At 50.7% G+C, this 56330-nt stretch carries 64 protein-coding genes, 1 tRNA gene and 1 pseudogene (1 of these 66 running past the window's edge); 55 read left to right on the top strand and 11 right to left on the bottom strand.

The window, feature by feature from the left end:
- The 5 genes from C8D82_RS14520 to C8D82_RS14500 form a co-directional block, all read right to left on the bottom strand.
- Positions 1-405, bottom strand: partial view of a helix-turn-helix domain-containing protein gene (locus C8D82_RS14520; protein WP_116885005.1) — the beginning only. 417 nt of this gene lie to the left of the window's left edge; only the first 405 of its 822 coding nucleotides appear in the window; it begins with the start codon at positions 403-405; its stop codon lies off the left edge, out of view.
- A gap of 4 nt (positions 406-409) precedes the next feature.
- A complete protein-coding gene (locus tag C8D82_RS14515; protein WP_116885004.1) occupies positions 410-3463 on the bottom strand; it encodes a hypothetical protein in 3054 nt (1017 codons plus the stop codon).
- A gap of 372 nt (positions 3464-3835) precedes the next feature.
- Entirely contained in the window at positions 3836-5503 is a 1668-nt protein-coding gene (locus C8D82_RS14510) for an ABC transporter permease (protein WP_206212610.1), read from the bottom strand.
- 4 nt (positions 5504-5507) lie between these two features.
- Positions 5508-7103, bottom strand: a complete 1596-nt coding sequence (locus C8D82_RS14505; RefSeq protein ID WP_116885003.1) for an extracellular solute-binding protein — start codon at positions 7101-7103, stop codon at positions 5508-5510.
- 7 nt (positions 7104-7110) lie between these two features.
- The gene (locus C8D82_RS14500) at positions 7111-8157 is read right to left on the bottom strand and encodes an ABC transporter ATP-binding protein (RefSeq protein ID WP_116885002.1); all 1047 of its coding nucleotides are present in this window, start codon (positions 8155-8157) and stop codon (positions 7111-7113) included.
- 371 nt (positions 8158-8528) lie between these two features.
- On the opposite strand from C8D82_RS14500, the gene C8D82_RS14495 reads away from it, so the two are divergent.
- A complete protein-coding gene (locus tag C8D82_RS14495) occupies positions 8529-9011 on the top strand; it encodes an AraC family transcriptional regulator (protein WP_133245225.1) in 483 nt (160 codons plus the stop codon).
- Between the two features lie 114 nt (positions 9012-9125).
- Here C8D82_RS14495 and C8D82_RS14490 read toward each other — a convergent pair whose 3' ends face one another.
- The gene (locus C8D82_RS14490; protein ID WP_116885000.1) at positions 9126-10547 is read right to left on the bottom strand and encodes a sigma-70 family RNA polymerase sigma factor; all 1422 of its coding nucleotides are present in this window, start codon (positions 10545-10547) and stop codon (positions 9126-9128) included.
- Between the two features lie 259 nt (positions 10548-10806).
- Here C8D82_RS14490 and C8D82_RS14485 point away from each other — a divergent pair.
- From C8D82_RS14485 to lnu(C), 3 genes and pseudogenes are all read left to right on the top strand, one after another.
- Positions 10807-10883: transfer RNA gene (locus C8D82_RS14485), tRNA-Ala, on the top strand.
- 465 nt (positions 10884-11348) lie between these two features.
- Positions 11349-11507, top strand: a pseudogene (locus tag C8D82_RS14480) (IS1595 family transposase); the annotation flags it as partial.
- Positions 11508-11530: 23 nt separating this feature from the next.
- The gene (gene lnu(C), locus C8D82_RS14475; protein WP_002837187.1) at positions 11531-12025 is read left to right on the top strand and encodes a lincosamide nucleotidyltransferase Lnu(C); all 495 of its coding nucleotides are present in this window, start codon (positions 11531-11533) and stop codon (positions 12023-12025) included.
- 383 nt (positions 12026-12408) lie between these two features.
- On the opposite strand, the gene C8D82_RS20790 is transcribed toward lnu(C), so the two are convergent.
- From C8D82_RS20790 to C8D82_RS14450, 4 genes are all read right to left on the bottom strand, one after another.
- A complete protein-coding gene (locus C8D82_RS20790) occupies positions 12409-13380 on the bottom strand; it encodes a helix-turn-helix domain-containing protein (protein WP_133245224.1) in 972 nt (323 codons plus the stop codon).
- Entirely contained in the window at positions 13343-14569 is a 1227-nt protein-coding gene (locus tag C8D82_RS14460; RefSeq protein ID WP_116884998.1) for a hypothetical protein, read from the bottom strand. The genes C8D82_RS20790 and C8D82_RS14460 overlap by 38 nt, the downstream gene beginning before the upstream one ends.
- A gap of 73 nt (positions 14570-14642) precedes the next feature.
- The gene (locus C8D82_RS14455) at positions 14643-15353 is read right to left on the bottom strand and encodes an ImmA/IrrE family metallo-endopeptidase (protein ID WP_116884997.1); all 711 of its coding nucleotides are present in this window, start codon (positions 15351-15353) and stop codon (positions 14643-14645) included.
- A gap of 3 nt (positions 15354-15356) precedes the next feature.
- The gene (locus C8D82_RS14450) at positions 15357-15755 is read right to left on the bottom strand and encodes a helix-turn-helix domain-containing protein (protein ID WP_116884996.1); all 399 of its coding nucleotides are present in this window, start codon (positions 15753-15755) and stop codon (positions 15357-15359) included.
- A gap of 311 nt (positions 15756-16066) precedes the next feature.
- Here C8D82_RS14450 and C8D82_RS14445 point away from each other — a divergent pair, with 311 nt between their 5' ends.
- The 15 genes from C8D82_RS14445 to C8D82_RS14375 all read left to right on the top strand — a co-directional run bounded on the left by C8D82_RS14445 (position 16067) and on the right by C8D82_RS14375 (position 29472).
- Positions 16067-16492, top strand: coding sequence for a DUF2924 domain-containing protein (locus C8D82_RS14445; RefSeq protein WP_165833099.1), 426 nt, complete (start codon positions 16067-16069; stop codon positions 16490-16492).
- Between the two features lie 3 nt (positions 16493-16495).
- Complete coding sequence (locus tag C8D82_RS14440) at positions 16496-17794, top strand: recombinase family protein (RefSeq protein WP_116884994.1); 1299 nt, start codon at positions 16496-16498, stop codon at positions 17792-17794.
- The gene (locus C8D82_RS14435; protein ID WP_116884993.1) at positions 17763-18149 is read left to right on the top strand and encodes a hypothetical protein; all 387 of its coding nucleotides are present in this window, start codon (positions 17763-17765) and stop codon (positions 18147-18149) included. The genes C8D82_RS14440 and C8D82_RS14435 overlap by 32 nt, the downstream gene beginning before the upstream one ends.
- 253 nt (positions 18150-18402) lie before the next feature.
- The gene (locus C8D82_RS14430) at positions 18403-18990 is read left to right on the top strand and encodes a sigma-70 family RNA polymerase sigma factor (RefSeq protein WP_116884992.1); all 588 of its coding nucleotides are present in this window, start codon (positions 18403-18405) and stop codon (positions 18988-18990) included.
- Positions 18991-19045: 55 nt separating this feature from the next.
- Entirely contained in the window at positions 19046-19855 is an 810-nt protein-coding gene (locus C8D82_RS14425) for a PD-(D/E)XK nuclease-like domain-containing protein (protein ID WP_165833098.1), read from the top strand.
- Between the two features lie 24 nt (positions 19856-19879).
- Positions 19880-20647, top strand: coding sequence for an ATP-binding protein (locus C8D82_RS14420; protein ID WP_116884990.1), 768 nt, complete (start codon positions 19880-19882; stop codon positions 20645-20647).
- Between the two features lie 226 nt (positions 20648-20873).
- Positions 20874-21344: a DUF669 domain-containing protein gene (locus C8D82_RS14415; protein WP_116884989.1), complete on the top strand. Its 471-nt coding sequence runs from the start codon at positions 20874-20876 to the stop codon at positions 21342-21344.
- A complete protein-coding gene (locus tag C8D82_RS14410; RefSeq protein ID WP_116884988.1) occupies positions 21344-21742 on the top strand; it encodes a RusA family crossover junction endodeoxyribonuclease in 399 nt (132 codons plus the stop codon). Before C8D82_RS14415 ends, C8D82_RS14410 begins: the two co-directional genes overlap by 1 nt.
- Positions 21743-21916: 174 nt before the next feature.
- A complete protein-coding gene (locus tag C8D82_RS14405; RefSeq protein WP_116884987.1) occupies positions 21917-23569 on the top strand; it encodes a DEAD/DEAH box helicase in 1653 nt (550 codons plus the stop codon).
- A gap of 24 nt (positions 23570-23593) precedes the next feature.
- Positions 23594-23926, top strand: a complete 333-nt coding sequence (locus C8D82_RS14400; protein ID WP_116884986.1) for a BRO family protein — start codon at positions 23594-23596, stop codon at positions 23924-23926.
- A complete protein-coding gene (locus C8D82_RS14395; protein ID WP_165833097.1) occupies positions 23923-25905 on the top strand; it encodes an AAA family ATPase in 1983 nt (660 codons plus the stop codon). The genes C8D82_RS14400 and C8D82_RS14395 overlap by 4 nt, the downstream gene beginning before the upstream one ends.
- A gap of 194 nt (positions 25906-26099) precedes the next feature.
- Positions 26100-26453, top strand: coding sequence for an NUMOD4 domain-containing protein (locus tag C8D82_RS14390; protein ID WP_116884984.1), 354 nt, complete (start codon positions 26100-26102; stop codon positions 26451-26453).
- Between the two features lie 556 nt (positions 26454-27009).
- Positions 27010-28239 carry a DNA modification methylase gene (locus C8D82_RS14385; RefSeq protein WP_116884983.1) on the top strand — a complete coding sequence of 410 codons (1230 nt, stop codon included), beginning with the start codon at positions 27010-27012 and terminating at the stop codon, positions 28237-28239.
- A complete protein-coding gene (locus tag C8D82_RS14380) occupies positions 28232-29248 on the top strand; it encodes a methionine adenosyltransferase domain-containing protein (RefSeq protein WP_116884982.1) in 1017 nt (338 codons plus the stop codon). The genes C8D82_RS14385 and C8D82_RS14380 overlap by 8 nt, the downstream gene beginning before the upstream one ends.
- Entirely contained in the window at positions 29245-29472 is a 228-nt protein-coding gene (locus tag C8D82_RS14375) for a hypothetical protein (RefSeq protein ID WP_116884981.1), read from the top strand. The genes C8D82_RS14380 and C8D82_RS14375 overlap by 4 nt, the downstream gene beginning before the upstream one ends.
- Positions 29473-29548: 76 nt before the next feature.
- Here the strand turns inward: C8D82_RS14375 and C8D82_RS14370 are convergent, their stop codons facing one another.
- Positions 29549-30031: a winged helix-turn-helix domain-containing protein gene (locus C8D82_RS14370; protein ID WP_116884980.1), complete on the bottom strand. Its 483-nt coding sequence runs from the start codon at positions 30029-30031 to the stop codon at positions 29549-29551.
- A gap of 128 nt (positions 30032-30159) precedes the next feature.
- On the opposite strand from C8D82_RS14370, the gene C8D82_RS14365 reads away from it, so the two are divergent.
- From C8D82_RS14365 to C8D82_RS20765, 36 genes are all read left to right on the top strand, one after another.
- A complete protein-coding gene (locus tag C8D82_RS14365; RefSeq protein ID WP_116884979.1) occupies positions 30160-30387 on the top strand; it encodes a hypothetical protein in 228 nt (75 codons plus the stop codon).
- The gene (locus C8D82_RS14360) at positions 30350-32704 is read left to right on the top strand and encodes a terminase gpA endonuclease subunit (RefSeq protein WP_116884978.1); all 2355 of its coding nucleotides are present in this window, start codon (positions 30350-30352) and stop codon (positions 32702-32704) included. The genes C8D82_RS14365 and C8D82_RS14360 overlap by 38 nt, the downstream gene beginning before the upstream one ends.
- The gene (locus tag C8D82_RS21630; RefSeq protein WP_207776143.1) at positions 32701-34764 is read left to right on the top strand and encodes a DNA cytosine methyltransferase; all 2064 of its coding nucleotides are present in this window, start codon (positions 32701-32703) and stop codon (positions 34762-34764) included. Before C8D82_RS14360 ends, C8D82_RS21630 begins: the two co-directional genes overlap by 4 nt.
- A 184-nt stretch (positions 34765-34948) precedes the next feature.
- Positions 34949-35152: a hypothetical protein gene (locus tag C8D82_RS20785; RefSeq protein ID WP_133245222.1), complete on the top strand. Its 204-nt coding sequence runs from the start codon at positions 34949-34951 to the stop codon at positions 35150-35152.
- A complete protein-coding gene (locus C8D82_RS14340; RefSeq protein WP_116884976.1) occupies positions 35152-36588 on the top strand; it encodes a phage portal protein in 1437 nt (478 codons plus the stop codon). The genes C8D82_RS20785 and C8D82_RS14340 overlap by 1 nt, the downstream gene beginning before the upstream one ends.
- On the top strand, positions 36581-38548 hold the full coding sequence (locus C8D82_RS14335; protein ID WP_207776142.1) for a phage major capsid protein: 1968 nt from the start codon (positions 36581-36583) through the stop codon (positions 38546-38548). Before C8D82_RS14340 ends, C8D82_RS14335 begins: the two co-directional genes overlap by 8 nt.
- A 35-nt stretch (positions 38549-38583) precedes the next feature.
- Positions 38584-38931 (top strand): DUF2190 family protein, encoded by a 348-nt coding sequence (locus C8D82_RS14330; RefSeq protein WP_116884974.1) that lies wholly within the window; start codon positions 38584-38586, stop codon positions 38929-38931.
- Positions 38931-39281, top strand: coding sequence for a head-tail joining protein (locus C8D82_RS14325; protein ID WP_116884973.1), 351 nt, complete (start codon positions 38931-38933; stop codon positions 39279-39281). Before C8D82_RS14330 ends, C8D82_RS14325 begins: the two co-directional genes overlap by 1 nt.
- Positions 39281-39526, top strand: coding sequence for a hypothetical protein (locus C8D82_RS14320; protein ID WP_116884972.1), 246 nt, complete (start codon positions 39281-39283; stop codon positions 39524-39526). The genes C8D82_RS14325 and C8D82_RS14320 overlap by 1 nt, the downstream gene beginning before the upstream one ends.
- Positions 39523-39915: a hypothetical protein gene (locus C8D82_RS14315; protein WP_116884971.1), complete on the top strand. Its 393-nt coding sequence runs from the start codon at positions 39523-39525 to the stop codon at positions 39913-39915. Before C8D82_RS14320 ends, C8D82_RS14315 begins: the two co-directional genes overlap by 4 nt.
- On the top strand, positions 39915-40313 hold the full coding sequence (locus C8D82_RS20780; protein ID WP_133245221.1) for a hypothetical protein: 399 nt from the start codon (positions 39915-39917) through the stop codon (positions 40311-40313). The genes C8D82_RS14315 and C8D82_RS20780 overlap by 1 nt, the downstream gene beginning before the upstream one ends.
- A gap of 17 nt (positions 40314-40330) precedes the next feature.
- Entirely contained in the window at positions 40331-40741 is a 411-nt protein-coding gene (locus C8D82_RS14310; protein WP_116884970.1) for a phage tail tube protein, read from the top strand.
- A 28-nt stretch (positions 40742-40769) separates the two neighbouring features.
- The gene (locus C8D82_RS14305; RefSeq protein ID WP_116884969.1) at positions 40770-41261 is read left to right on the top strand and encodes a hypothetical protein; all 492 of its coding nucleotides are present in this window, start codon (positions 40770-40772) and stop codon (positions 41259-41261) included.
- 83 nt (positions 41262-41344) lie between these two features.
- Positions 41345-41530: a hypothetical protein gene (locus C8D82_RS20775; RefSeq protein ID WP_133245220.1), complete on the top strand. Its 186-nt coding sequence runs from the start codon at positions 41345-41347 to the stop codon at positions 41528-41530.
- A complete protein-coding gene (locus tag C8D82_RS14300) occupies positions 41511-44207 on the top strand; it encodes a phage tail tape measure protein (protein ID WP_116884968.1) in 2697 nt (898 codons plus the stop codon). The genes C8D82_RS20775 and C8D82_RS14300 overlap by 20 nt, the downstream gene beginning before the upstream one ends.
- A 9-nt stretch (positions 44208-44216) precedes the next feature.
- Positions 44217-45080 carry a hypothetical protein gene (locus C8D82_RS20770; protein WP_133245219.1) on the top strand — a complete coding sequence of 288 codons (864 nt, stop codon included), beginning with the start codon at positions 44217-44219 and terminating at the stop codon, positions 45078-45080.
- A gap of 2 nt (positions 45081-45082) precedes the next feature.
- A complete protein-coding gene (locus C8D82_RS21625; RefSeq protein ID WP_207776141.1) occupies positions 45083-46534 on the top strand; it encodes a hypothetical protein in 1452 nt (483 codons plus the stop codon).
- Positions 46524-46925: a hypothetical protein gene (locus C8D82_RS14285; protein ID WP_133245218.1), complete on the top strand. Its 402-nt coding sequence runs from the start codon at positions 46524-46526 to the stop codon at positions 46923-46925. Before C8D82_RS21625 ends, C8D82_RS14285 begins: the two co-directional genes overlap by 11 nt.
- Positions 46926-46934: 9 nt before the next feature.
- Positions 46935-47693, top strand: coding sequence for a hypothetical protein (locus C8D82_RS14280; protein WP_116884965.1), 759 nt, complete (start codon positions 46935-46937; stop codon positions 47691-47693).
- Positions 47693-48061 carry a hypothetical protein gene (locus C8D82_RS14275; RefSeq protein WP_116884964.1) on the top strand — a complete coding sequence of 123 codons (369 nt, stop codon included), beginning with the start codon at positions 47693-47695 and terminating at the stop codon, positions 48059-48061. The genes C8D82_RS14280 and C8D82_RS14275 overlap by 1 nt, the downstream gene beginning before the upstream one ends.
- Positions 48054-48764, top strand: coding sequence for a hypothetical protein (locus tag C8D82_RS14270; RefSeq protein WP_116884963.1), 711 nt, complete (start codon positions 48054-48056; stop codon positions 48762-48764). The genes C8D82_RS14275 and C8D82_RS14270 overlap by 8 nt, the downstream gene beginning before the upstream one ends.
- A 2-nt stretch (positions 48765-48766) precedes the next feature.
- Positions 48767-49813 (top strand): hypothetical protein, encoded by a 1047-nt coding sequence (locus tag C8D82_RS14265; RefSeq protein ID WP_133245217.1) that lies wholly within the window; start codon positions 48767-48769, stop codon positions 49811-49813.
- Between the two features lies 1 nt (position 49814).
- Positions 49815-51341: a leucine-rich repeat protein gene (locus tag C8D82_RS14260; RefSeq protein WP_165833096.1), complete on the top strand. Its 1527-nt coding sequence runs from the start codon at positions 49815-49817 to the stop codon at positions 51339-51341.
- A 1-nt stretch (position 51342) separates the two neighbouring features.
- Entirely contained in the window at positions 51343-51543 is a 201-nt protein-coding gene (locus tag C8D82_RS14255) for a hypothetical protein (RefSeq protein WP_116884960.1), read from the top strand.
- The gene (locus C8D82_RS21285; protein ID WP_165833095.1) at positions 51533-51799 is read left to right on the top strand and encodes a hypothetical protein; all 267 of its coding nucleotides are present in this window, start codon (positions 51533-51535) and stop codon (positions 51797-51799) included. The genes C8D82_RS14255 and C8D82_RS21285 overlap by 11 nt, the downstream gene beginning before the upstream one ends.
- Positions 51783-52403 (top strand): LamG-like jellyroll fold domain-containing protein, encoded by a 621-nt coding sequence (locus tag C8D82_RS14250; protein ID WP_165833094.1) that lies wholly within the window; start codon positions 51783-51785, stop codon positions 52401-52403. The genes C8D82_RS21285 and C8D82_RS14250 overlap by 17 nt, the downstream gene beginning before the upstream one ends.
- Before the next feature lies 1 nt (position 52404).
- Positions 52405-52950: a hypothetical protein gene (locus tag C8D82_RS14245; protein ID WP_116884958.1), complete on the top strand. Its 546-nt coding sequence runs from the start codon at positions 52405-52407 to the stop codon at positions 52948-52950.
- On the top strand, positions 52947-53399 hold the full coding sequence (locus C8D82_RS14240; RefSeq protein WP_116884957.1) for a hypothetical protein: 453 nt from the start codon (positions 52947-52949) through the stop codon (positions 53397-53399). The genes C8D82_RS14245 and C8D82_RS14240 overlap by 4 nt, the downstream gene beginning before the upstream one ends.
- Positions 53392-53760, top strand: coding sequence for a hypothetical protein (locus C8D82_RS14235; RefSeq protein ID WP_116884956.1), 369 nt, complete (start codon positions 53392-53394; stop codon positions 53758-53760). Before C8D82_RS14240 ends, C8D82_RS14235 begins: the two co-directional genes overlap by 8 nt.
- 169 nt (positions 53761-53929) lie before the next feature.
- On the top strand, positions 53930-54154 hold the full coding sequence (locus C8D82_RS14230; RefSeq protein WP_116884955.1) for a hypothetical protein: 225 nt from the start codon (positions 53930-53932) through the stop codon (positions 54152-54154).
- A gap of 3 nt (positions 54155-54157) precedes the next feature.
- Positions 54158-54430 (top strand): DUF7678 domain-containing protein, encoded by a 273-nt coding sequence (locus C8D82_RS14225; RefSeq protein WP_207776140.1) that lies wholly within the window; start codon positions 54158-54160, stop codon positions 54428-54430.
- Positions 54431-54442: 12 nt separating this feature from the next.
- Positions 54443-54832 carry a hypothetical protein gene (locus C8D82_RS14220; RefSeq protein WP_133245215.1) on the top strand — a complete coding sequence of 130 codons (390 nt, stop codon included), beginning with the start codon at positions 54443-54445 and terminating at the stop codon, positions 54830-54832.
- 3 nt (positions 54833-54835) lie between these two features.
- Complete coding sequence (locus tag C8D82_RS14215; RefSeq protein WP_116884953.1) at positions 54836-55066, top strand: gamma-glutamylcyclotransferase; 231 nt, start codon at positions 54836-54838, stop codon at positions 55064-55066.
- Entirely contained in the window at positions 55066-55266 is a 201-nt protein-coding gene (locus tag C8D82_RS14210; RefSeq protein WP_116884952.1) for a hypothetical protein, read from the top strand. The genes C8D82_RS14215 and C8D82_RS14210 overlap by 1 nt, the downstream gene beginning before the upstream one ends.
- Positions 55267-55277: 11 nt before the next feature.
- Complete coding sequence (locus tag C8D82_RS14205) at positions 55278-55640, top strand: DUF3846 domain-containing protein (protein ID WP_116884951.1); 363 nt, start codon at positions 55278-55280, stop codon at positions 55638-55640.
- 463 nt (positions 55641-56103) lie between these two features.
- The coding region (locus C8D82_RS20765; protein WP_207776139.1) for a hypothetical protein at positions 56104-56330 on the top strand (227 nt) is incomplete at its 3' end.

Genomic DNA, 56330 nt, shown 5'->3' with positions numbered 1-56330 from the left:
ATCGAATGCGGGGAGATTGCGCCTCGCCTCCAGAAATTCAGGCGGCAGCCCGGCGGGCGGTTCCGCGCTGCGCCACAAACCTGCGTAAAGCATCCCGTAGGGGACGCCGCAGAAGTGCAGCGGCACCACCAGCTGGGTCAGCCCCTTCCAGCAGCCGCAGCAGAACGGCTCCGTTTCGGTCAGTGCCCGCCGGTTCATCGCATAACGGCAATGGCGGATGCAACCGTCGCCGAAACCGGCTTCGCAGGCCGGATTCTTGCGGTGCGACCGCCGCTCCGCCGAAAACACCGCCGCGCCGCGCGGCGTCGCGAACACATGCGCGTTGTCGATCACCGTGATGCGAAGCCCGAGCAGCGTCTCCGCCGCCCGGAAGCTCCGTTCCAGCTGGTCGAACCGCGCCGTCATCGCGTTACGCCAGCACCAGCTCCGTGAGGCCGAGCTTCACGAAGCAGTACCCCGGATTGTAGGCGGGGGCGGGCCAGCCGACCGCATTCGCCTCGCGGTTGAAGCTCAGCGTGTGGACGCTGTAGCTTTCGCCTTCTTCGAGGTGGTGCGGACCGAGCAGGTTGCGCAGCGAAGTGGTCAGCTCGATTTCGAGCTTGTTGACTCCGGCGCGCAGGAACTCGTCCGCCCGCAGCGCATACGGCCCCCAGAAGCAGGTTCCGGCGTTTTCGCCGTTGATCTTCACGGCGAAAGAGTTCGCGCCGTGCGGCGCAAAGCGCAGGTAACGGATCGCCTCGGCTTCGTCGGCGGTCAGCTCGAACTCCTTGTACAAGGTGACCTTGCCGGCGAAGAACGGCATTCCGGCGCACACCAGATCGGAGGCGTCGACCCGGCTGCCCGCCAGCGGCGCGCCCAGCTCGAAGCCGCCGTGGAAGCGTTCCGCGTCGCGGATCAGCTCCTCCGTGCGCCCCGAATGGCGGACCGAGAAGTCGCCGTACAGATAGACGCTCTCGACTTCGGAGTCGAAGGTCAGCATATTGTACTCGGTCTCGAACTGTTTCGCCCGTTCCAACTTCGCATAGACCTCTTCGGGCTGGTGGTAGCGGGTTTTCATGGTCAGCACGTTGCGGCCGGGGCGCAGCGCGGCGGGCAGCGCGATCCTGCGGAACGCCCGGTCGAACAGCGGCCCGCCGTCCTCCGCGTCGAAGTCGTGGCCGTTGAAGTTGAAGCGGTACCGTTCCGGCGTCTCCGCCACCAGCGTCAGCGGCGCGTTGAAATCGAAATCCGGCGCCAGCTCGAAGCTGAATTCCAGTTCGAGGTCGCAGTCGTGCTTCAGGTTCAGCAACCGCCCGTGGATCACGCTGACGTCGTCGGCGATCCACTCGCCGCCGTCCACGCGGTAGCGGCAGCGGTCCAGCGTCAGCAGGTTGCCGGAATCCTCCCGGATGGTGAAGCCGTTGTCCAGCCGTTTCACCGGCGGCAGCGCGAACGCGTCTTCAACGTGCAGTTTCGGCGCGTGTTTCGCCGGGTGCCCGGCCACGAAGAACATCGCGGCGTCCCCCGCCGCAAAGGGATAGTCGAACACCAGATGGTTCCCGCTGCGCCGCACCCCCGACAGCAGCGAAAATTCGCCGGTCACGGGGTCGATCACCTCCACCTGCCGCCCGGTGCGCGGCAGCGCGATCGTGACGTTGCAGGGCTGGTTGTACTGCAGATTCGCGATGAAGTGGAACCGGCCGGAGCGTCCGTCCAGCTCCCGGAAGTCGCGATAAGTGCCGACCAGCCGCCGCGCCGGAACGCCGTGTTCGGTGATCATCACCCGGCCGGGCAGCTGTTCGGCGGCGATTTCGGCGGCGGCGGCTTCCGAATCGCAGGCCGGAAGCTGGGCGAACCAGTCGCGGAACTCCTGCGGAGCGGCTTCGCCGTCGATGGTCAGCGTGTCCGGTTCCAGCCGGTTGCGGACGGTCAGCACCGTGCCGCCCGCCGCCGCGAACTGCCGCAGCAGCTCCGCGGTTTTCTTTGAGAAATTGGTCAGCTGCGGCACGATCACCAGCTCATAGGCGACTTCGCCGATCCGGATTTCGCCGTTTTCGACACAGCCGTAATCCTCGGCCAGCTGCTCGTCCGCATAGTGGTGCGGAATCTGCAGCGCGTCGAGCGCACGGGTGGTGTTGAGCAAAGTCTGCGTGTAGAAGTCGAGCTTCGGCTCATGGTCGTCGCCGGTATAGTGCTTCCACGCCGATGACAGCGGATGGATCACCAGCACCGGAGTCGACGCTTCGCCCTCGGCCAGCAGCATGCCGGCCCGCCCGAAATAACCGTTCAGCTTCGCATAGTCGCCCCACCACGGCTGGTGCACGAAAAGCGACGCCGGATAGTCGCGCTTGCGCAGCCCGCGCAGCGAATACCCCTGCAGGTGCGGGCAGAGCAGGTTCACACCGTGCGCCAGCTGCTGCTGGTACATCCATTTCATCCCGGAGAAGTTGAAGTTCCAGCCCGACAGCGCGAAGCTCTCGGTCAGCACCTGTTTGCGCCCCGCCTGCATTGCCGCCGACATCAGCTGGGTCATCGCAACCGGAGAGGGTTCGGTGCGGCACAGGTGGTCCATGCCCGGAATATGGTAGTACTGGTACTGCGGCATGATCGCGCCGTTGCTCGAAAGCTGGCTCTGGCAGCTCTCCTCAAGCACATGGTGTCCGGTCAGCATCCAGCCGTGTTCTTCGCACCAGTCGTGGATCTGCTTCATGAAATTCACGCTGAACAGCCGCGCCGCCAGCTTCCAGAAGCGGATGCGCATCCCGTCGCTCCCCTCCATCCCGAGGAACAGCATCGGCAGCTCCGGCAGCAGTTCGCGGTGGTACGCCTGCCAGTACGCCTCCTCCAGCGTGAACGACCAGAGAAGTCCCTTGCGCGACAGCTGCGGCTCGTCGGAGAAAATGCCTTTCAGGTGCTTGAGCAGCTCCTCCGGGATCGTCCGGTAGTAGAATTCATGGGTGACCCGGATGAACTCCGCGACCACCTCCGCGTCGAGGTTGTCCACGTAGAACGGGTTGATTTCGTAGTAGCAGCGCAGCACCGGCCCCGTGCTGCCCTCCGGCAGCGTCCGCCCGATCAGCGCGCCGTCGGTGGTGTAAAAGGCGATGGTCGTATCGTCCTTGCACGCCTCCGCCGCGTCGATGATCTCATGCCGCAGGTATTTCTGCTGGTACTTCACGCCAAGCCCGTTGACCAGCCCGCCGCCGAAGCCGGAGGGCCAGCCGTTTTCGTCGTACAGCCACGCATCCATGCCGAGCTTGCCCGCCTCATCGAGGCAGGCGTTCACGCACTCCATCCACTCCTCCGAGAGGTAGGCGGTCTGCAATCCTCCGCGGGCATGCATGAAAAAGCCGCCCAGCCCGGCCTCGTGCATCTGCCGGACCTGCTCGCGCAGCACCTCCGGATCAAGTTTTTCATTCCAGCTCCAGAAAGGGACCGGGCGGTATTTCGCCGGCGGATTTGCAAGATTCAAAGTCTGTGCCATATTCGTTTTTCCTGTTTTATATCAATCAATATGTTAAATTTCATATCGTCTTCGCAGGCCGCAACACACTTTGGAGTGCACCTGTCCGGGCCGCTCCCGTCATGCTTCGGCATTGTCGCCGCCCCTCGCGGCGGCTGCGCGCTCTGAACCGTTCCTCAAAAAATTGCTTCGCGCTTTTTGAGGAACGCGCGCTCCGCCGTGAGGTACTGTTCCGGTTGCGGTCCGCATTCGCAGACCTTACATTTCGCTCCGCTCCGGCCCGCGCCTGCGCGGTCCTGCGCGAAGCGACCAGCGCAGTTCGCGCGCTGGACTGCGACCGGCAACGTGCCGGTGCGGGCCGGCGGCTTTGCCGCCTTTATCTTTATTGTTTTATTAAAGTTTAAAGATCGAGCCTATTTTGCGCCCCAGAATCGCTCCCGCCGCCGCCAGCGTCGCCGCCAGGAACAGCATCGCCCATACCCCGAACGCACACGCGATAAACGGCCCGGAACCCAGAATCTGCGACAGTTCGTAGATCGCCCGCGTGATCGGGTAGAATTCCGCCTTCTGCGCCAGAATCAGCGAATCCGAAACCTCCAGCATCGAGAAGCTGAAAGCAAACAGCCCTCCGACGATCACATTCGCCAGAATCAGGGGCAGCGTGATCTTCCGCAGCACCCGCCACGGCCCCGCCCCGTAGTTGCGCGCCGCGTTTTCCAGCTCCTCCGGCGTCTGTTCCAGCCCGGCGCTGACCGAACGCACCACATAGGGCAGCCGCCGCACCGCATAGGCCACCGCCAGCAGCCACAGCGGATTCTCCACCGGGTTGAACCACTCCGCCGCCCAGTCGTATTTCACCGACATCCCGAGGAAGCCGAACGCGACCACGATCCCCGGCACCGCCAGCGGCAGCATCGCGAGCAGGTCCGCGAAACTGCTCCCCCTGAGCTTCCAGCGCACCGCCGCCAGCGAAATCAGCACTCCCGCCGCCACCGCGACCAGCATCGCCAGCACCGAATAACGCAGGCTGTTCACGATGCTCGGAATCACAATCTTGTTGGAGAGCGCGTTTTCAAAGTTCAGCAGCGTGAAGTGTTCCGGCCACACCGTGCCGTACCAGCGCAGGCTGAAGGCGGTGAAGATCAGCGCGATATGCGGCAGCGCCGCCAGCAGCGTGACCAGCGCGAACACTCCCGTCGGCAGGAACCGGCGCCAGCCGGCCGGCGGCCGGGCGGCGCTTCCGGCATTTCCCTTGACCGTCGAATTGGCCGCGTTGCGCCCCAGCACGAATTTCCCGGCCAGATACATCACCGCCGCGAAAAACAGCATCACCACCACCAGCGCATACGGCACCGGGTTGGTTTCCAGCTCCATGATCCCGTTGAAAATCTGCACCGCCGTGACCCGGTTGAAGCCGAACATCAGCGGCGTGCCCAGTTCGGTGAAACTCCATACCAGCACGATGCTGCCGCCCGCGAAGATGCCCGGCTTCATCAGCGGCAGCGTGATCCGCCGGAAACGCGTCCACCACGACGCGCCGAGGTTGCGCGCCGCCTCATTGAGCTGCGGATCGAGGTTGCCGAGCGCCGTGACCAGATTCAAATACAGGATCGGGTACAGATGCAGCGCCTCGATGAAGCAGACCGACCAGAACCGCCCCCGCCCGCCGAGGAAATCCACCGGCTCGAAACCGCAGGAAGCCAGCAGCGTGTTGACCACCCCGTAGTGGCCGAGAATCTGCTGGAAGCCGAGCGCGCCGACGAAAGGCGGCAGGATCATCGGCAGCATCATCAGCAGGTTGCACCAGTTCTTGCCGGGAAATTCATAGCGGTCGTACAGCAGCGCCAGCGGCAGCGAAATCGCAAACACCATCAGCGTCGTGACCGCCGCGATGCAGAAGCTGTTCAGCAGTCCCTCGACGTAGATGTAGTTGCTGAACACCTCGCCGAGCAGCCGCCAGTCCAGCCCCACTTCGACCACCGTGTACACCGGGCCGATCAGGAACACCGCCAGGAACGCGATCACCAGAAAAAGCAGCATATAACGGTAAAACTGACGCATGTTCCTATCTCCCCTGTTTCGCGAGCCGTTCGGCTTCGAGGTAATTGGCCCGCGCCCCTTCGCTCCACGCGCGGCAGGTCGCCGCCACATCGACCGCGGTGCGGTCCTTGCCCTTGCGGATCAGCCGGTTGGCTTCGTCGATGTCGCGATAGGAGAACGGCAGGCGGTTGAACGCCGCCATCGCCTCCGGCACCTTTTCGGGGCCGCCCGCATCGAGGATCGCCCGCCACGCCCGCTGCAGCTCCGCCTGCGGCTCCAGCGCGATGCACTTGATCAGGATGCGCAGCAGACTGTAATAGGGACCGGTCCACTGCGCGCGGTATACGAAGTTCGCGCCGGACTCATACGGATTGTAGCCGGGATCGGTCCGGTGTTCGCGGTACTCCGCCCCGTAGAGGTCGCGGCGGATGGTCGGGCGGCGCAGCGCGTGCTTCAGGGGGCCGTCCGGCGCGCCCGGTTTCAGCGAGTGGAGCAGCTGCCCCTCCTTGCTCAATACGAAGTCGAGGAACGCCTCCGCCACTTTGCGGTTCGGCGCGCCGCGCAGCAGCTGGATCGGGTCCGCCGAAATCGCGGTGCCCCCCTCCGGAGGCACATAGAAGAAGTGCGGCTTGCCGTCGAACTGCAATTCATTCCACTCCTGCTCGGTGAAGCCGTAGGTGTCGATCGCGACTCCGGCGGCGGCGTTGCCGGTTGCGACGTCGTGCGGAATCTTTCCCGCTGCGTCGGTCAGGTTGCGGGCGTTCGCGAAGATACGCTTGGTCAGGTTGAGGCCGTTTTCCCAGCCTGCAACCGGATCGTTCGCATCGGCCATGCACTGTTGGATCAGGATTTCAAAGCACTTGTTCACCGAGCCGGATTTTGACGGGTCGGCCAGCGAAAGCGTGTTGTAGAAGCGCGGTTCGCCGAGATCCGTCCATCGCTTCGGCGGCGCGCCGTCCCCCAGCTCCCGAACCCGGTCGGAGTTGTAGCAGATGCCGAAAGTCGAAAGCACCACCCCGTAATACCGCCCCTGCTTGTCGTACAGCTCGTCGCCGCCGAAGCTCTGCGGGATCACCGCCGGGTCGAAGTACTCCGGGTGGCGCTGCCGGAGTCCGCCGTCCACCGCGAAGCCGCGCGCCGCGTTGCGCGCCATATCGAAGGTGCCGCCGCCCGCCATCAGGTCGATGCCGATGCCGGTATCCGACTTGAGGAAAAGCTTCCTCGCCCGTTTCGCGGCGGGCGAGGCGGCGGGATCGCGGTCCACCGCCGGGTTGGCGAATGCTTCGGCGGTTTCGGCGGTCCATTCGCCGTTGGCCGGGGTCGCTTCAAATTCGCGCCGGAACTCCGCTTCGAACCGGTCCGCGATATAGCGCACGATGTCGCTGGTGCCGCCCGGCGAACGGAAGTCGATCGTGACGTCCCGCCCGAACCGCTTGCGGTAGTATTTGCGGAACGCCTGTTCGTACTCGTAGCGGATCGATTCGTTGTGGGCGGTGATCATCACGAGCTTATCCGCCTCGCCGGAAGCGGGGTCCGCCTCCGTCCCCCGGGGACGCAGCAGGAAAGGGATCGCCAGCAGGATCAGGATCGGCAACGCCGCAATCAGCACTTTTCTGGTCATGGCCGGTTCACCCCTGCAATGCGATCAGGTGGCCGGGATCGAATTCGAGTTCGCAGACATCCCCGATCCGGCGCATCGGCGGGGCGCTCTCGGTCACCTCCAGCGCCAGTCCGTCCGCATCGAACTTCCATTCGCAGCATTCGCCGAGGAAGGTGCGGTCGGTCAGTTTCGCGGAAAAGGTATGCGCGCCTTTCTGGGCCGCGAACCGGATCCGCTCCGGCCGGATTGCGGCGGTGATCTTCCGCCCTGTTTCCGGCCTGAACGCGGTTGGGGCCAGTTGGAATTCGCCGAAGTGCGACCGGAAAAGGCCGTTCTCCGTCACGGTTCCGTCGATGAAGTTCGCATCGCCGAGGAAGCCCGCGACGAAGCGGTTCACCGGCAGATTGTAGACCTCCTCCGGCGCGCCGACCTGCTGCAGGATTCCCTGGTGCATCACCGCCAGCCGGTCGGCCATGCTCAACGCTTCCTGCCGGTCATGGGTAACGTATATCGCAGTTAATTCGCGCTCCTTGGCGATGCGGCGGATTTCGCGGCGCATGGTGTCGCGCAGCCGGGCGTCGAGGTTGGACAAGGGCTCGTCCAGCAGCAGCAGGTCGGGGCGCATCGCCAGCGCGCGCGCCAGCGCCACGCGCTGCTGCTGCCCGCCGGAGAGCGACGGAATTTTACGTTCCGCGCAATCGGCCAGCTGCACCAGTTCGAGGGCGTCGGCGACCTCCTTGCGGATTTTCGCATTGTCCGCCCCCTCGGCGCGCAGTCCGAAGGCGACGTTTTCAAATACGGTCAGGTGGGGCCACAGCGCATAGTTTTGGAACACCATCGCGGCGCGGCGCTTTTCCGCCGGAAGCCGGGTGATCTCACGCCCGTTGAACCGGATCGAACCGCCGTCCGGCTCCACCAGCCCGGCCAGAATGCGCAGCAGCGTCGATTTGCCGCAGCCGGAGGGGCCGAGCAGGAAAAAGAGTTCCCCGGCCTGAATGGTCAGGTCGATCGGTTTCAGCACCGGAACCCCGGCCTGGTAAGACTTCGAAATTCCTGTTATCGTGACACTGGTCATTTCTCATTTCCAATCTGTATGATTTTCTATCAATATAGCCAGTGAACGGTGGAATTTCCAGTAATTTCGTCAGGATTCCGGCGCTTTTGCCGCCGTTTCCCGGATCGGGAGCCCGACGAAGGGGAGGCGGTGCGGAATTTTCCCTTCGCGCGGTTCGCTGCTTGCAAAACCGTGGCACGACTGTATACTATAAGAATGGACGGGCGGCTTCCAATACGGCCGGATACCGGGAGAGGAGCGGCGGTAATCATGAAATCGGACGAAATACGGCGGACGCCGGAAATTTTTTATCCGAGGCGCCGCTATTTTACGGAGGGAGGGCCTTTTTCATCGGCCGGTGTTTCCACAATTCGGAGGCGGTCAGCGAATCGGTGTTCCACCGCCGCGATTTCGGGAAGATCACCTGCTATTTCTCCGGGAACGGCGAATATCTGCTCAACGACCGCCGTTATCCGATCCGGGACGGTTCGATGGTCGTGAGCCATCCCCGCTTCCGGACTACCTGCCGCACCCTTTCCGGGGAACTCGGGCTTTACAACATCCTCTTCCTGCCGGAGCTGATCGATGACGAACTGAAAAAAATGGAAAACAGCTTCGGCTTCTTCTCGATCTTTCACCCGGAGGAGCCGGCCTTCTCCGACCTCTATGTGACCGATACCGATCGCGGCCTCCGTGGAATCGTCTGCGCCCTTCGCCGGAAATTCCGCCGCCGGCTGCATGAAGCGTGCCGGCTGTTGGCCGCGGCTCCGGCGCTCCCCGTCGTCGAAGTCGCCCTGAAATCCGGTTTCAACGATCTCAGCCACTTTTGTTATCTTTTTCCCCGGGAGTTCGGCACGTTGCGCCGAGTCCGGTGATTCCGGTCGTCATTGATCCGCTTTCGTATTACCCGTTCCGCAGCGGCGACGCGGAGTGTGACACTCTGAACTACCGGTTCAGGGGAGGCTTGGAGCTTATTTAGGGATAAGCTCTTATTCTTCCGTGCCCTGTGCGCAGCCGTCGAGATATTTGAGCTTGGCCGGGGAGCGGAGGTTTTCAATGATCTTCGCCTCCAGCTGCCGGATGCGTTCGCGGGTCAGGTTGAACCGGCGGCTGATGTCCACCAGCGGCAGGCAGGGCTGTCCGAACAGGCCGAAGCGCAGAATGATGATCTGCTGATCGCGCTCCGGCAAGGTCCGCAGCATTTCGTAGAGCTTGTCGTACAGAATTTTGCGGGCGAAGTCGCGCACCGGATTGGCGGTGCTGTCGTCGGCGATCAGGTCTTCAAGCATCGCTCCGTCCTCGCTGCTCGATACCGGAGCCTGCAGCGAAATCGTCTGACAGGACATTTTGCGGATCGCGCTGATCCGGGCGACCGGCATTTCCAGCACGGCGGCCAATTCATCGATTTCCGGCTCGCGGCCGTGGGATTGGATGAAGCGCTGTTCCGCCCAGGTCATCGAATTGATCGCATGAACCATATGGGCCGGAATCCGGATCACGCGCGACTGTTCCGCGATGGAGCGTGAGATATTGTGCTTGATCCACCAGCTTGCGTAGGTGGAGAATTTGTTGCCGAGCCGGAAATCGAATTTCTCCAACGCGCGTAGCAGGCCGAGGTTTCCCTCCTGAATCAGGTCGTTGAAGGGCAGCCCGCGGTTGCGGTACTTCTGGGCGATGCTGATCACAAGCCGCAGGTTCGCTTCGATCATCTTCTGACGCAGGTTCTGCAGTTCCTCGTGGATTTCGAGCAGCTTCCGGATTTCACCGGTCAGCTCTTCATAGGTCATCAGGAAGCGGTCCTCAAGCAGCTTGCGCCGTTGCCGGTCGACCGGGCCGGGATCGAAGGTGAATTTCTGGGAATAGCCGATGCTGGGCTGGATCAGCCGGGCGTAATCGAGCACGATCTGGAAAAATTCGCCGAGCATATCGCCGGATATGTCGAATTTGGAAAGCGATTCGACCAGTTCGGCTCGCCGTTCGGCATACCCGTGACGGGCGCGGAATGCGGCGGCCAGGGCGGTATGCTTCGCATGCAGCTCCCCTTTCCATTCCATCAGGAGCTTCAGCAGTTCACCGGCGGAAATATCTTCTTTTTTCAGAGAAGAGGGCTGGAAATAATCGGCCGGGTCGGAATTGGTGCTGATACATTCATTCAACAGCCGGAGATGTTCCTGCGTCACAAAGCCGAATGCGTGGATCTGATGCCGCAGTTTGCGGGTGACGGCGTCGATATCATCGCCGAGCTGCTGTTGCTGTTCGGGAGGAAGCGGCGGCATTTTGCCGATCTGCTGGAGGTAGCTTGCCAGGGAATCGGCGAAATCGTTGCCTCCGACACTGTCAGCCGTAGCTCGCAGATTGATCTCGGGGTTTTCTGCATTCGATTGCGCTTCTGTAGAAGTATTGTTTCCCATAACCGTTTCATGCTTTTACCGCGGAACCGGTATTGTTCCGGCGGCCATCCAACCTAAATTTTCAGACCTCTACTATTATTATAATGGTGAATCGGAAAAAAGCAAAGTTTTCCCCCCTTCAAAGCCAAGAAAAATCGATACTTCCTGAAACAAGTTGTATTTTCTTTACTTTTTTTCGTCTTTGAGCTTGTATTTTTCAAAAGAATCGCTATTTTAAGAAACGTTGACCAAAGCAAAGCGAAGGTCGGCAATAAAAAATGGGGCTGTAGCTCAGTTGGCTAGAGCGATACGTTCGCATCGTATAGGTCATGGGTTCGACTCCCACCAGCTCCACCAGAACTTATTGATTGCCAAGGACTTACAAATAAAGTCCCTGGCAATTTTCTTTTTATACCCCTTACAGTTGCAGGCACTTGCGGCTTTTGCGGGGCAATCAAGAGACTGTCATTCTCAATGCTGAACCATACCAGCAATGGCATTTTGCACCACTTTTACGGCAAAAGTCTCTGAAACGCAAGGACGCAAGTCCTTGGAGCATTATTGTTTATTATCAACGATTTATAAAAAATGGCAATGCAAGGACTTGATGTAAGAAATAGACGGTGCAAAAGTTGGTTTTCTGCCACTTCTGCTCTGTCTTTCATTTTGCCAAAGGTAAGTCCTTGTTCTGGCATTTGGTAAAAAATCATCGTTCCCATTTGTAAATGCCTGCGAAAAATGGTATATTACCAAAATGATATTGCGTTGGAGACAAATATGAATCTTGAACTGAAAAAAATAAAGCTGCAGGAAATCGAATTTTTCCAGAACAACTATCTTGTGTGGAATAACCTTGTAAATTACGCCAAAGAAAGCGATATGGAGAAAAGGAACATCTTCTTAACTTTCGTTTTGGCAACATTGAAAACTGCTAAATGCAGAGATTTATCAAACAGACCAGCAGTTCCTCTGGTCGCCTAATTAAAATTTGTGGAGATGATAAGATGGTCAATATAACAGATGTAAAACAGATTCTTCAATTTGCAATAGATGCGGAGATTAAAGTCTTTCTTGATGGTGGCTGGGGTGTAGATGCTCTTCTTGGATATCAGTCAAGAGCCCATAATGATATTGACATTTTTGTAGAAAAGAACGATTATCAGAACTTTATAGAAATAATGAAAGCTAATGGCTTTTATGAGATTAAGATGGAATATACAACATTGAACCATACTGTATGGGAAGATTTGAAAAACAGAATTATTGATTTGCATTGTTTTGAATATACGGACGAAGGTGAAATTCTTTATGATGGGGATTGTTTTCCGGTAGAAACTTTTTCGGGTAAAGGAAGAATTGAGGAAATAGAGGTTTCCTGTATTGAACCATATAGTCAAGTAATGTTCCATCTGGGATACGAGTTTGATGAAAATGATGCACATGATGTGAAGTTATTGTGTGAGACATTTCATATCGAAATTCCAAATGAGTATAGATAACTGCAAATAACAGTTTGCAGGGGAGTTCTGATACTCCCCTATAAAAATGGCTATTTATCAACTGTTTGTTGTGACATAGCCTTATATTTAAAGAGTTCATCAATAAGCGGATCGGATTCAAAGCATGGCAGCTCATTGAGTCAACTTATCCGGATGCAAGGATTTGGGAAACTCATACTCCCTATTTTGAGCGGCGCAACATCCATTTTTATGTAAATAAATGTGGTTTCAAAATCGTGGAATTTTTCAACGAATCCCATCGGGAAGAACATGACCTGACGGAAGAATTCAAAGACATAAATACTTCCGGTTTCTTCCGCTTTGAAAAAGTGATGCAAAAAGGAATGTAAAAAGCGGCAGGATTGCTCTTGCCGCTCTCTGTTTTATCTGCCTTTTTGCTTATTTTGCAGATGCGTCATACCATATTTGAGTATCTGCGCTTTTGAGCCAAGAATTTCCCACATAATATGAAGCTCTTTGTATGCCGGATCTCCGTTCTCATCTTCTTCGCTGAATATTTTTGAAACCGTACCTTTGGAGATTCCGACACGCTCTCCCAACTGCTCAAAAGTCAGCCGTGGGTAAAGTTCCTGCGACCCGTTATCCCGGTAATTCTGATTGCAGTAATGGCTATATGCTCCGCTTATTTCTTTGATTATTTCCGCAAGCATCTTTTTTACATTATTGGCTCTGCTCCCGGTGGTATTCTTCGGCTTTTTCTTTTTCTCTACCGGCAGACCCAGCCGTGCGTTCATCGCATCAATATTCAGCTCCAGGCGGTCTCCGGCAAATGACAGGATGTCACTGATGCTGAATACATGGTCTGCTTTGAAATGATCTGAATACTGCATCTGTGAAGATCCGGAAATCAGTATCGCCTGCGTTCCATCTTTGGGTAAACGCTCATATATGTTAAAACTGTCTTTGCCGAGATTCAGAGCAAAGTAAACATCACGTGGAATACCGCCAATGCGGTGAGCAGTCATTCCCAGTGACCACAGGTTGCCGCCGATGATTTCTTCCGGAGTCCCTTTGCATTGGAACAGTTCACCAAGATGCCGGACAAATACAGAACTGTCAAAATGCCAGTCCCGCAACTCTGTTGTAGAAACTTCCCGGGTACATCCGGTGTAGGAACAGAGAATTACCGGTTTTCCTTGCGGATAAAAAACTTCTTCCTCATGATCCATATCACAATGACAGCGGGCGGTTGTCCGTTCCCTGCCTACCGGATATACCATCCTCTTTTGCTGCCAGTATGCCGAGAGTTTATCAATGGTCTGCCAGGGGATTTCCGGGCGATCATGATTCAGCCATTCAGACAGCAACTTTATTTCGCTCATCGGCAGCACCATTGATTACATCCATTACCGGAGACTGTATAACACCAAGCGTTTCAAAAGCATCAGCCAAAGTCTGCCGGACCGCTTCATTCTTGGAATAGAGATCGGTATGGTCTCCGGAAAAATAGATGACCATATCACGGTTGAATTTGAACCGGGGATTCAGCCTGACACGGAATTTAATTTTGCGAACTTCTGCCAGTCCCCTGACCAACGCCTGGTTACTGTAAAGCGTATCAAGCCGGTCATAGACATCGCCGTCTTTATGGTTATAGGTGAGCCGTTCCTTGCCACTGCCATCCAAATCGACATCAATAAATGATACTTCAAAAGTGGAAAAAATATTGACCAGCTCCAACGGCAAGTGCGATTTTTCCCTGTATATGAAATCATCTATATCGTAAAGCTTGCTCCGGAAACTGGACTGATCCAAAGATACGCCACGCATAATATCTGCCCAGGTCTGGCAAAGCAGAGTTCTTTTGGCTCGGTCAAACGCTTTTGCCCGGATACGCAGCTCATTACGGACATAGTCAAAAACAAAAACCATTTCTGAACTGGCATGATCGACATCCCAGGAAAAGCCGTTTTCATTCCATTGGGGTATGATACGATGGGGTTTGTCATAATACACAAAGAAACATTCTTCCCCCATATCGTCCCGCACGACATGGTCAATGATGCACTGTTTGCCATGTCCGGTATGCCGGAAAACAAATGCACTTATCGTTTCCCGCAATGCCGACATCTGCTCTCCGGTATAAGTAATTTTTCCGCTGCACTCCCCCTGCAATGACACCTTCAGCCAGAACCGTTCGGAAATAGAGTCTACTTCCGTATAGCGGAAAATACGCTTCTTCACTTCATCACTGCCATTGATCAGTATCCACATACTCTTGTTGGGCAAGGTCCAATCTTCAAAATCTGCCGGGGTCTGCAGCTCAAAGAGCTTTACAAGATTATGGATTACCGGACCGCTTGCCTTGTTTATGGAGATGTCAAAAACATCGTTCATCTCCTGGCTCACTTTTTCCCTCTGCTCCGTAGGCAGGTTTTTGAATGCTTCGAACAATGGGTTGATATTATTTTTGCCTACGGTTTTCCAATCGATCTTCATATCCGGAACGCGGGACTGAAAATACGCTTTCTTCAACTCATTGTCGACTTGCCTGAACACTTTCTGGATGTCAAATTCAGCCATTTCTTCTGTTCTCCTGTATTGATATTGATATAAACATCAATACCCAACTCAAAAAAAAGAGTGGGTATTCCTCTTAAAAAAGGGATCCCTGCAATTGCTCTTCGGTCTCAATGAGGTGCAATTTTTCCAAACGATACTGCATTGCCTCTGCTGAAACCTCGAAAATCGCTGCCAGGTCTTTGGCGACTTTGGGGCGGACGCTGTCCGGGTAAAGGGAGTTCTGGCGCAACTCTTCCATCTCCTTGAAAACGTTCTGCGGTCCGCTGTCCGGTCCGAACATCTTCTCCCACTCCTGCAATATAAGTGACTGCGGCATAAGGAGAAGTTTGGCATAAATATCCGCCTGGATTTCTTTCTGCTCTTTGCGTTTTTTCGGATGCTCTTCGCTTTTTCGGTAAACAGAATACTCTTTGGGAGCATCACCATCAAACAAATCATCCATCTTGTAAGCAGCAAGGATTTCCGGCAGATGAAGCCGTATATGTCCGACCTCGTGAGCAAGGGAGAAATGGAAACGCCCCGCTTGCTTGTGGTTATTGTACGGTGGATACGGATAGATGCAAGGATTGACCCGCATCGTGATTTTTCCATTTTTATCCACTGAAGAATGAGCAAGGATGTCATCATCCGGGAACTCTGCCGTTTCTGGACAGATGCCGTAGACAAACTCCAACAAATCCTCAATCGGCACGGGTGCGGTCAACGGTTTTCCGTATTTTTCCGTGAACTCCGCCAAAAGAGAAAGAGTGTCTTCTTCTATGATATTATCGGCAATATAGGCCATGCGTCACTCATCGCCTTTCTTTTCTGCCGGTGCATTTTCAGCCTGAACAAAATTCATAAATGTCCGCACTTTATCAAGTTGCTCCTTGGAGAGACCGCTTGCAGTACGGAGAAAATCCGCCATTATTTGCGGTTTCTCCTTGATGATGGTATCCAGCTCCGGATCGATTTTATTTCCGAGAGCAAGTAATTCATCAACATTGGTCCCCAATTTCAGAGCCATTGATTTGAGCAGTTCGGCACTTGCCGGGAGTTCCCCGGTTTCTATTTTGGAAAGATAGGTAGGGCTGATTCCCAAGGCAATGGCAAACTGCCGCCCAGAGAAATTGCCGGGATCTGTTGCCCGCTTCTCTTCTCTCAAGGTGCGAATTCTATCGCCCAATGCTTTGCTGCCACCTGCCATATATCTATCCTTTGTTTAATTCTGTGTCTGTATGCATTTTATTGCTGTAATATTGATAAAATACTACACATTTTGAAAAAATCAAGAAAAAAAATAAAAATAGTGAGACAAATTCACGCTCTCCGGGAGAGAAACTTGTTAGAGACATCAACACAGGAGAAAAGTTATGCCCCATAAAAGAGACATCCCGGAAAACATCACTTTGGCGGTGCGTTTAATTATCGCAGTTATAAGGCGTAATAGCGGAAAACAGACTGGATATCAGGACGAAAGCACGCTTAATTATGTGGACAGCGAAGGAGACTATTTGTATGAAAAAAACTAATATTCAGGCAGAATTGGCACTGATTGATGCCGCAGACATCTCGGAACTCAAGGAGATGTTCCGGCAGGAGTTCGGGTTTGATATCCAAATCAGCAATGCAGAGACCATCAAACGGAGACTGCAGTACAGGGTGCAGGAAAATATCTGCGGTGGACTTACGGATGCTGAACTTGCCACCCTTGACCGGATTGCTGATGAAGAGGAATGCCGTGACCGCAAAAGCGGTAAAACGCTGAAAACATTTCTGCCGGGGACACGGCTCGTCCGGCAATACAAAGGGCAGAATTATGAAGTCACGGTTGGTGAAGCCGGAACTTTTATCTATGGCGGAGAGACCTACAGTTCCCTCTCTGCCATAGCGGAAAAAATAACAGGAACCCACTGGAACGGTAAAAGATTTTTCGGAGTATAATTTATGGAACAACAGAAAAAACGGTGCATAGTGTACACCCGCAAAAGCCACGAAGAGGGTTTGGACCAGGCGTTTAACAGCTTGGATGCCCAGCGTCAGGCTTGTGAAAGTTACATACAAAGTCAGCAGTTCAATGGCTGGGAGCTGATGCCCAAGCGGTATGATGACGGAGGGTTCTCCGGCGGTACGCTGGAACGTCCGGCACTCAAGGAGCTGCTGGCTGACATTGAAGCAGGAAATGTTGATGTGGTGGTCATATACAAAATTGACCGTCTGTCACGCTCCCTGGTGGATTTTGCCGAACTGCAAAGCAGATTTGAAAAACATGGAGTGAGCTTTGTCAGCGTCACCCAGCAAATTGATACAAGCGGCTCCACCGGCAGAATGATGCTCAATATTCTGATGACCTTCGCACAATATGAACGGGAGATCATCGCAGATCGTATCCGCGACAAAATGGCTGCGACACGGAAGCAGGGGAAATTCGCAGGTGGCACATTACCATACGGTTACAAATCAGAAAACAAGAAAATGGTTGTCCGCCAGGATGAAGCAGAGGTACTGAAACGCATATTCCAGCGTTACCTTGAAATACAGTCCCCCAAGCAGATTGCTATGGAATTGAACAGCAACGGGTTACGAATAAGAACCGGGCGCGAGTGGAACACTTCCCACATCTACCGCCAGTTAAACTCCTATGCCTGCATCGGCAAGGTAGAATATAAAGGGCAGATTTATGACGGGGAGCATGAAGCCATAATACCGCTGGAAACATGGAATGAGGTTCAGCGGTTGCTGAAAATCAATGCCGCCACCCCCAAGGGGGGCAAGACCCGCGAATCGGTAAATGCTCCGCTGAAGGGAATACTGCGTTGCGGACACTGCGGTTGTGCAATGATGCCGCATTATGCCAGAAAAAGCGATGGGCGGAAATACTACTATTATATATGTCAAAAAGATTCCAAACGCGGCAAAGCAGACTGCCCCGTTCACCGCATCCCCGGCTCTGACATAGAAAACCTTGTGATGGATGAGCTTGGCAAGATTTTCCGGTCAGAAACATTCAGACAGCTTATCCGCCAGCAAGGCATTACCGCCGGAATGCTTGATGAGCAGTTTTCTGATATGGGGAATTTCTGGGATGGGTTGTATCCAGCCGAGCGGCAGAAGCTGCTCCATCTTATGATCGATAAGGTAACAGTGTACGGCGAGAGCCTTGATATAGAAGTCAAGACCGCCGGAATCCAATCAATATATGAGGAAATTGAAAATGAGCAAGTACAGCCTGATGAAGAACGGTAATATCAAAATTACGCTGAAAGTAAAATTGACACGGCAGTCCGGGCGAACCAGAATCTTTGATGCCCAGGAGAAAAAAATAGATATCCGGACGGTTGCCGCATTCGCCAAGGCACGGCGGTGGCAACAATGGATCGATGAAGGAAGATTTTCCAGCACCCTGGAGTTGGCAAAACACCTCGGGATGGATAGTTCCTATATCGCCAGAACTATCCGGCTCAATAATGTCTCCCCCCGCATCGTGCGGAGTTTTATCAACGGCACTGCACCATCCGGGCTGTCTCTGACAAAACTGATTCAACCGCTCCCCGCATCATGGGAAGAGCAGGAAAAAATGTTTGGTTACCAAATGGTCTGACAAACAGTCCTTTTTCCTTGCCCCCGGGCTCGCCACCCGGGGGATTTTTTTTGCCCTTGTTTCCGGGGCAAGTTTCCATTCTGCCGGAAAACGGAAACGAAACAAAAGGAAACATAAAAATTTTTAACACTGATATTCAATGAGATACAACTTTTTTTAATATTCTTCTGCTGATTTGTGGAAACAACTGCCGGTTTGTGCCGGAACAGCGCACGGTGCGAGGTTCCGGGAAACACGAACCAGGAGTTGTCCTATGCAAGAAAAACAAAAAGTTGTTTCCGTCATCGCTGATCCGATCCCGGAAGAAGTCCGCAAGCACATTGAAGCCACCGCCAGGGCTATGATTGGACATAGCAACCTGACCCAAGATGATTTTCAGGATATCTGCCAGGAAATCTCTATGGAGGTAGTGAAAGCGGCCCCCAACTATAATCCTGAAAAATGCAGCTATTACACTTTTGCTCAAGCTGTGGTAAAGCAATTCCGCAGCCGAATTTTCCGCTATCGGATGCGGCATGGAATGGATGTCCCTGCCATTTTCCTGGATGAGAAGGTGAAGAGCGATGAGAGCGGAGACATTACCGTTTTTGATGTGTATTGCAATCAGCTTTCTGAAGCCGAAGAACGCCGGGAAGAAGTCCTTGCTGAAGTCCGGAAGATTGTCTCCACCCTTTCCGAAAAACAGCGCCAGATCTGCATTCTGATCATGGATGGGTATGACCTGTACGAAATTCTGGAGAAACTCAATATTTCAAGACCCACCTACTACCGGTACTTTGCCCAAATCCAAACAAAATTCAAAAAAAATCCATTTTTTTCAAAAAACAGTGAGACAAAATGAGCCCTTCCGGGAGAGAAACTGGGCAGAGACAAATTTGAACCTTAAGAGGTACACAATGGAAAACATCAAAAACATCATTCTCGACGTTCCGGCAAATGAATATCACGCCGCGTCAAAGGCCGGGAGATTTCTCAGCAGTCATCTGCTTGGCGATTTCCGCTCCTGTCCCCAGCTCTACTTCAAAAAGATGCAGGGGGAAGTCAAAGAGTCCGAATCTTCGGCATTCACCATCGGCAGAGCTGCTCACGCTCTGATTCTGCAAGGCAAGCAGGAATTTGACCGTGAGTTCATGGTTTCCGAAGGTCCGGTAAATCCGAAAACCGGCAATGCCTATGGGCGCAGCACCAAGGCGTATGCGGAATGGGCAAGCGGTCTTGACCGTGATGTCATCTCCGGCGATGATTTCGGATTCATCTCCAAACTGCAAAAATCAGTTTTGAGTCATCCCTTCGCAGCAGAACTGCTCTCCTCCGGATTTGCCGAAGGTACGGTCAGAGCTGAATATGCAAAAGAGCCGTGCCAGATCAGAATGGACTTCTACAATGACCGCTATGGCATCATCGACCTGAAGACCTGCGATGATCTGAAATGGTTTGAATCCGACTTCAAACGCTATGGCTACGGTTATCAACTGGCATTCTACCGGGCAATCCTCCGGGTACGCCTTGGCAAAAATGTTCCCTGTCATGTCATCGCCGTGGAAAAACGCGAACCCTATCGTTGCGGCGTTTGGAAGATTTCAGCCGAAGCTCTGGACTTTGCAGAAGTGGAAAACATTGCCGCCATTGAACGGCTGCATGAGTGCCGTAAAAACTCTGTCTGGCCCACCGGCTATGAAGAGATCCGTGTTATCGACTCCATTTAACCTATATAATATAAAGGAAAAAATATGTCTATTCTTGAGACTATCCAGTCCGGCAAAGAAAGCAAACCGCCCCGTCTGATGATTTACGGTCAGGAGGGAATCGGAAAATCAACTTTCGCTGCTGCCGCCCCCAATCCAATCTTTATTCAGACCGAAGATGGTCTGGGCGAGATCAACTGCAAAAAGTTCCCGCTTGCTAAAACCTATGATGAGGTCATGGCGGAACTCACAGCTCTCCGTGATGAACCGCACGATTTTCAGACCGTTGTCATTGACTCGGCAGACTGGCTTGAAAAATTGATCTGTGAAGACATCTGCCGTGAATACTGCGTCAAGACCATTGACCGTGTTCCCGGAAAATTTGGAACCGGCAACACCTATGTTACAGCACGCTGGGGAGAGGTTCTTGACCTGCTTCAGGAACTCCGTGATACCCGTGGTATTATGCCGATTCTGGTCGCTCATGCCAAGGTGGAAACTTTCCGTGATCCGGAAAATACATCTTATGACCGCTATACTCCAAGGCTGCTTGCCAATGCCGCAGCTCTCATTGTGGAGTGGTGTGATGGGGTATTCTTTGCCAGCAAAAAACTGCGCGTGACCAAAGAATCTTCCGGATTCAACACAGAACGCGGGATTGCATCTGCCATCGGTGCGGAAGGTGGAGAACGCTATATCAAAACTATTGGCGGTCCGGCTTGCACAGCAAAAAACAGATTTGGTCTTCCCGGAGAACTGCCGCTTTCCTGGCAGGCATTTCTGGACGCCTATCGTAACGGAGTGCAGGAGTAATTATGAAAAATCAGATTATTACCCTGGACTTCCAAGTGGAGTGTGACCGCTGCCATCATCCTATCCGAGCCGGAGAAAAATGCTCCGTTTCAATGAATCCACGGACTGGTAATGCCTACTTCTGTCATCTGCACTGCCCAACAGCCTGTGCCAACAGAAAGTGCCGCCCCCAGTCCCCCGTCAATACAAAAGTCATCGCATACGCATAAAATAAGGAGAAAAAACTATGCCTGCACTTACTTTCAATGCCAACAATGTCGCCCCGTCCACCGGATTTGATGCCATCCCTGCCGGAAAATATCAGGCTGTGATTTCGCAGTCCAGCATCAAAGCTACCCGGAATGGAGCGGGCAGTTACCTTGAACTCACCTTTGATATTATCGATGGTGAATACAAAGGCCGTAAACTCTGGTCCCGCTTGAACATTGAGAACCCCAGTCAGAAAGCTGTTGCCGTTGCCCAGAGTGAACTTTCTGCCATCTGCCATGCAGTCGGCGTATTGGAATTGTTCCAGTCTGAACAGCTCCATGATCTGCCCATGACCATCACTGTCCGCTGCGTCAAAAATCCGGACACTGATGAGATGTCAAATGAAATCAAGGGCTATGCCGCTCCGCAGACTGCCACCCCGGTCCGCAAAGCTCAAGCAGCTCCTCCGCCTGTTGCAAGCAATAATACTGCGCCGTGGAAACGCTGATGGAATGCGAACTGTATCTCCCATGGCCGCCAAGTAACAATACTTATTACCGCCATGTCGGACACCGGACTTTGTTGAGCCGGAAAGCTCACGCCTACCGGAAAGCAGTCCTGGGGATGCTGAAAGACCGTGTTCTGCCGGAATTCACCGGGGAGATAGAACTCTATGCGGAGTTTTATCCCCCGGACAAGCGGAAAAGAGACCTTGATAATTTGCTCAAAGGTCTCCAGGACACTCTTCAGCACGCCGGATTATTCCGCGATGACTCTCAAATTGTTCATCTTGACATTGTTAAAAAAGAACCGCACCGTCCTGATGGGCGGGCATATGTAAGGATCAAAGACTATGTTTTTCCAAACCAAATCCACCCGTTGCCGGATTGTCCGGGATTACCTTGACCGCCTGGATGATGATACTCTCCGCCTGGTCTGCTATATGTTTACCCAAGGATATACAGACTGGCAAATCCGCAGGCAGCTCCATTTGAGCCGTCCGAAATTCAGAGCTATCCGTGCTGAAATCGCCCAGGGGCTTCTGGACGCCGGAATCATCTTGCGGAGCGAGTGAAGATCATGCAATTACGCCAGTATCAGCAACAGGCAGTTGATGCCGTATATAAATATCTCCGGCGTTATGATGATAATCCATGCGTGGTGATTCCGACAGCCGGAGGTAAAACACCGATTCTGGCGACGATTGTAAAAGATGCCATACAGCAATGGGATGGCAGAGTAATGATTCTTTCCCATGTGAAAGAACTTCTGGAACAGGCTGTGGATAAGATCCATACGGTCTATCCGGAGTGCGATATCGGAATTTATTCCACCGGACTGAAAAGATGGGACACCGACAATAAATGCATTGTCGCCGGAATTCAGTCCGCATACCGAAATACGGATGGTTTTGGAAATTTTGATCTCATCATCGTGGATGAAGCGCACCTTATCCCGGAAAAGGGAGATGGGATGTACCGCAACTTTCTGCGACGGATGAAAGATCACAATCCTGAACTCCGCGTCATTGGGTTGACTGCAACCCCATACCGCCTGACCAGCGGTCCGATATGCGCCCCGGATAATATTCTCAATAAAATCTGCTTTGAGGTCGGCGTAAAGGAACTGCTTCAGCAAGGATTTTTATGCCCCTTGCGGAGTAAGGCTTCACGCCAGGAAATCGATGCCTCCGGACTTCATGTCCGTGCCGGAGAGTTTATTGAGTCGGAAGTTGATAAACTTATGAATACCGGAGATCTGGTTGCTCAAGCCTGTTCAGAGATTATTTCTTATGCCAGGGAAAGAAAAGCAGTAATCATTTTCTGCTGCTCAATAGATCATGCACAGAATGTTCTGGCTCACATCCGTAAACATGACAGCACTGCAGAAGCAGTCTTTGGAGATACCCTGCCATCGTTCAGAGCAGAAATACTGGAACGGTTCAAAGCAGGGAAAATCAAATTCCTGGTAAATGTCGGAGTTCTGACTACCGGATTTGATGCTCCGAATATTGACTGCGTGGTATTGCTGCGGCCGACAGCATCTCCCGGTCTCTACTATCAGATGGTAGGAAGAGGTTTCCGTTTGCACCCGGATAAAAAGGATTGCCTTGTCCTTGATTTCGGCGGCAACATAGAACGGCACGGCCCAGTGGACTCAATACAGGTCGAACCCAAAGCAGATCGAGAAGAGCCTTTGGGAAAAACCTGTCCCAAGTGCCGGGAAGTAGTTCCGACAGCAGCAATGCTCTGCCATGTATGCGGTCACTCCTTTATTAAGGAAAAAGCAGAATCGGAAGAACGGGAAATCGGTCATGACGCAGCTCCTGCCAAAGTGGCGATTCTTTCCGGAGAAATCACTGATACGGAATATGCAGTTCAGTCTGTCAGATATTCCGTGCATGAGAAACGGAATGCAGAACCGGGCGCTCCCAGAACGATGAAGATTGAATACCGGATCAATATGCTTCAAAGTTTTTCAGAATGGATATGCCCGGAGCATGGCGGATATGTCAAACTGAAATTTATCCGCTGGTGGAGAAAACACGCTCCCGGATGTGACCTGCCGCACGATGCACAAGATGCTGTATGGCTTGCCACAGAGGGTGCGTTGGAGTGGCCGACTCACATAACGGTCAGAACAGTTTCAGGGGAAAAATACCCGAAGATAATCGGATACCGGTATCCGGAAAAACAGCAGGATCTGCCAAGCTTGGATGAGATCCCTTTCTAAAATGATTTCAAGGAGAATAATACAATGGAAAAAATAATGTTCAAAGCAATGTATGGTGATAAGGCAGTCAGAATGGTTCTTGATGATGACGGACTGAGATTCATTATCCGCGATGTCTGCGATATTCTCGGATACAACAATCCCAACCGGATTCTGAACCGTCTCGGCAATACGCGCCGGGAATATGCAAAACTGAAAACTGATGGCGGCATTCAGAATGTCCGACTGGTCACCGATGATGAAGTCTGCAAACTGCTCTGTAACGCCAGGACCAGAGCGACTCCTGCCTTTGCCGACTGGTACTTTGATACCTTGAGTCCCCTTTCTAAAATGTTCAACAGGAGATGCTGCAAGTGAGTATTGAAACCGGAATTGCGGAAGAATACCTTGCCGCAAAACTTTCCGTTCTCCCGGCTGTCAGGGAAAAGAAATGTCCGGCAGTCGGAAAATGGAAAGTTTGGCAAGAGCGTCTTCCTACGGATGTTGAGATCCGTGCCTGGTTTGCCAACAGACACGATGCCATCTGCCTTATCTGCGGTAAGATTTCCGGTAATCTTGAAATCCTGGACTTTGATAATCACGGTGAACTGTTTCCGAAATGGAAAGAGTTGATACCACAGGAACTCTATGAAAAACTGGTCATCGAGCAGACTCCCTCCGGCGGTTTCCATGCAGCATATCGTTGCAGCGATGAGATATGCGGTAATCTGAAACTTGCCCAGGGAGAGCGTGACGGCAAGCTTGTCACTCTCATTGAAACCCGTGGCAATGGCGGTCTTTTTCTCTGTTATCCGACAGAGGGATATACGCTTAAACAGGCGGCGTTTACAAGTTTACAGATTTTATCATCTGATGAACGCAAGCAGCTTTTTGATGCAGCATACTCTCTGAATGAGAAAACGCAGGGCGAAGCAAAAGAACCGCCTGACATCACCGACAGCGATCTCTTTGAAGAGCGACCGGGGGATGACTTTAATGAACGCGGAGATATCCGTGACCTGTTGATTTGCCACGGCTGGACTCCCGTCCGGGTGGATGACGGCAACGAGTATTTCAGGCGTCCGAACAAAAGCGGTACAGGCTGGTCGGCAAGTCTCAAGGACAGAGTGTTTTATGTCTTTACTTCAAACGCTTATCCTTTTGAACCGAACAAGGCATATTCTCCATTCAATGTCTATACTCTCCTGGAACATAACGGAGACTATACCGCCGCCGCCAATACACTGTTGCAATACGGCTACGGCAAGGCAAGGGAAACTCCGTTGGTAAACTTATCCCCATTCCTGTCGCAAGTCTGCTCTGCCGCACCTTTGCCCCCCCTGCAAAGCTCTATCCGTTCATTGGATAAACTGATGACAGAATTCCCGGAAATGAAACCGGTTCTGATCCACGGTCTGCTCCGTATCGGTGAAACGATGAATATTATCGCTCCGCCGAAAACAGGAAAGAGTTGGCTGGTAACAGATCTTGCCGCAGCAGTTGCGACCGGATCACCGTGGTTTGGCTATCCGTGTGAACAGGGCAAAGTCCTGATTATTGACAATGAGCTGCATCCGGAAACATCGGCAAACCGTATTCCAAAGGTAATCAATGCCCGGAACTACCCCATGAGCATCGTGCAGAGAAATCTGTTCGTGGAAAATCAGCGGGGATTCTTGCGGAGCATTTATGACCTGAAATCACGCTTGGCAGAAATCAAAGAGCATGGGTTCAAACTCATTATCATTGACGCATTCTACCGGGCAATGCCAGCCGGGATGGAGGAGAATGACAATGCAAAGATGGCAGAAATCTATAACCGTCTTGACAGTTATGCTGCTGAACTCAATTGCGCATTTGTCCTGATCCATCATACAAGCAAAGGAAATCAGGCAAATAAAAGTGTCACCGATGTCGGAGCTGGCGCTGGCTCTCAATCCCGTGCCGCTGACGCCCATATCATCTTGCGCCGTCATACAGAGGAAGACGCCGTAGTGATGGACGCCGTGGTAAGAAGCTTTCCTCCGGTCATGCCTATCGGTCTGCGTTGGAACTATCCGCTGTGGAACTATGATATGTCCCTGGATACCGATGCACTTGATGGAAAACTGGAGGAAGTTCTCCCCCGGGCAGAGAAAAAAGATATCACTGATGAAGCAGAAGAAGCAGCAGCTCTTCTTGCCACGCCCATGCCAAAAACAGAATTCATTGCACTGATCCAAACAAAAATGGATACATCAAGGAATCACGCCAGAGATATTCTTGACTGTGCAAAAGTTCTGGAACTGGTGCGGGAATCTTATGAGAACGATCCCCAGAACCCCAAGCGGAATCTGAAACTCATTTCTCCCAATTAAGTCCTTGCAAAAAAAGTCCGGATGCGTCCCTCGGAGGATGCTTTGCCGTCCTTTGTTAAAAAACCCCCTTTTATAGGGTTTTTTACAAAGCGGCAGAGCTTCCGTGACGCCGGGGGATTTTTGAAAGCGGAAAAAGCAAAAAAGAGACTGAAAAAAAGCAAATTTGGCAAAACGCAAAGAATGGAGCAGAAAATATGAAATACCAAGAAGTCTGGATTGATGTCCCCGCAACTGCCGGGAGATATCAAATCAGCAATAAAGGCCGTCTCCGGCAGATAGCAAAAAAAGTCCGCCTGGGGAAAACAACCAGAACACTTCACACAGATACGCTTATTCCGTTGCTATTGGACTACCGCACGGGAGAGCTTGGATGGCACGTCTATTTTGATGGGGAAAAGCACTTTTGGCCGAGAGATGAAATGTTGAAATTCTTTTATACAGTCCCAACGGAAATAAATCCGGCAGATGAGGAGCAGGCAAAAGAATTATATAACAGCACCTATCGTCCGGAACTTGCCACAAGGCAGAACGCCCTGCAAACAGTATGACACTCAACACATAAGGAACAACTGATATGCAGAACTCTAATAATGAACCGCTTGCCTGGTGCGCCCACTGCAGGAAATGGACTCCTATGAAATGGTTGCCGAAACATGAGCGTGGCAAACAGGCAGAATCATGGTTCCAGTGTGCCGTATGCTCCGGGCGCAATCTCACTTTGCGTTACATTTCAGAGCGTGAAGCGGTAGCAAAGAACCGTGCAGCAAGCAAAATCCAATAAACGCAAAGTTTGGGGCGTTTACCGCGTTTTACGCTCAACGCAGAGTCTGTCATGGTATTGCGGATCATCTGCGACAGCGCGCGTTCCTGGGGGCGTTCTGGGCGTTAATATATGCCTATTTCGCAGCCCAAATTCGGAGCAAAATAGCACGTACCCCAAAAATCGGCCCTGGAAACACCCCCGGGGCCACGGTTCCCCCCTATGGAAAACCCTGTAGAGGGCGGCGGAAGGACTCCCGGACCCCAGCAGAGTTTCCGCAAACGTCCGTGGAAAACTCAAGTCCTTGTATTTTGAACTCAAATTTAATTTATGAAAGGCATTTTATGCAAATTGTCAATATGAAAATTACGGATGTCCGTCCGTATGAAAAAAATCCCCGGTTCAACGATGATGCAGTAGAGGCTGTTGCCAATTCCATCCGTGAATTCGGCTGGCGTGCGCCAATCGTTGTTGATAAGGATATGGTCATCATCTGCGGTCACACGCGGCTCAAAGCGGCAAAAAAGCTCGGTCTGGAAGAAGTGCCGGTACATATCGCATCGGATCTTTCTCCGGAGCAGATTCAGGCATACCGCATTGCAGATAACAAAACTGGAGAGATTGCAGAGTGGAACTATGAATTGCTTCCTCTGGAACTCCGGGAACTGCAGGAGTCTGAATTTGATCTTTCGCTCCTGGGTTTTGATACGGAAGAACTTGACCGTATGCTCAACGGCTCTGATGATAATACCGTGACCGAGGGGGAAACAGAAGCAGATGCTGTCCCGGAAGTCCCGGAAATCCCCAAGAGCAAGCGTGGGGAAAAATATCAGCTCGGCGACCATATTCTGCTTTGCGGAGACAGTACCGTACCGGATGATATTGCCAAACTCATGGGTGATGAGCAGGCAGATCTCTATCTGGTCGATCCCCCTTACAATGTTGCTCTGGAAGGTTCAAATGGTCTGACCATTCAAAATGACAATATGTCCGACAGCAAATTCCGGGAATTTCTTACCAAGGCATTTTCCTGTGCTGCGGATGTTCTGAAACCCGGCAGTGCATTCTATATCTTCCACTCGGATTCCGAATCCTGCAATTTCCGTCTGGCGTCAGGAGATACGGACTTGGAAGTGCATCAGACGCTCTACTGGGTCAAAAACGCTTTTGTCCTGGGGAGATTTGATTACCACTACCAATCAGAGAGTTGCTTGTATGGATGGAAACCCGGTGCGGCTCACAGATGGTATTCCGACCGCTGTCAGACCAATATTCTGAATTTTGACAAACCCAAGCATAACGATGTCCACCCCTCAATGAAGCCGGTGGATATGCTGGTCTATCTGATTCAGAACTCTTCAAAGCGTGGAGAATTGGTTTTGGATAACTTCGGTGGCAGTGGCTCTACGCTCATTGCCTGTGAGCAGACCGGACGCAAATGCCGTATGATCGAGCTGGATGAAAAATATGTGGATGTCATCCGCAAACGCTGGGCAGAGTTCACTCACGGTGAAGGCTGTGACTGGGAATCTCTGACTCCGGCAATCAATAAAAAGGAAAATATCAATGCTTAAAACTTCTGAATGGGTTTCTCTCGGCCACCCTGACAAAATCGCCGATTATATTTCCTGCTATCTCTTGGACCGCCACCTTGACCGTGATCCCTATACCCGATTTGCGGTGGAAGTACAGATCAAAGATAACCATGTCACTCTCGGCGGAGAAGTTACCAGCAAAGCCAACTACTCCCCGGAGGATATTGCCGCCTTTGTCCGAGCTGCGGTAAATCAGATTGGCTATACCCCTGAATATCAGAAACGCTGGGGAAAAGAAAATACCATCTGCGGTGATGACCTTATCGTTACACAACACATCGGTCAGCAATCTCCTGACATTGCCCAGGGGGTAGATGCTGACGGATATGGAGACCAAGGCATCTTTCACGGTATGGCGGTCAACTCCCCGGCTACGGATTATATGCCGGAAGACTGGTATCTGGCAAAGAAAATCGGCAAGCATCTGTATGACATCCGCTATGCCGGACTTGACATCAAAACGCAGGTGACCTTGCGTGACAGCAAGCCGGAGGAAATCGTTGTTGCCATTCCGATGCAGATGAAACACAGTACGCAGGATATTGCCAATGCGGTACAGTGGTGCTGTGGCGGAAACCGCGATTACAAACTCATTGTCAACGGTACGGGCAGATTTGTGAAGCACGGTCCAATCGGAGATTGCGGAACTACCGGCAGAAAATTGGCGGTGGATTTCTATGGCGGTAACTGCGTAATTGGCGGAGGCAGTCCGTGGACAAAGGATGGCACGAAGGCGGATTTGAGTCTGAATCTGCTTGCCAGAGCGCGAGCAGTATCCTACATCAAAGAACATCCGGACTGCCCGGAAGTTCACTGCGCCATCTCCTGCCGCATCGGTTCTCCTGAAATCCTTGTTGTCTTTACCGACAAATCCGGAAATGAATTGCTCTCTTACCGTGAAACGATTACTCCGGCAGAAGTTATCAAAGAGTTCCGTCTGCGTGAACCGCGTTTTGCTGATATGTGCAGAAACGGATTGTTTTCATGATTGCGGCATTTACCTGGTGCATTACAGCATTGAGCCTGACCGGAACGATTCTCAACGTAAAAAAGAACAGTCTCTGCTTCTGGCTGTGGGCTGTCGGCAATACGGCATGGTTGCTGTATGACCTGTGGCTGGGAACATACAGCAGAGCTGCACTTGATGTAGTTCAGCTTGCCTTTGCCGTGTGGGGCATTTTTGCGTGGAAAAAGAAAGTCCCCTCAACTTGAGGGGTACTTGTCGGCTACTTGTAGGGTGAACTTGTAGGGTCAGCTTGTCCGCTACTTGTCCGGTGAGCTTGTCCGGTTATCCGGCATATTCAAATTTGCCTTTGACCGAACTCTTGACGAAGCGGGGATTTTCCTTGATTTTCATTTCGCGGAAGATGCTGCCGTAGAGAGTTTGCTCCGGAGTTTTGCAGTCCGTGGGGATCCACAGCCCGGAGTCGGTGGCGGCTTTGACCATTTCCCGGGTGTTCATTGGTTCTCCGCTTTGCTTGAGAACTTCCACTGCCGCATCCATGAGGGAGAGCTTTTTCTCTTTCTTGGGTGCGGTGGTGCATTCCGGCGCAGGGTTCGGAGCTTCTTCCTGTTCTTCGACAGGCTCGATGCTGACGGTCGGCACTTTGATGCGTGCACTTGGCATCATAAACTCTTTGCCGGATGCGATGCTTTTTACCCAGTAGGCATCGCCATCCGCCATAGCTTTGAGGATTTCCACTTCTACCGCATTGCGTCCGACCTTGAGGATCACTTTGCTGCCGACTTTGATTTCAGATGTTCCGTTCATTTTCTATCTCCTTATATTGTTGACTATGAGCATATTATCCTGCTCTACTGTTAATAAAGCGTACATTCCGGAGATAGCCAGCGGAGTTTTGATATTAAACGCTTAATTCTTTACTATGAGGATGTTATATGGATAAACAACTTAATCCTCTTGCCTTGTCCCGGGAAAATCTTGTAACGCTTCTCAAAAAGGCCGGATTCCGGGATATGACAGCAGAAATGTTGCAGGAGGATATTGACGGCGGAGTGCCGGTAAACGCTGACGGCACTATCAGCCTTGTGAAATATATGGCGTGGATAATCAGGGAGGTTCACAGTAATGGCGACAATGAATCCGGCCAAACTGCGGCCGAGTGAAGCGGTTCGGCTTATCAACTCCACCCCACTGCATGATGTTCTGAATGACCGGCAGTTACGCCGTCACAGAGAAAGAGCAGGATTCCGGATTTCCGATGATAACGGTCAGAGTATAAATCTGTTCAAATATGCCGCCTGGTTGCGTGAACAGTTATTTATAAAACAGAATACTCCTGTGCAGACCTATGAGGAAAAGAAAAATGCTGTCCGCAACCGGAATATTGCTTTGGCATTGGCGGGGCGGGACATCGGTGATTTGCCGGAAGTGGAGAACCCGGAACTCAAGGAAATGTGCAGAAATGATTTCAAACTCTTCTGCGAATCTTATTTTCCCGGCAACTTTACACTTGCCTGGAGTGATGACCATCTGAAAGTCATCAACCGCATTGAAACCGCAGTTTTGCGTGGCGGACTTTTTGCACTGGCAATGCCCCGTGGCTCCGGGAAATCAACCTTGACCGAGTGTGCCGCATTATGGTCTATGCTCTATGGTCACAGAGAATTTGTAGTCCTTGTCGGAGCAACAGAAGCTGCAGCACTTGAAATGCTGGAAAGCATTAAAACAGAATTGGAAATCAATGACAATCTTGTTGCGGATTTTCCGGAAGTCTGTTTTCCCATATCTGCCCTTGACGGCATTGCCAACCGCTGTGCCGGACAGCTCTACAAAGGAGAGAGAACCCGGATCACCTGGACCAGCAATGAAATCGTTTTGCCAACTATTGCTGAAAGTCCTGCATCCGGCATCATCGTCCGGGTAGCCGGTATTACCGGCCGTATCCGTGGAATGAAATACAAGCGCAGTGACGGCAGAAATGTCCGCCCCAGTCTTGTAATCATTGATGACCCGCAGACTTCCGAATCTGCAGGCAGTCTTGAACAGACCAGAAAAAGAGTCCGCGTTCTTGCCGGAGATATTCTCGGTCTCGCTGGCCCCGGTCAGAAAATATCAGGCATTATGCCATGTACCATTATCCGGCCCGGGGATATGGCAGATACGATTCTCAACCGGCAGACTCATCCTGACTGGAACGGTGAAAAAACAAAGATGCTTTATACAATGCCCAAAAACATGAAGCTCTGGGAACAGTATGCTGACATCCGGGCAGAGTCGCTGCGGACCGATGGAAATTTCCAGGCAGCAACAGAATTTTATGCAGAACACCGGAAAGAAATGGATGAAGGAGCAGTTGTTGAGTGGGAGGCTCGGTTCAATGATGATGAGATCTCTGCTCTGCAGCACGCTATGAATCTGAAGTTCCAGGATGAAGCGGCATTTATGAGCGAGTATCAGAATGAGCCTCTGCCGGAAGATATGGGCGATGATGTCATGCTCTCTGTTGATGAGATCGCCAGTAAAGTCAACGGATTGAAACAGGGACGCATCCCATTGGAGTGTGACCGGGTAACGGCATTTATTGATATTCAGAAATCTCTTCTGTTTTATGCAGTCACCGCCTGGTCGGAAAATTTCAGCGGTGCGGTTATTGAGTATGGAGCGTGGCCCGATCAGCACAACCGTATTTTTTCTCTTGCTTCTGCCAATCCGACAATACAGGCAAAGTTCCCCAATGCCGGATTGGAAGGGTGTCTTTACGGAGCATTATCCGAATTGACAGATGATCTGCTTTCCCGGGAATGGGAGCGTGAAGATGGAGCATTGCTGAAAATAGAAAGAGCCATGATCGATGCCAACTGGGGACAAAGTACGGATGTGGTCTACCAATTCTGCCGACAGAGTCAATGGGCAGGCATTCTTTTTCCTGCACACGGACGCTATGTCGGGGCAAGCAGCAAACCGATGACTGAATACAGAAAGCAGCCGGGAGACCGTCTGGGATTTAACTGGATGATGCCGAATGTTGTCGGCAAAAGAGCTATACGGCACGTGATATTTGATACAAACTTCTGGAAATCATTTATCCATGCCCGCCTTGCAGTTCCTATGGGTGACCGGGGATGTTTGTCATTTTATGGACGCCACCCTGCGCTTCATCAACTTATTGCAGAACACCTGACTGCAGAATACAGGGTAAAAACCACCGGGCGTGGCAGAACTGTTGATGAATGGAAACTCCGTCCGGAACGCAGTGACAACCATTGGCTGGACTGCCTTGCCGGTTGTGCGGTATGCGGTTCTATGCTCGGAGCAACTATGCCGGAGTTCGGAATTGCGACTACCCGTAAAGCCGTGTCCGGTCCGGCAATGCGTCTTTCGGATATCCGCAGAATGAAAACTGGAGATTTACCAGCATCTCCGGCACTTTCAACACAAGGTCTGAAACTCTCTGAAATCCAGAAAAACAGAAAAAAATGAAAAAAATTGAATTTTTTTCAAAAACAGTGAGACAAAATCGGCATATCCGGGAGAGAAACTGGGTAGAACAAAAACAAAGGATTTTCAATATGGATTATGGAAGTATTTGCAGCGGTGTTGAAGCTGCCGGACTTGCCTGGAAAAAGCTCGGATGGAAGGCAAAGTTTTTTGCTGAAGTTGAGCCATTTCCCTCTGCGGTACTGATGCACCGTTTTGGAGCGACAAAACCGCTCCGTACACTTGATCCTGATTCGGCAGAAAGCGAAAAGGAACGGAAACTCCGTGTGACCTGGCAAAAACAGATTGCCGAGTTTCCTTCCAGTGGAACTGTTCCGAATCTGGGAGATTTCACAAAAATAACAAAGGATGATTATGAAGGAAAAATTGAATTGCTTGTCGGTGGGACCCCCTGCCAGTCCTACAGCCTTGCCGGATTGCGGAAAGGACTCTCCGATCCCAGGGGCAATTTGGCCCTTGAATTTGTCAGGCTGGCTTACCGCACAGATGTCCGGTGGACAGTCTGGGAAAATGTACCGGGCGTACTATCGAGCGGAGGCGGACGCGATTTTGCCAGCTTCTTATCGCTCCTCTGCGGATGGGAAGTCCCAGTCCCTGAAAAAGGATGGGGAAAATCAGGAATTGTCACTTCCGCCCCAGGATGTTTCAGCTTGGCATGGCGAATTTGCGACAGCCAATATACAAGAGTTCCCTCGTTCCCGCGAGCTATTCCCCAACGGCGAAGAAGACTCTTCGTGGTCGGATACCGTAGCCAGCCTATCGGAAATCCTTTTGACTGGCAGTATCCCGCAGCGGTACTTCTTGACGGCGAAATGCGCGACCGGGATAATCCGCCGAGCCGAAAGACGCGGCAAGACTCTGCCATCTCTTCTGTTGATGGCTCTGCAGAGACAGGCGGCTTGCACAGAGTAAGTCATACCGTGCGGATGCGTGAGGGTTGCTCCGGTGGCGGGAAAGGACCGCTGATCAGTACGGAACGCTCTCTTACTTTGGCAACTGCCAATGACCAGACGCTGGTGCAGTGGTGGGACGGCAGTGAAAAAGCCGACACTCTGACTTGTACCAGCAATAATCAGCTGATGCCGGATAAGAAAAAACTGCAATGCGTAATTGATATGCGGCAAGTCGATGTCCAGGAAGAAGAAGTTTCTCCGACCCTGATTGCCACCGATTACAAAGGTGGAAAAGCTGTGTACGAAGAACCGGAAGTCATTTGTTATGAAAATCATGCCAATGACAGCCGAGTCACAGAAACTGATGGAGTTTCTCCGACAATCACCGGAAGATGCGGCACAGGCGGAAATAATCTTCCGCTGGTGCAGGATGTTCTCGGATTTATCAAAAATGATGCCGGTGGCAATCAGGAGGGATACTGGGAAGAGGTTTTCCCCACGGTCAGAAGTCAGGTGATCCCGGCAGTAGCGGTCAAAGAGTGTTTTAATATCTCTCCCTGCGATGCCAACGGAACACGTGCCGACCGTCCCAATGGCGGTCTGTATGTGACCAAAGCTGAAGCAGGCAAAACCGTTACCGCCAACGGCCCGGGAACAGAAACTGTTGTCATTGAAAGTGAAGTAATTGCACTTGATGGTGACAAAATGGCAAAGGCAGAGCGCAAGGGGGGGTCCGGACTTGGCATCAGCGAAGACGGAGTGATGTATACCCAGACGGCAAAAGATGTTCACGCCGTAGCATATCAATCACCGCAAGGAGTTGATGTCTACAATCAGCAGATCACCGGGGATGTTGCAGGAACACTTACTTCTGCCAGCGGAGAACCGAATACTTCCGGTCCCAAGGTAATGAGCAGAGCAACTGTCCGCAGACTGCTCCCGGTTGAATGTGAGCGTCTTATGGGATTTCCTGACAATCACACCAGGATTCCCTGGAAAGGAAAACCGGAAGAGGAATGTCCGGATGCTCCACGCTACAAGGCCTGCGGAAACAGTATGTGCGTCAATGTTATGGAATGGATCGGTCTGCGGATTCAGAGAGTGGAAAACTACATCAAGGCAAAGATGACTGCCGGTAAAGCGGAATAATCACTTTGCCAGTTTTTCAAAGGATTTGGCATAGCGTTTGCCGAATTTGAGTATGGACTTACGGACTTTTTCGGTCTTTGCCATATCCTTATTCTGCTGCAATTCTGTTGCCATAAAAAATCCCTTTCGATAAAAAAATCACGCAGTAATATAATCCATAACACCGTAAAAGTCAAGGAGTTTTATGTCAGAAAACCAAGAGAATCTTGAGGAAAAAATCCGTCAAAATGCCACTGGTCCTAAATCCGTGGATATTGACGGTCAGAAAGTAGAACAGCATTCCATTGCAGACCAGATCGCTGCAGATGAATATCTTGCCAAAAAGAAAGCTCTGCGCAGAGGTAGCGGTCTGAAAATTACCAAACTCAACCATTCAGGAGCAGTATAATGCTGAAAAAACTGAAATCAATGTTCCGCAGCAGAACCCCTCCTGCGGAAAACCCGGTCAGGGTAATCGGCAGATTTGATGCGGCACAAACTACCCGGGACAACATCCGGCACTGGGCAATGGCCGATTATCTCTCTGCAGACCAGGAGGCAAATCCGGAGATCCGCAAAACTCTCCGTATGCGCTCCCGGTATGAAGTTGCCAATAATTCCTATGCAAAGGGATTGGTGCAAATGCTTGCCAATGACACCATCGGTACTGGTCCGCGGATTCAGTTGCTGACGGAAAATGAGCATTACAACGATGAGATCGAACGGGAGTTTATGGCGTGGGCTGAAGCGATCCGTCTACCGCAAAAACTGCGGATGATGAGAGTTGCCCGGTGTCAGGACGGTGAATCTTTTGCCGCAATGGTCACAAATCCCAAGGTAAATCACCCGGTCAAAATGGATATTCAACTGCTTGAAGCAGACAGGATTGCCGGTGAATTGCAATGGAAGAACGATGACAATAGCGTTGATGGCATCACCTACGATGACTGGGGAAATCCGGTAAGTTACCGGGTTCTGAAATACCATCCGGGAGATGAAAAGTTCTCTACTGTGTGGGAAGCGTTCCATATTCCGGCAGAGTATATGCTCCATATTTTCCGGGCAGACAGACCCGGATTGCACCGGGGGATACCGGAACTGACAGCCGCACTTCCGCTTTTTGCTCAACTGCGAAGATACAACTTGGCGGTACTGTCTGCCGCTGAAGCTGCTGCAGACTTTGCGGCAATTCTTTACACGGATGCTCCCCCGGACGGAGAAGCAGAAAGAGTTCCGCCAATGGATGCGTTGGAGTTGGAACGGAATATGATGCTCACCGTTCCTGCCGGATGGAAGATGGCACAGTTGGATGCAAAACAGCCGACTGCCAATCATGCAGAATTTGTCAAAATCATTCTGTCGGAAATCGCCCGGTGTGCTGTATCTACATACGGTTCGGTATCTGGTGATTTCAGTGGTCACAATTACGCCAGCGGCAGACTTGATAATCAACTTTACCATAAAAGTGTGCTGGTAGACAGAGCCTTTTGGGAATCAGAAGTGCTGAATCAGATTTTTGCAATGTGGTTCAGAGAATATTCCCTGGTCAATCCCACCGGAGAGTTCCGGACGCCGCGTCACACATGGTTCTGGGACGGATTTGTCCATGTTGATCCGACAAAAGAAGCAAACGCCCAGCAGATAAGACTTGCAAATCATACCACTACTCTGGCTGCCGAATGCGCCAAAGACGGCCGTGATTATATGTCGGTACTGCGGCAGAGAGCAAAAGAAATCAAACTGATGCGGGAGTACGGCATCCCTGTTCCGGGAGAGCAACCGGCATCACAACCCACGGAATCAGAAGAAGATTCCCAACAACAGGAGAATGAAAAAGATGAGTGAATTTACGCTCATTGAAGCTGCCAATGGTGGCAAGCCGAAAGTTGCTGGACTTGCCTACGGCGGTGGAAAGATGAATTTGCCGGGATGGAAATTCCCGGTAGTGGTCGATCTGGCGGGAATGGAGATCCCTGATACCGTTCCTTTGCTGACAAACCATGAAAACAAAACTGACAGCCGTGTCGGAATGATTTCAGCCAGCGTCAAAAACAATGCTCTGGAAATCACCGGAGAAATCGTTTCTGACAGTAAGGACGCCCATGACATCGTGGCCCAGTCCAAGGCAGGAGCTGACTGGCAGCTCTCCATCGGTGCGGATGTCAGAGAGTGTGAATTGGTGAAAGGCTCCCGCGAAGTCAACGGCCAAACCATTGACGGTCCCTTTTATCATATTCAGAAATCGGTATTAAGAGAAGTTTCCGTGGTGGCGGTCGGCGCGGATGCTTCTACAAAAATGCGTGTTACCGCCCAATTCAATCTTATCAATAACAAAGGAGAAGTCATGACTGACGAAAACAAAAATCTGAAAGCGACGGGTGCAGAAAATGCGGAACTGGAAAAAGATGAGCGCAAGGCACAGCCGGAGGAAGTCAAAGCAAAAGCTGAAGTGGACCTTGCTGCGACTGCAAAAGATGCCGCTGTGGCTGCTGTCAAAGCAGAGCGTGAACGCGTGAGTGAAATCCAGGCAATCTGCGCCGGTGAATTTCCTGAAATTGAAAAGCAGGCTGTTTCTGCCGGTTGGTCTCCTGAAGTGGTTACCAAAAAAGTCCTTGAAACTCTCCGTGCCGAACGTCCTGCCGCCAGCGTCAATATTGCCATCCACAGTAAACCGGAAGGCGGTGAAATGCGTAAAACCCTTGAAGCAGCAATGAGTCTGCGTGTCGGAGTTTCTGCCGATGCTCTGGAAAAATCCTATGGAGCGCAGACTGTTGAAGCGGGGATGCGTGAAATGGATATGCCCCTCAAACAACTGATGGTGGAGTGCATGAAACTTGACGGTATTCCTTACAGTCGTGGCTTTGACAATGAAACTATCCGTGCCGCTTTCAGTTCTGTTTCCCTGCCGGGTATTCTTTCCAATGTGGCAAACAAAAAACTGCTTCAGAGCTACGAAGCCCAGCCGGTCATCGCTACCAAACTCTGTTCCACCGGGGATCTCAATGATTTCAAAGAAACGGAAAGATTCCGCTTGACGGATGTCGGTGATCTGCTCCCGGTTGCCGCTGACGGTGAAATCAAGGACGGTGGTCTGTTGGAAGAAGCTGCGACCAACCGTTTGGAAACTTACGGCAAAAAATTCTGCCTGACCAGAAAAATGATCATCAACGATGATTTGAACGCCTTTATGAAAGTTCCGGTTGCCATGGGTAACAGAGCGGCAAGATTGATCGATCAGCTCTTTTTCTCCCGTCTGCTTCAGAATCCCGCCCAGAATGATGGTAAGGCTCTGTTCCATAACAGCCACCGCAACATTCTGACCGGTGCATCCAGTGCATTGTCTGCCGACTCTCTCAAAAAAGCGGTTCAGCTCTATCTGGATCAGGTGGATGCGGACGGACAGCCGATCTCCGTTGAACCCCGGTATCTGCTTGTGCCGACTGCATTGAAACATCTTGCCATTGAACTCACCCGCGGAGCTACTCTGGTGATGAGCGGCGGTACTGAAAACACTGTCAGACCGGCAATCAATGTCCTTGCCGATGAAAATCTGCAGGTGGTATCCAGTCCTTACCTCGGCAACGCGGCCTATGACGGTAGCAGCCAGACTGCCTGGTATCTCTTCGGTGATCCGCGTACTGTGGATACTTTTGAACTCGGATTCCTCAAGGGCAAACGCACTCCTACCATTGAGCGTGGCGAAACTGATTTCAATACGCTGGGTATGTGGTTCCGCGTTTACTTTGATATCGGCGTCCGTGAGCAGGACTTCCGCGGTATGGTGAAAGCCAATGGTGCTGCCTGATCTGACAGAAATATTCAAAATTTGGAGAAAACTTTATGATTGCACGTTATGTTCATGAGGGCAAGTCCCTTGATTACCGTCCGTCCGAAGCTGTTGCTGCCGGAGAAGTCATTGTTCTGGAATCTCTTGTCGGCATTGCCAGACTGGATATCGCTTCTGATACTCTGGGTTCTCTTGCGGTGACCGGTGTTTTTGAAGTTGCAAAGGCATCCGGAGAAATTTCCGCAGGCGTTCCCCTTTACTGGGATGCCAAGAACAAAAATGTCACCACTGCTGCTGCCGGTAACATCTACATTGGTAAAGCAGTTGCCAGTGCCGCATCTGCGGATGCAACCGTTCATCTCCTGCTTAATGCTCCCTATGTGGCAGCAGTCACTGCGTGATGAATATCATGGAACAGGCTGCTCAATGGCTTGATTCCCAACGGCGCAATACCCTCTCTGTTCCGGCGGTTTATATCTGCCGGGGCGGAGAGAGTTTTAACATCTGTGCCACTCTGGGAAGAACGCTGTTCAGAGCCGAAAATGAATACGGTATGACGATCCGGACAGAATCGCGGGACTTTATTGTTTCCGCAGCAGATTTGCCGGTCGATCCGGTACAGGGAGATACAATTCAGTATGATGGACGCAAGTATGAAGTCCTTGCTCCCAACGGAGAACCGGTCTGGAGATGGTCCGGTTCACAGCATCTTGTCCGCAGGATCCATACCAAAGAGATAGGAATAATATAATGGCAAACGGAGATATTCCCGACCATCGGGATCTTTGGGACGCGGTCAATCAGTCCCGGCTTGAGCTTGCGGAGTTAAAGGGTATGATAAAAATGCACTTTGAAGCAGGACAGCATCATTATCCGCCCTGTAAACCGGCATCCGATATGCAGAAAACAATGCTTTCTGCGTTGGGAGCTGCTTTGCTGGCTCTGCTTGCGGCAATCGGCAATATTGTTGTAGCGTTCCTGAAAGGAGGAGCATGAGCGAAGTCTTGAAACTCGCAGAAGCTGTAACTGCAGAACTTGCAGAATACAATGCTGAATTGCTGTTTTACCCGGAATTTGAACTCCGGGATTTGGAAACCATGAAAGTGGCAGTAGTACCTGTTGCCACAGAATACAAAACCCTTTCCCGTGCATCCCATGAAGAACTTCTGAAAGTTCAAATCGGATTTATGAAACGGGGAATTGAGGATGAACTTCCGGAACTGCTTCACACTGTGGAGCGTATCGGCCTGGGATTTCTCAACAAAAAACTTGCCGGAGCAATTTGCATCGGCGTTGGGTACAACCCCATCTACAGTCCCGAACATCTGCGGGAAAGACGGCAGTTCACTTCCGTCATGGAACTCACCTTCAAGCAGATACGCTGATGATAAAAGGTGCAGATGTAAGAGTTGAATTTGATACTCACGAACTGAAAAGAACGATTCAGAAAAGCGGCACAAAACCACTTACCCGTGCCGGAGCATACATCCGGAAATCAGCCCGGAATACTGTGTCGAGGTCAAAACATTCCTCCGCACCGGGAAAACCTCCGCATACCAGACGCGGATTACTCAAACGCTCAATCCTCTTTGGCGTAGAAAAGGAACGGATGACTGTTGTCATCGGTCCGGCTGAATCTTTTATCGGTATCTCAATGACGGCTCATGAGTTCGGCGGTATGTACCGCAAAAGAAAATACCCAAAGCGTCCGCTTATGGGACCTACACTTGTAAAAGTCGCTCCCCAGTTGCCAAAACTGTGGGAAGACACTCTCAAACCTTAAAAACAGGAGTTTTATTTATGGCTGTTGTTCTTGGTCTTGATGCAATTCTGATGCGTGGCACTGCCGGTCAGACCGCTGCCACTGAAGTCAAAAATGTAAAGGATCTCACCCTTTCTATGGAATCCGGAGAAGCAGATGTGACCACCCGGGCCACCAGCGGTTGGAAAGCATCTATCGCTACTCTCAAAGAAGCATCTCTGGAATTCGGAATTCTGTATGATACGGAAGACGCAGATTTTACTGCATTCCGTGATGCCTACTTCGGCAATACCCCTCTTGCTCTTTTTGTAACTGACGGGAATGGCAGCGGATTGGATGCCGACTGGTCCATCACCGGATTTTCCGTTGAGCAGCCTTTGGAAGAAGCATTGACTGTAAGCGTCACTGCAAAACCGACTGCATCCACCCGTGCCCCTGCGTGGGTATAAAAACATATTTATATAAGGAGTATGCCCAATGAAAAGTTTTACCGATAATGCCGGACGTATCTGGACCGTGGCAGTAAATGTTGCTGCCATTAAACGTGTCCGTGCGATCTGTGATGTGGATTTGAATGCCATTGTGGAAATGGATGAGAAAAACAATCCCAGCACCAAACTTCTGGAAAAACTCTCCACCGATCCGGTTCTGCTCGTTGATGTTCTCTATGCAGTCTGCAAAAATGAAGCAGATGCCCAGGGCATCACCGATGAGGATTTCGGCAGAGCTATGGCAGGAGATGTTATCGATCATGCCACTGCTGCTCTTCTGGATGAGATCGTAAATTTTTTCCCGGAAGCGAAGCGTCAGGCGTTTCAGAAGATCCTCTCTGCCACCCGACGCTTCGAAAAGATTGCCCGGGAGAAACTGGAAAGCCTGATCAGCGACGGCAGGTTCGAGGAAGAACTGGTCTCAAAACTGGAACAGTTGACCGGCTTGTCTGCGAATGTGCCGGGATCTGCGGAATAAATCCTGATCCGTTCACTCTGCGGGAATTGCTGGTTATGGCAGAGGGGCGCGGAAGATTTGAGTGGAACAGAACAAGCTCTCTTATGGCACTTCTGGTCAACATCTTCCGTGACCGTAAAAAGGGAAAATCAGTAAAACCCGCAGATTTCAATCCATATCAGCAGCATTCCGGCAGGGAAAAACCGAAAATACGGATATCCGTTGCTGAAATGAAACAAATGCTGACAGAACCGGAAAGGATGGTGACCCATGGCAGGGGCAAGTGGTAATGTAAGAGCCGGTAAAGCCTTTGTAGAGCTTATGCTTGACCAGAGCAAACTTGAGCGTGGCTTGAAATCGGCACAGGCTAAAATAAGAAATTTCGGAAATTCTCTCACCTCTGCCGGAAAAAGTATGGTAACTGTGGCAACTCTTGCCGCAGCTCCATTTGCTTATGCAACAAAAACTTTTGCCGGTTTTGATGATGAGATGCGTCTGGTCAAAGGTGTTACCGGAGCAACGGAAAAGGAGTTTAAATCTCTGACCGCAGTTGCGGAAAAACTCGGACGGGAAACTTCCTTCACCGCCAGACAGGTTGCCGAAGCAATGACGGCTCTGGGACGAATGGGGTTCAAACCCAAGGAAATTGAAAATGCAATTCCTGCGGTATTGAACCTCTCCCGTGCTACCGGGACTGATCTGGGAGAAGCTGCTGAAATCGCCGCAAATAATATGCGCGTATTCGGCATTGAATCTTCCCGGATGACAGAGGTTGCAGACATCCTTACAGCAACTGCCAACGGCTCTGCACAGACGCTGACAGACCTTGCCGAGGGATTGAAAATGGCTGGACCGCAGGCGGCGGCAGCCAAAGACAGCATCACCAATGTATCCGGGGCATTGGGCGTTTTGGCAAATATGGGTATTCGCGGATCGCTTGCTGGTACAGCACTGCGTAAGGCATACAGTCAGTTTGCCAATACCAAAATCCAATCCAAACTCAAAGCCGTGGGTATTGCCACTACTGATGCCAATGGCAATTTGAGAGCAATGCCGGACATTATGGCAGATATCGCAAGACATATGAACAGCCTGCCGACCGCTTCAAGAATTGCTTTCGCGGAAGAGATTTTTGACCTGCGCGGCTCTCTTGCCGGTTTGCAGTTAGGCGGCAATATCACCCAGTTGGAAGAGTTTATTCAGAAACTTAAAACCGTACAGGGGACTGCCGCAAGTACCGCCCAGGAGATGGATGCTGGCATCGGTGGAGCTTTCCGAATCTTCATGTCAGCCGTTGAGGGATGCCAAATCGCTATCGGCAGAATCATCGGAGAAGCTCTTACTCCGTATATGAAAAAGTTGTCCACCGTATTGACTGGGGTTGCAGAGTGGATTGCAGCTCACAAGGAAGTAGTTATCATTGCAGTAAAGGTTATTGCAGGATTTCTTGCTGCCGGAGTTGCATTGATAACGCTTGGACTTCTATTCAAGGGCGTGGCGATGGCTGTCGGAGTTCTTTCTACGGCATTTACTGTTCTCAAGACAGTGATCCTCGCTCCGATTATTGCTATAAAAGCTCTGATGGCGGCGTTTGCATTGCTGAAGACAGTAATGATCACCACCAAGGTAGTGGCATTGGCAATGTGGACGGCGATCGCATCCCCGGCATTTCTGGTCGGAGCGGCATTGGCCGTTCTGGTCGGAGTTGTCTGGAAACTTACCGGAGCTTGGAAAATCTGCGCCGATGCAGTGGGTGGTCTTGCAGGTGATTTCAGAACTGCGTTTGCCGCAATAAAAGATGTTGTCGGTAAGACTTGGGAAGTTATCAAAATCGCATTGGCATCCGGAGATCTTGCCGGTGCTGCCAAGGTTGGACTTGCAGCTCTGAAAGTTGTCTGGCTGCAAGGGGTGTTCCCTTTGAAAAAAGCATGGCTCGAACTGAAAAACTTTCTTGCCGATGCCTGGACAATAGTGATTTACTCTATTCTGAAAGGTGGATATCATCTCTGGTACGGACTTCTTTATGGTTTTCAGTATCTTTGGAAATGCATTCTCAAGGTATGGTATCCTCTGGTAAATTTCCTTGAGGACTCCTGGACAGTGACATCAACTGCCATTCTGAAGCTCGGCAACGATCTCTGGTACGGTCTCCTGGTGGGATTGAAATATATCGGAAATGCTATGCAAAAAGCGTGGAATTATATCTGGGACGGCATTGTCAGTGCTTTTGAGAAAACCGTTCTGGAAATCCAGAAAGCGTGGATCCGCACCAAAGGACTCTTTGATTCCGAAGAAGAAGTCAATGCCGAAATTGCTGTTGTTGAACGGCAGTACAATCAGCGTCAGAGTGCCAGACGGCAACGCTCTGCTGATGCAGAACGGCAATCTGACCGGGAACTTGCTTCTCTGAAAAATGAATGGAGCAGTGCCAATACCGGTCTTGATAACGCTATGTATGCCAGACTCAACGAAAGTAAACGGCGTGCGGATGCCGGTCTTGCTGAAGCCAATGCTCCGATAGATACCTCTGAATGGGATGCTACCATCAAAGGTGCAGAAGATGCTATGAATCAGGAAATTGCTGAAAATCAGCGGGAATACAGTCAGGCTCTTTCCGGAGCTGCAGCAGAAATCAATGCCGCAAAATCAGAATGGCAGTCTGCAATGGACGAGGTGAAACAGCGTGCGGCTGAAAAAGCTGCACAAATCGATGAAGCCAAGGAAAAATCTGAAGCTGCAACAGAAAATACCAGAAATGCTGAAACCCGCTTCAATTCCTCCTTCGGCGGTGGCAAAGCAGTCGGTGCGTGGAGTGCAGAAGCTCTTGATGCTATGCTCGGTGGAGCAAATAACGCCCAGGAGAGAACAGCAAGAGCATCGGAACAGATCGTTTCAAATACCCGGGAAACAAACCGGCAAATCAAAAAACTGCAAGGCGGTTCAACTGCCGCCTTGACCTACGGATAAGGAGAAGTTATGTCAATTACTGTAAAACAGGCGTGGACAGGCGTGGACTTATCTCTGGAACAGGGTTCCGGGAGCAACTCAAACAGCACTGCAACAGTTACTTATATCGTTGAGGGGACGGAAGATGATATTACCGCCTGCACCAGTGCCTATGAGTTTGCTCCCGATGAATTTTCAGAGATACCGAAAAAGTCCGCTTCTGTTGCAGAACGCCTTACAGAAAATGCCTGGAAGATAGAAGTAAACTATGGTTCTGAAAGTAAATCATCATCCGGAGAAAGCGGGTCAGAAGATGATGAAGCCACGATGAATTTTGATTGTTCAGCAGGCACAAAGCATATGACGCAGGCAATAGAACAGACCTGCGTTTATGCCGGAAGCGGCGAATCAAAAGACAGTTCCGATGAAGCATCTGCAGTTCCTATCGGTTGGAACGGCAAAGATGGTTCAGAATCCGAAGCTGCCGGGGTGGATGTTTCCATCGGTGAACTCCGTGAAACTTATACCAAGACTATGAGCAAAAGTAAAGTCACCGGTACAAGCTGGAAACGGAAAGTTGCGGAACTTGTCGGAAAAGTAAATTCCGGCAGTTTCAAAGGATGGAATGCCGGAGAAGTGATGTTCCTCGGATGTTCCTACTCCGCTCCGTCAAAAGGTAGTAAAAAAGTTTCTGTCAGTTTTCATTTTGCTATACGGCTGAATGAAAGCAAAGCCACTGTTGCCGGTCAGAATATCGGCAGCAAAAAAGGTTTTGAGTACCTCTGGGCACTGACCGATGATGAAGTCCGGGATGGAGAACGGAAACGAAAAGTCCGGAAAATCTACAAAGCCGTAGTCTGTGAAACAGATGGTTTCGGCGGATTGGGGATTTGACAATGGCGTTTTTTCCTCATGTTAAAAAAGGAGATGCCTTTCAGCCTAATGCCCTGTTGGAGAACAATGTCCGGGATGTTGTCAACGGACATAACTCCATCGGAGCAAGGGTGACAAAAGGTGTCGGCAACAGCAGTATCCGCATCCCGGTCTGGAATGCATCGGATGAGGAACTTCCTGCCGGTTCAGCCGTGACAGTAGACTTGAAAAGTGAAGAAGATACTCCTGCCGGAATTTTCCCATGTATCCCTTTTGACGGAAGTTGTCAAACCTGGGGAATCCTGCCAACGGCGTTACAGCCCGGAACAGTCGGAGATTGTATCATCGGCGGTGTTTCACTGATACAGATGTCCGGTACAGGGAAAGTCGGAGATTGCATTGCCCCGGTTTTCAAAGATGGGGAAGTTACCAAAGATTTTGTCACAGTACCCTCAAGTCCGGCAAAGTTGATTTATGCTGATGGAAAAGTCGGCATGGTACATTTTACCGAGCCGGGGTATCACGGATACTTCAAGCTGGTTCTGATGAAGACCTCCGGTAAAGCTCCGGATGAGGATGATTCCAGCAGTTCTGACAGCTCCAGTAGCAGCAGTTCCAGCAGCAGTTCTTCTTCGTCATCATCCGGGAGCAGCTCATCAAGTGGCAGCGGATCAAGTTCTTCCGGAAGTGGCAGTTCAAGCTCTTCCGGGAGTTCTTCAAGCGGGAGCAGCAGCTCCTCAAGTAGTTCTTCCAGCAGTTCCTCAAGTTCCGATGGCCCGGACTTGCCAGGTGGCAGCGGTATCCTCGGTTTATCAAACGGCCGTTTGGTTCTGTATCCGGTCGGCAGTTGCAAAGATGACGGAGATGATGATGACTCTTCAGACGATGATGATTCCTCGGATGATGATTCTTCAAGTTCCGACAGTTCCGACAGCAGTTCTTCATCAGACAGCAGCAGTTCCGACAGCAGTTCTTCCGGAAGTGGCAGTTCAAGTTCCTCCGGGAGTTCTTCAAGCGGAAGCAGCAGTTCTGGCAGTTCCAGTAGCTCCAGCAGCTCCTCATCTTCAAGTTCTTCATCTTCTTCAGAATCAAGTTCATCGGATGATGATTCCTCAAGCTCCGGAGATCCGGGAGATGATGACGGAGATGAATTGATGCTTGCTGTAGTGGACGGGGCTGATTATTCTGCCGGTAGTTGCGGATTCATTGATATGGGAACAAACCGGATCAATGTTCCCCGCTGTGCATTTTCCGACTGGGATCGAAAAACCACGCTTTACTGTTATCTGCAAAGCGGCGGTTCCGGGATATCGGTAAAACTTGAGTCCAGCTATCCGCACCCCACGGATGGGAAACTCCGTCATCTTCTGGGACGGCTGATTTACCGGAACGGAGCATACTCTGTCATCCAGGAACAGCATGGTCCGGTAACTGAAAACTATCACATGATGCTGGGAGATTTATATGTCATCTAACGGAAGTGTCTGGCTGAAAAATGGAAAAGTCATTATGCGGGGCGGAGAAGTTTTTCTCTACCCCAAATGTCCGTGTGACTGCGAACCGACTGTTCTCGGCAGTAAAAAACTCAATGGTTCTTCGGAAAATGAAGAGGAAAAGTGCTGGGATCTTACTCCGTATCAGGGGAATGAAATCGGCACTCCCGGTTTTTATTGGCGACTGATTGAGGTCGGAGATCCCCGGGACTGCGGCGGTTCTCAATACGGCAGTGGCAATATTGATGAATGCGGAAAACTGGTAGGTCTGCAGGATGAATACTGCTCAACTTACAGTTATGACGGTTACATGGAATTACAGCAGGGTTGCCCGGATGAAGAGGGAAATATAAAATGGCCCTGTCCGGAATAAGGAGTGAAAATGTTTGAATTTGAAAAAAATATAAAAAGCCATATGCCTTTTGTGGCGTATGCCCCGGGGGACTGGCGGCATGGTCGGCAGTTCTGCTGTATAATGATTAACGGAAAGTGGAAAATCCACCAGTACAAAGACGGCAAATGGCAGAGAGTGAATACCGGACTTCCGGAGGATGCCACCGAGTGTTCACCCACTGCTGAATATCTCTTTGGCGTATGGCATCTTACTTTCATTGCCGGTGGTGCAGAGGGTAACCGGATGTTCCGGCTTTACCATATTGCCGACCTTGACAAAGGTGTTCTGCCGGTTGCGGTCTGCCCCGCAGATGTGGGATTTCTGCAGAAAAATAAATTTGTCCACGCCACCCGGCACGGTCCCATTATCATAGAGGATGCCGGAAAAACCTACACCGTTGCAATCAAGGATGCGGAATACCTCTACCGGGTGAGCTATGATCCCCATAATCCTAACCGCCTGTTCATTTCCGGACAGACTGTTGATGGGAAGATTTTCAGCAGAATCTATCAGTACAAAACCAATGATCTCTGGGAATTGGAGTGTGACGGATTCCCCGCCTACAAGGTGGCATACGCCAATGGGACATACTTCTATGCCTTGAAAGTCGGCAACGGCTTTGAGGACCGCAGAATCGTTGCAGCCAGAAATGTCCGTACCAAAGTTCTGCCGGAAATCCTGCTCATTGACTGCAAGGTGGAAAAGAATGACCGCAAAGCAGCATCTGTATCAGAGGAGTTTGAATAATGGCTTGTAACTGTCATGGTAAAAACGGCGTTTCTGTTGGATGGACTTCTGCCTACGATCAATGCACAGCCTGTGCAAGAAAACATATCAAAGCGGCGTGGAGCAAATGGGGGGAGTTCACTTATGAAGAAGATAACCGGGATTACTGTTCCGCGCAGCTCCGGGATGCAGCAGATCACCTCAAATATGAGCATCGTGAAACGGCTCTCAAATGCCGTGACCTTGCCATGGTGATTGAGGAAAACAGAGATGCGGAGTTTGGCAGTATTGCTGCTGAACTTGATGCTCTGCGTACCGAGAGCCGGGAACTCTTCTATGCAGACCACCCGGATGCTAAACGCCGGTTGGAGGTTTTGAAAAATGGTTGATATCATAATCCCCCTTGGAACCGGCAGCAAAAACAACAATGATGAACTCCGGATCTTTCTCCGCTCCATTGAAAAAAATGGCATCGGTTACCGCAAAATTATTGTAGTTGCAAGTGAAATACCCAACTGGTTACAAAATGTAACCACTTTGCAGATGGCTGATACCCTCAAGCATAACAAGGACGGCAATATCATCCGCAAAGTTCTGTTTGCGCTGACTGCAGTTCCGGACATCACTCCGGAGTTTGTCTGGTCTTCCGATGACTGCGTTTTGCTGCAAGAGTTTGATTTCAGCACAGTTCCTCCGATTTATAACGCCCGGAACAAGGAGCGTTTCCCTGTTGACGGGAGCATTTGGCAACGGCGTATCCGCAGAACTTTTGAGTTCTTTGAAAAGCGGAATCTTCACCTGAAGCATAATTTTGAAAGTCATGTTCCCCAGCGTTTGCCGGGACGGAAACTTCTCCGGGCAATGCGGAATACAGACTATCAAAGTGATATCGGATATGGGATCAATACCCTTTTTCACGGACTCCTGGGCATCACCGGAGGTTTTGAACAGAAACTTTTCAAAGTGACCTGTGAAAGTGAAAAAGTTCCCGCCTTGGATAAAGTTCTGCTCGGATACAATGACAAGGGATTTGCCACCTTGAAAAAAGAACTTTTCCGGATGTTTCCCGGCAAATCAAAATATGAAAGGTAATTATGCAGACTATTACATTATATGTAAATGCAGAAAGCACTCTCGGCGTGGTGCGTGATTACGCCAATGCCAGAAATGCTTCTGCCCCGACTCTGACGCGGGGAGTATCTGCCTGTCTTAAAATGCGGATCTTTGCCAGCGGTGAAAATGCAGATCCTTATCCTTTGAACGAGTTGGTCAACATTCCGGCATGGCAGTGGGTAATGGATGATGATTTTGATTCCGGCAGCAATTATATCCTGGTTGCGGATCATGCCGGGATCAATGTCCAGTCGGTAACAGAGATCATCAATGAAACGGAATATACCTTTACGGAATTCACTATTCCACTTTCAGAAATGAATACCGCAGAGCTGAATACGCTTCTGGGCAAGCAGGAACAGGTGGCTACGCTCAACGGAGAACTGGTAGGACTGGATGAATCCGGTTCAGAAGTCTTTGTTCTGCAGGTCAAGGGATTCACCGTCCGCAACCGTATCAGCAGTACCGGCAACCCCACCGAAATCGCAGCCGAATATCTGAATGAAGCTCAAGTCCGGGCATTATGTTCTGCCGGATTTGAACTTATCTTTTCTGAAACAGCTTCTGAAACTGCCGCAGATTGGCATTCCCCGCAAGGAGAAAATGACAAATTTTTCCGGTTGCGGCTCAAAGGAGACAGCCGCATTTGGCAAAGCGGCAATGCTGCTGATTACGGATGGAGCGATTGTTTCGGATTGCTTACCGGAGCGCAGGGCGAACCGGGAACGGATGGCAAAACCTTTTATGCCTATACTGCTTTTGCCACTGCCGCAGACGGCACGGACTTTATTACAGATGGAACAGAATGGACCGCTGACCACAAGTTTATTGCTTTTCTGACCAGTGAAAAAGCAGAAGTTACGGCAGAAGACTTTGCCGGTCTCTGGGTAAAATTCATCATTGACAGTGCCGCCAATATAGCCGTTGCCGATGAGGGGAATTACTTCTCCGGTACTACTGTTGAATCTGTTTTTCAGGAAATCGGCAGTATGCTGGTTGGTCTGGAAGATTTGCTTAAGGAGATTTGATATGAGTGTGGCAAGTGAACTTACACGGCTTTCCGCTGCCAAAGCGGATCTCAAGCGTGCCATCAATGCCAAGGGCGGTATGTTGGTCAATGAACGGCTTTCGGAATACGCTTCTGCGGTGGATGCCCTGTTGCCGGAAGATTTCGGAAACAGAATCCGATTCATTGATTATGACGGAACGGTTCTCAAAACCATGTTTATTGCAGAAGGCGAATCAGCAGAACCGCCCACTCCGCCGGAACATCCGGGAATGGTGTTCCAGGGATGGAACTGTGAATACAGCAATATCTCCGGTCACCGGGACATTGGAGCAATCTATACCACTGAAAGCGGTGCAGCTGAATTTGATGTCAGAATGGAGATTCCCACCGGGCTGACCGTCACTTTTTATCCTTATATAGAAAGCGGAACTCTGCATATCGACTGGGGCAACGGCAGTTCAGATGATATTACTGCCACCGGGAGACAGAGTGTCAGTTTCACCTATGCCGACTATGGAACATATACAATAAAAATGAAAATCTCCGATGGCGGCAGTTGGTACATCCCGGATTATTTCTGTCAGGGCAGCAGTGGCAACTATTACCTGATTGCCGCAAGGATCGCCGGAATCCGGCAGATGAGCAATTATGCTTTTCAATATAAATACGGTCTGCGTACCATCACTATGGACAGAACTCTGCAATCCATGGGTGAGCAGATATTCTATGAATGCCGTTCACTGGTTGCGATTGTTTTTCCGGATTCTCTGACATCTATCGGCAGATATTCTATGCAGTATTGCTATGGATTGTCGCGGATCGTGTTTCCGGATTCCATTACCATCATTCCGGAGCAAGTCTGTTACAATTGTCATGTTCTTGATGGGGTAACATTTCCGGAGGGCATATCGGAAATTCATCCATATGCATTCCATGGGTGCTACTCCATCAATTATGTCAATTTTCCCAGTTCTCTGCGATCGATTCGCAGTTATGCGTTCTGCGTAAATTACGCCTTGCGGGAAGTCCGATTGCCGGAAGGTCTGGAATGGTTGGAAGACCGGGTATTTCAGGATTGCTATGCAATGGAGAAAGTCAATCTGCCTGAAAGTCTGACAAGAGTCAATGGCTACATTTTTCATCATTGCAGGAATTTGCGGCACATCAACATTCCGTCAAGTTGGACAAGCATTCCCAATGGGTTATGCTACTGTTGCTACAGTTTAGAATCCATTGAGATCCCGGAAAATATCACTTATATCGGGGATGAAGCATTCTATGAATGTTACCGCCTGACAGAAGTAAAGTTGCACGCCGATATTACCACTATCCGCAGTGGCGCATTCCGTTATTGCCGTGCTATGAGAGATTATTACTGCTACCGGGAAACGCCGCCTACGTTGAGCAGCAGCAATGTTTTCAATGACATCCCCGGCAGTTGCATCATCTGGGTCCCCAAGAGTACAGACAGAACCATTCTGACGGCGTACAAAACCGCTTCAAACTGGAGTAATTATGCAAACTACATGAAAGAGATGGAGGAGTAATATGGCAATTCAAAAAGAACTTTTCGGAGAAAATGCTGACGGAGTGAAACTTTACCGCACCTTCAGCGATGAGAACAGAAAAATCCTGCAAGTTGAAACCGGCATCATCTTTGACGATGCGGTGGATATCGAAGGAGCAGAGTTCACCTATCTGGAAACAGATGGCGTGATTGACCAAACGGAGAAAATTAATGCAAATTGATTGTTACGGCTTTGAAGCTACCAGTATCCATTTTCAGCGCCGGAAGCTGCTTCCTTATATTATAAAGCAGTCCGGTGATGTTCATTACATCTGTTTTTCCAATGCTGAAATCCGTCCTGTTCACCGGATAACCCAAATCCCGGAAACAGCAGAAACCATTATTGAATGGGCATACGGCAGATGGGAAAACGCTGAAAATCTCATTTACCGTCCCATCAATGAAACATTGGAGGTGCAGCGTGCCGATAGGGTATGATCCATTACTGGGGGAACTGCGTTCATCCAATGCAAAACTGATTGTTCCGCAGGCTCCATATTTCCCCAAAGAACCGGTTTTGCATCTGCCATTGCGGGATTTTGTGAAAGACATCTCTCCGTATAAGCACGCCATTACAGGTGATACAATGATTTTTACTCCTGATGGCTGGGCAAGTGGCACGTTGGAGTTTCCATTGCCTAAAGGGAATATCACAGATATAACCCTGATGGCAAATGTAATGTTCACAGGTGGCGGTCGCGGAAATATGTTTGGCATTGACAGCGAAGATAATGCCTTCTTCTGGCAATACCGGATGGGGACAAGAACGGTTCTGGAAACTTGGGACAGCTCCTATGATCATGATTTTGACCAGGCTATGACTGGTGATCCTTTCCATTTGGCAGCCACGCTTTCCAATAACATTATCACTATATATGTAAATGGTGAGCTGTGGGAGCAGACAGAGTGGAGTCCGCTTCACTTCCCCGGTGCAACCTTTTATATCTGGGATCATTGGGGAATGCTCTCTGACGTGAGACTCTACGAAACCTGCCTTTCAGAAGCAGAAATATGGGATATTTATCAAACTGACAGGAGGTAAAATGTACGCACGTTTCATTGATGAATTTACAGTAATCCCCGCTCCGGAGGAATACTGGGGCATCCGGAATTTCAACAAGAATCCGGAGATTATGAAGCAGTACGGTTTTCTGCCAATGGAGTCCGCTCCGCAGAAAAAACATATGCGTCCCCATTATGAGCTTGCAGATGGCATCATCCGCAAGACCTATGTGGAGTATGCCGGAGATGCTCTGATTGATTACAGGAAAAAAATGATCGAGCGTCTGCAAACTGTTTTCAAGCAGTATGAGCAGAAATATCTCAACAGCAGTGACATCACAATGGCATCGACTCTTGCCGTTATGCGGAAACCCAAGGGGACTGCTGTGACCGTCTGGTTGAGCAATTTCTGGCAGAGGTATTTCCTTGAAAAGACAAAAATTGAAACTGCTGAATGTGCCGCAGATTTTTCTGCAGTAGAGTTCCGGGCAGATATGCTTGGAGAACCACCCCATACCATGCGTGAACTCTCTGAAGAATCTGCCGAACTCTATGCGGAAATAATCAAAGAAAGTAATGGTGTATGAACAGATTGAAAGAAATCAAAAAGTTACGGGCAAAAGCGGAGAGCCTTAAACTTGAAAATGCAGAAATCCTCCGCAAGTACAATATGCAGCAGCTCTGCTCAATTTATAACGGCATCGGTCCGGACGCTTTCCCGGACTGGCTGCGTGATGCTATTTCAGCATTGCACCCCAGTCTTGCTGTAGTCGCTCTGATTCACGATGTAGAGTGGCATGAAAGCGATTTGAGCAAAGAAGCTTTTGCAGAATCCAATGCCCGGTTCAAACGCAACGGTTATACCGCAGCGAAAGCAGAGTACGCCTGGTACGATCCCCGGCGTTACATTGTGATGAACCAGGCAAGACGCTTTGGCAATATCTGTCAGGCTCTCGGCTGGGCGGCATGGACCAGTCCCTGCGAGTGTGCTGTATGCAAGAAAAAAAGCAAACAGGAGAACAAAAACAATGCATAAAATTTTTTTCTTTATCGGAATTACCGTGATTTCCCTTGCCATGACCGGATGCGGACATAACGCCATCCAGTATGGTGACGGAGTTGGATTTGATGTCGGCATCAATCCGGAAAACTGCGCTCTTTCCATGAATCTGCGTTACGGAAAAATCCTCTCGGCCGTGACCAGGGACAATGTAGAGATCGAGGTAACTGGCAAAGCCAATGCTGACGGAACAGCCGGAGCTGAAAGCAAAACCGGAGTTGCCACCGATGGAAATCTTAAAATCAAAATAGGCAGGCAAATCAACGGAGCAACGGTTGACCTGATTGAAGCCGGGGCAGATCCGGACAAAGTAGTAGAGTCTCTGTCCGGTAAATAACTGTCACTCCATCTATTTCAAGCCCATATGGAACTTCCCCCGGTTCTGTATGGGCTTTTTTTGTTTATTATCGCAGAAATATCATTAAGTCATTGGATATTAACGCATTAGCACGCTTAATTATGTATAGTACAAAGCAAAGCCTTAACATACAAGGAGATACATAAAAATGACTAAAGAACAGATGCAAAAAGAGATTGCCCGCCTGAACCACAAAATCGAGCTGGAGCTGACAGAAATCAAGAACCTCGCCCAGCGGATTCTCAACGGAGCAGATAATCCCTATAACATCACCTTCCACACGCCGAGCCGGATGCTTGCCCAGAGCGAAAATACGCTCAAGGAACTCCTCGCCCGCCGCGACACCCTCAAAGAAATCCTCGGGGAGGAATAAGCGATGAAAGTAGAGCTGAACATCACCGGCACGGCACAGGCCTGCAACGAGTGGACATTCGCCACTGCGACCGCCAACGGCAAAGAGTTCCGCATCATGCTGGTGCGGTTCGAAGAGCCGAGCAACTACGGCATCCGGCAGGGCAGAATCAGCAAACTCTGGATGAGCAACGTCGAAGACGGCGAGTTCATCAACTATGACCGGGGATGGGATATGCGCCCCGCCACCACCGAAGCCAAGGCGGTACTTGCCGCCATAATCAAAAAATTCAACTGAAAGGAAATGCAGATGTCAACATCAGCAGCAATCGGAATCAGAGAGCCGGACGGCACGGTCAGAGCTATCCGGCTCAACTGGGACGGCTATGTCGCCCACGCAGGAGCAATCCTCGGCGGATGGTACAAAACAGCTGAAGAGGTCAATGCCCTCATCGCCCTCGGCGATCTCAGCGAAATCAATGAAACGGTGGAAAGTTGCGTGGCGTACCACCGCGACCGTGGGGAGCAGTACCGACTCCCCAGAACCTTTGCCAGCGTGGAGGACTACCAGTATTGCGGTATGGGACAGATGAATGCCAACTACCTCTACATCTACGATGACGGAGCATGGCACGTCTACGGAATTGCCAGGACGTCCGAATGGATTGGACTGGAAGTAACAAAAAATATGGAGGACTGAATTATGGATCCGTGGTTCAACAAAAAATTCTGTGATCGGTGCGGCAAATCCCTGGCGGACGGCTTCAGCATGAGCCGGTTCAACACGCAGGCATTGTGCCATGACTGTCTTGAAGAGGAACGTCAGCACCCTGACTACCAGAAAGCGGTGGATGCCGAGCTTGCAGCACTCCGCTCCGGAAATCGTAACTTTGAGGGTATCGGATGGCCCGGTAAAAACGGGAGGGTGAAATAATGCCAGATACCAAGACCAACATCTCCGTGCAGCTTACCGGTACTGATGGAAATATTTTCAACATCATCGGCAAGGTCAGAGCGGCACTCCGCCAAAACGGACGTTCCGACCTCATCAAAGAATTCACCGATTACATCACCAGCAGCAGTTCTTATGAAGAAGCTCTCTGCCGCGTAATGGAATATGTCATCGTAAAATAAGGACCAGAATTATGCGTGCAGTAAAAATCGATCCCGTCAGCCGGACGGTCACGGAAATCAACCTCAAGAAAAATCCCAACAGTACCCTGCAGGAGCTTTATGAAATCATCGGATGTGACCTTGTGGAACTGGTGCAGATAGACCGGGACATGGTCATGGTGGTGGATGAAGAGGGCAAATGCAAAGATGTCCGAGGAGCGTTCACCTTCATTGGCTGGGGAACGGTAATCGCCGGAACAGCAATCATCCTCGGTGGCAGTGGAGAACGCTTCAAGGCTTTGCCGGAGAACCTCGCATCCTTTCAGATGATGACGGAGTGGGTAGAACCGAAAGATGTCCCACCGCCGCAAGCCGCGGTAATCGCAATACAGTAAATTTTATCCGCTGGCAGACCGGAAAAAGTCTGCCTTTTTGTATTTTTATTACCTACATTTATTTTAAGCAAAACAAATTCACAGAAAATCGGAAATATTATTATTTTTCTTCTTGTAATTGCAATTTGCTATGGTATATTAGGAGTATTGTACGTAAGGTGGAGTATTGTCTCCGTTTTATGACAGTGGCTATTTTGACAACCGTTATATTTCAGCAAATGCGATCAAAAACCCGCCAAGTTTAAAAAGTTATTTGCTACAACATAGGTGAAATGTATCCGGTAGGATTGTGTCTACACATCTTGCCGGGCGCTTTCTTGTGAGTTGTAGCAGGCTCTTGGCGGGGCCTTGATCGCGCGCTTGGGAGCGTTCGGTTTTTATTTGGACGTTACCAAGCAGGCTGGATTTCGCAGCAGAAAGTTGTGGAATCGGCAGGCTCGCTAAATTTTAGAGGATTCTGATCATGAGAATGATAACTGCAACGACAGCATTTATGATGCCGCATCTCGGTATCAATCTTGCATTGTCAGCATTCTCGATATCCTCTACAGTTTTTCGGAACTCTGAAAAACTGTCTTGCGCGAACGAAGTGAGCGCAAGCAAGCAAGCAAGCAAGCAAGCAAGCAAGCAAGCAAGCAAGCAAGCAAGCAAGCAAGCAAGCAAGCAAGCAAGCAAGCAAGCAAGCAAGCA

The organism is Victivallis vadensis (assembly GCF_003096415.1).
Taxonomy (GTDB): Bacteria; Verrucomicrobiota; Lentisphaeria; order Victivallales; family Victivallaceae; genus Victivallis; species Victivallis vadensis.
This window is presented reverse-complemented; position numbering and strand designations above follow the sequence as displayed.

Excerpts from the sequence above, each read along its gene's own strand:
- C8D82_RS14275 (WP_116884964.1), top strand. The coding sequence starts at position 47,693 with ATGGCTTGTAACTGTCATGGTAAAAACGGCGTTTCTGTTGGATGGACT.
- C8D82_RS14335 (WP_207776142.1), top strand. The coding sequence starts at position 36,581 with ATGAGTGAATTTACGCTCATTGAAGCTGCCAATGGTGGCAAGCCGAAA.
- C8D82_RS14370 (WP_116884980.1), bottom strand. The coding sequence starts at position 30,031 with ATGAACGGAACATCTGAAATCAAAGTCGGCAGCAAAGTGATCCTCAAG.
- C8D82_RS14215 (WP_116884953.1), top strand. The coding sequence starts at position 54,836 with ATGGATCCGTGGTTCAACAAAAAATTCTGTGATCGGTGCGGCAAATCC.
- C8D82_RS14500 (WP_116885002.1), bottom strand. The coding sequence starts at position 8,157 with ATGACCAGTGTCACGATAACAGGAATTTCGAAGTCTTACCAGGCCGGG.
- C8D82_RS14340 (WP_116884976.1), top strand. The coding sequence starts at position 35,152 with ATGCTGAAAAAACTGAAATCAATGTTCCGCAGCAGAACCCCTCCTGCG.
- C8D82_RS14440 (WP_116884994.1), top strand. The coding sequence starts at position 16,496 with ATGGAACAACAGAAAAAACGGTGCATAGTGTACACCCGCAAAAGCCAC.
- C8D82_RS14505 (WP_116885003.1), bottom strand. The coding sequence starts at position 7,103 with ATGACCAGAAAAGTGCTGATTGCGGCGTTGCCGATCCTGATCCTGCTG.
- C8D82_RS14240 (WP_116884957.1), top strand. The coding sequence starts at position 52,947 with ATGAACAGATTGAAAGAAATCAAAAAGTTACGGGCAAAAGCGGAGAGC.
- C8D82_RS20775 (WP_133245220.1), top strand. The coding sequence starts at position 41,345 with ATGGCACTTCTGGTCAACATCTTCCGTGACCGTAAAAAGGGAAAATCA.
- C8D82_RS14410 (WP_116884988.1), top strand. The coding sequence starts at position 21,344 with ATGGAATGCGAACTGTATCTCCCATGGCCGCCAAGTAACAATACTTAT.
- C8D82_RS14400 (WP_116884986.1), top strand. The coding sequence starts at position 23,594 with ATGGAAAAAATAATGTTCAAAGCAATGTATGGTGATAAGGCAGTCAGA.
- C8D82_RS14435 (WP_116884993.1), top strand. The coding sequence starts at position 17,763 with ATGAGCAAGTACAGCCTGATGAAGAACGGTAATATCAAAATTACGCTG.
- C8D82_RS14425 (WP_165833098.1), top strand. The coding sequence starts at position 19,046 with ATGGAAAACATCAAAAACATCATTCTCGACGTTCCGGCAAATGAATAT.
- C8D82_RS14245 (WP_116884958.1), top strand. The coding sequence starts at position 52,405 with ATGTACGCACGTTTCATTGATGAATTTACAGTAATCCCCGCTCCGGAG.
- C8D82_RS14390 (WP_116884984.1), top strand. The coding sequence starts at position 26,100 with ATGAAATACCAAGAAGTCTGGATTGATGTCCCCGCAACTGCCGGGAGA.
- C8D82_RS14310 (WP_116884970.1), top strand. The coding sequence starts at position 40,331 with ATGGCTGTTGTTCTTGGTCTTGATGCAATTCTGATGCGTGGCACTGCC.
- C8D82_RS14285 (WP_133245218.1), top strand. The coding sequence starts at position 46,524 with ATGTCATCTAACGGAAGTGTCTGGCTGAAAAATGGAAAAGTCATTATG.
- C8D82_RS14305 (WP_116884969.1), top strand. The coding sequence starts at position 40,770 with ATGAAAAGTTTTACCGATAATGCCGGACGTATCTGGACCGTGGCAGTA.
- C8D82_RS14380 (WP_116884982.1), top strand. The coding sequence starts at position 28,232 with ATGCTTAAAACTTCTGAATGGGTTTCTCTCGGCCACCCTGACAAAATC.
- C8D82_RS14320 (WP_116884972.1), top strand. The coding sequence starts at position 39,281 with ATGGCAAACGGAGATATTCCCGACCATCGGGATCTTTGGGACGCGGTC.
- C8D82_RS14450 (WP_116884996.1), bottom strand. The coding sequence starts at position 15,755 with ATGGCAGGTGGCAGCAAAGCATTGGGCGATAGAATTCGCACCTTGAGA.
- C8D82_RS14255 (WP_116884960.1), top strand. The coding sequence starts at position 51,343 with ATGGCAATTCAAAAAGAACTTTTCGGAGAAAATGCTGACGGAGTGAAA.
- C8D82_RS21630 (WP_207776143.1), top strand. The coding sequence starts at position 32,701 with ATGAAAAAAATTGAATTTTTTTCAAAAACAGTGAGACAAAATCGGCAT.
- C8D82_RS21285 (WP_165833095.1), top strand. The coding sequence starts at position 51,533 with ATGCAAATTGATTGTTACGGCTTTGAAGCTACCAGTATCCATTTTCAG.
- C8D82_RS14220 (WP_133245215.1), top strand. The coding sequence starts at position 54,443 with ATGTCAACATCAGCAGCAATCGGAATCAGAGAGCCGGACGGCACGGTC.
- C8D82_RS20785 (WP_133245222.1), top strand. The coding sequence starts at position 34,949 with ATGTCAGAAAACCAAGAGAATCTTGAGGAAAAAATCCGTCAAAATGCC.
- C8D82_RS14405 (WP_116884987.1), top strand. The coding sequence starts at position 21,917 with ATGCAATTACGCCAGTATCAGCAACAGGCAGTTGATGCCGTATATAAA.
- C8D82_RS14265 (WP_133245217.1), top strand. The coding sequence starts at position 48,767 with ATGCAGACTATTACATTATATGTAAATGCAGAAAGCACTCTCGGCGTG.
- C8D82_RS14270 (WP_116884963.1), top strand. The coding sequence starts at position 48,054 with ATGGTTGATATCATAATCCCCCTTGGAACCGGCAGCAAAAACAACAAT.
- C8D82_RS14375 (WP_116884981.1), top strand. The coding sequence starts at position 29,245 with ATGATTGCGGCATTTACCTGGTGCATTACAGCATTGAGCCTGACCGGA.
- C8D82_RS14325 (WP_116884973.1), top strand. The coding sequence starts at position 38,931 with ATGAATATCATGGAACAGGCTGCTCAATGGCTTGATTCCCAACGGCGC.
- C8D82_RS14235 (WP_116884956.1), top strand. The coding sequence starts at position 53,392 with ATGCATAAAATTTTTTTCTTTATCGGAATTACCGTGATTTCCCTTGCC.
- C8D82_RS14360 (WP_116884978.1), top strand. The coding sequence starts at position 30,350 with ATGGCGACAATGAATCCGGCCAAACTGCGGCCGAGTGAAGCGGTTCGG.
- C8D82_RS20770 (WP_133245219.1), top strand. The coding sequence starts at position 44,217 with ATGTCAATTACTGTAAAACAGGCGTGGACAGGCGTGGACTTATCTCTG.
- C8D82_RS14280 (WP_116884965.1), top strand. The coding sequence starts at position 46,935 with ATGTTTGAATTTGAAAAAAATATAAAAAGCCATATGCCTTTTGTGGCG.
- C8D82_RS14330 (WP_116884974.1), top strand. The coding sequence starts at position 38,584 with ATGATTGCACGTTATGTTCATGAGGGCAAGTCCCTTGATTACCGTCCG.
- C8D82_RS20780 (WP_133245221.1), top strand. The coding sequence starts at position 39,915 with ATGATAAAAGGTGCAGATGTAAGAGTTGAATTTGATACTCACGAACTG.
- C8D82_RS14225 (WP_207776140.1), top strand. The coding sequence starts at position 54,158 with ATGAAAGTAGAGCTGAACATCACCGGCACGGCACAGGCCTGCAACGAG.
- C8D82_RS14515 (WP_116885004.1), bottom strand. The coding sequence starts at position 3,463 with ATGGCACAGACTTTGAATCTTGCAAATCCGCCGGCGAAATACCGCCCG.
- C8D82_RS21625 (WP_207776141.1), top strand. The coding sequence starts at position 45,083 with ATGGCGTTTTTTCCTCATGTTAAAAAAGGAGATGCCTTTCAGCCTAAT.
- C8D82_RS14385 (WP_116884983.1), top strand. The coding sequence starts at position 27,010 with ATGCAAATTGTCAATATGAAAATTACGGATGTCCGTCCGTATGAAAAA.
- C8D82_RS14210 (WP_116884952.1), top strand. The coding sequence starts at position 55,066 with ATGCCAGATACCAAGACCAACATCTCCGTGCAGCTTACCGGTACTGAT.
- C8D82_RS14230 (WP_116884955.1), top strand. The coding sequence starts at position 53,930 with ATGACTAAAGAACAGATGCAAAAAGAGATTGCCCGCCTGAACCACAAA.
- C8D82_RS14510 (WP_206212610.1), bottom strand. The coding sequence starts at position 5,503 with ATGCGTCAGTTTTACCGTTATATGCTGCTTTTTCTGGTGATCGCGTTC.
- C8D82_RS14445 (WP_165833099.1), top strand. The coding sequence starts at position 16,067 with ATGAAAAAAACTAATATTCAGGCAGAATTGGCACTGATTGATGCCGCA.
- C8D82_RS14455 (WP_116884997.1), bottom strand. The coding sequence starts at position 15,353 with ATGGCCTATATTGCCGATAATATCATAGAAGAAGACACTCTTTCTCTT.
- C8D82_RS14460 (WP_116884998.1), bottom strand. The coding sequence starts at position 14,569 with ATGGCTGAATTTGACATCCAGAAAGTGTTCAGGCAAGTCGACAATGAG.
- C8D82_RS14430 (WP_116884992.1), top strand. The coding sequence starts at position 18,403 with ATGCAAGAAAAACAAAAAGTTGTTTCCGTCATCGCTGATCCGATCCCG.
- C8D82_RS14205 (WP_116884951.1), top strand. The coding sequence starts at position 55,278 with ATGCGTGCAGTAAAAATCGATCCCGTCAGCCGGACGGTCACGGAAATC.
- C8D82_RS14365 (WP_116884979.1), top strand. The coding sequence starts at position 30,160 with ATGGATAAACAACTTAATCCTCTTGCCTTGTCCCGGGAAAATCTTGTA.
- C8D82_RS14420 (WP_116884990.1), top strand. The coding sequence starts at position 19,880 with ATGTCTATTCTTGAGACTATCCAGTCCGGCAAAGAAAGCAAACCGCCC.
- C8D82_RS20790 (WP_133245224.1), bottom strand. The coding sequence starts at position 13,380 with ATGGTGCTGCCGATGAGCGAAATAAAGTTGCTGTCTGAATGGCTGAAT.
- C8D82_RS14315 (WP_116884971.1), top strand. The coding sequence starts at position 39,523 with ATGAGCGAAGTCTTGAAACTCGCAGAAGCTGTAACTGCAGAACTTGCA.
- C8D82_RS14415 (WP_116884989.1), top strand. The coding sequence starts at position 20,874 with ATGCCTGCACTTACTTTCAATGCCAACAATGTCGCCCCGTCCACCGGA.
- C8D82_RS14490 (WP_116885000.1), bottom strand. The coding sequence starts at position 10,547 with ATGGGAAACAATACTTCTACAGAAGCGCAATCGAATGCAGAAAACCCC.
- C8D82_RS14300 (WP_116884968.1), top strand. The coding sequence starts at position 41,511 with ATGGCAGGGGCAAGTGGTAATGTAAGAGCCGGTAAAGCCTTTGTAGAG.
- C8D82_RS14260 (WP_165833096.1), top strand. The coding sequence starts at position 49,815 with ATGAGTGTGGCAAGTGAACTTACACGGCTTTCCGCTGCCAAAGCGGAT.